This window comes from uncultured Sphingomonas sp. (genome assembly GCF_913774285.1).
In the GTDB taxonomy this organism is placed as follows: Bacteria; Pseudomonadota; Alphaproteobacteria; order Sphingomonadales; family Sphingomonadaceae; genus Sphingomonas.
Genome location: NZ_CAJYHX010000021.1, coordinates 110,375 through 166,562 on the forward strand (window position 1 = coordinate 110,375; position 56,188 = coordinate 166,562).

The window sequence follows — 56,188 nt, forward strand, 5'->3', positions numbered from 1 at the left end:
ATTGTTGCCGGAACCTGCGAGCACCAGCACCGGCCGCCCCATGGCGAAGCGCACCGCCTCGCGTGCCACCGCCGCGCCGGCGCGCTCCATCAATTCGTCCTGGGAAACGCCGCGCGCGAACACCGCCTCTTCGGCGGCTCGCATTGCGTCGGCAGTGAGGATGGGGGCGCCGGGCGGGATCATGGTCCCGCTGTAACGCCCTTCATCGGCAGACGATAGCGCATCCCGCCGATCGTCACTTCGGTGGCGTTGGCGGCGTGGGCCACGGTCGCGACCTCCGCACCATCCGCCGCGGCGATCACATTGCCCTGCACCTGCAACCGGCGGAACCCGCCATCGGCGTGATGCAGGATCAGCATGTCGCCGTCGCGCTCCACCGTACAGACCGGCAACAGGGTCTCGCCGATCGGCGCGCAGGCGACTGTCTCCCCCGCTTGCACAGCGGGCTGCGACGCCGGATCGACACCGCAGCCCGCCACAAGCAAGGTCAGTGCGAGACTAGATGTCCGCGTAGACATGGCGCTCGGCCTTGGCGCCGGGGTGCGTCACCGCCCCCTGATAGGCCGGGCCGACATTCTGCGAATAGCGGTAGAGCGCGCCCGACTGATAGTCGTTCACCCGCGGCTGCCAGCGCGCGCGGCGCTCGGCCAGCACCTCTTCGGCGACGTCGAGGTCGATCGTCCCCGCCTCGGCGTCGATGCGGATGGTGTCGCCGTCCTCGACCAGCGCGATCGGGCCGCCCTCGGCCGCCTCGGGGCCGACATGGCCGATGCAGAAGCCGCGGGTGCCGCCCGAGAAGCGGCCGTCGGTGATCAGCGCCACCTTTTCGCCCATGCCGAGGCCGTAGAGCGCCGCGGTTGTCGACAGCATCTCGCGCATGCCTGGACCGCCCTTCGGCCCTTCGTAGCGGATGATGATGACTTCGCCTTCATTGATCTGGCGGTTCTCCACCGCCTGGAAGGCATCCTCCTCGCAGTCGAACACCCGCGCCGGGCCGGTGAACTGGAGCCGGTGCATGCCCGCGACCTTCACGATCGCGCCTTCGGGCGCCAGCGAGCCGCGCAGGCCGACGACACCGCCCGTGGGGGTGATCGGCGTCTTCACGTCGTAGATCACCTTCTGGTCGGGGTTCCAGGTGACCTGGTCGATATTCTCGCCCAGCGTCTTGCCGGTCACGGTCATGCAGCTGCCGTCGAGCAGGCCGTTGGCCAGCATCGTCTTCATCAACATGTAGACACCGCCCGCGGCATGCATGTCCTTGGCGACATACTTCCCACCCGGCTTGAGGTCGGCGATGTAAGGCGTTGCTTTGAAAGCCTCGGCAACGTCGTGCAGGTCGAAGTCGATGCCTGCCTCATTGGCCATCGCCGGCAGGTGCAGCGCCGCGTTGGTCGAGCCGCCGGTTGCCGCCACCACGCGCGCGGCGTTGATGAAGGCGGCGCGCGTCGCGATGTCGCGCGGGCGCAGGTTCATCTCGAGCAGGTTCATCACCTGATGCCCCGCAGCGATCGCGATTTCTTCACGACTCTTGTACGGAGCAGGTACCATGTTGCTGTTCGGCAGGGACAATCCCATCGCCTCGCCGACGCACGCCATGGTGTTGGCGGTGAACTGGCCGCCGCACGCGCCGTGGCCCGGGCAGGCGACCTTCTCGAGCGCAGTCAAATCCTTGAGCGGGCAGTTGCCGGCGGCGAACTTGCCCACCGCCTCGAACACGTCGACCACGGTGACATCACGGTCCTCGAACCGGCCCGGCAGGATCGACCCGCCATAGACGAAGATCGACGGGATGTTGAGGCGGAGCATCGCCATCATCATCCCCGGCAGCGACTTGTCGCAGCCCGCGAAGGCCACCAGCGCGTCATAGCAATGCCCGCGCACGCTCAGCTCGACCGAGTCGGCTATCACCTCGCGGCTGACCAGCGAGGACTTCATCCCCTGATGGCCCATGGCGATGCCGTCGGTCACCGTGATGGTGTTGAACCGGCGCGGCATGCCGCCATTGGCGATCACGCCCTGGCGCGCGGCATCCGCCTGAAAATCGAGGGTTGTGTTGCACGGCGCGCTGTCGTTGCCGGCGCTCGCCACGGCGACGAACGGCTTGGCGATGTCCTCCTCGGGAATCCCCATGGCATAGTAATAGCTGCGGTGCGGCGCGCGCTCCGGCCCCACGGAAACATGGCGGCTGGGGAGCTTGGATTTGTCGAATCGGTTGGTCATGGCGCGCAAGCCTATGTCGCGGAAGCACCCTTTGACGCAAGAGTGTTGCGCAGAAAAAGCGTAAGCTGCTGAAGCCGCGCGGCCCAGGCGTCTACGCCCGCATCGTACCGGATCAGGTCGTTGCGGATCTCGATGGCGATCGACGGGATGCCCTGTGCCTCGGCATGGCGATTGAGCGTGGCGTTGAGCAGGCGACCCGAATAGGGTTCGTTGTCGCCGGTGACGCAGCCTTGCGCACGCAGCCACTCCACCGCCGGACGGGCGGCGCGGGTGTCGCGATTGTAGAGGATGCCGATCTCCCAGGGCCGCGGCGTGCCGCCATGTTCGAGGCAGGGCGTGAAGCTGTGGATCGACAGGATCAGCGATGGCCGCTGGCGGCGGACCTGGTCGCGCAGCAGGCGGTGATAGGGCGCGTGGAAACGAGCGATGCGTGCGGCCCGGTCGGCGGTTTCGTTGCCGGGGATCGCATGGCCGTCGCTGCGATGGGGGACCAGCCCGACATGGTCGGGCTCCCGGTGGAGATCGATCACCAGCCGCGAGACGGTGGCGAGGATCGCCGGGGCATCGAGCCGGGCGGCGAGCGCGCGGGTCACGGCCGCGGCGCCGATGTCGATGCCGATGTGCAGATCGAGCAGCGCGGGATCGATGCCGAGATCAATATCGTCCGGGACTGCGTTCGAGGCATGGTCGCACAAGAGCAGCACGTCCTGCGCGTGACCGGGCAGGATTTTCGCGACGCTCATGCGAACACCGGACGGCGGCGGGCATGAAATGCGGCCAGCCCTTCGGCGAGTTCAGCGCCCCCGAATGCAGCCTCGAAGGCAGCATCGAGCGCAGCGTCGTCCGGATTGCGCAGCGCACGCTTCAGCTGGCGAACGGCGGCGGGCGCATTCTCGGCGATGCGCTGGGCCAGCGCGACGGCTGCGATGCCGGCATCGGGTGCGCGGCGCTCGACCAGACCCATCCGCGCGGCCGCATCGGCGTCGATGGCTTCGCCGGTGAAGAGCAGCTCGCTCGCCCGCCCCTGCCCCACCTGTGCGGCCAGCCGGGCGACGTCCTCGCGGGGATAGCCGAGCCCGAGCCGCGCCGGCGTCACCGCGAACTGGGCACCATCCCCGGCGAGCCGCACATCGGCGACGAGGATCAGCGCCACCGCCGCACCGAAGCATCCGCCGTCGATCGCCACAAGCACCGGCATCGGCAGCGCAGCCACCGCTTCGATCCCGGCGCGCATCGCCAGCCGGAAGCGGGTGCGCGCGTGGAGATCGCTTTGCAGCTGCGGAAACTCGCCGATATCCGCGCCGGCCGAGAAGATGCCGGGCATGTCCGAGCGGAGGATGACCGCCCGGGCAGCCTCCAGTCCCATGGTGGCGGCGGCGAGCTGTTCCCAGCCGGCGATCGGCACGGCATTGCGCGCCAATCCGCGTGCGAGCGCGATCGTGGCGATCGGCCCATCCCAACGAACTTCGATCATGTGGAAGGCTGTGCCCGATCCGCGCGCCCAAGTCACGCGATGGCGCGCGGGGGGACTTCCCAGTGGGAAGCGCACCCGCGGGCCAAGGGCAGACGTTCGCGATCGCGTCAGATCCGCCGTGGAGACTCTTGTCTCGAAACGGTAAAGATTCGCTTACCGGCTCAGCAAAGTCGGGTTGCGGCGAGCCACCATTCGGGGCGCTGCAAGGCCGCCGCCGCGGCATCCCGCGCGGCGTCGGAGTCGAACAACGCGAAGCAGGTCGCGCCCGAGCCCGACATGCGGGCGAGCAGCACGCCCGGCTGCACGGCAAGTGCCGCCAGCACGGCATCGATGGTAGGCGCAATGGCGCGGGCCGGGGGCTCGAGGTCGTTGCGCCCCGCCCGAGCGACCGCGAGCAGTTCGCCGGTACCGATCGGACCACGGTCCACGCCGTCCCAGGCCTTGAACACCGCCGCCGTCGAGACGCCAACGCCGGGGTTGATTAACAGCGTCGGGGTGCCGGCCAGCCCCTCCAGCGGGTCCAACTGCTCGCCGCGCCCCCTGCCCTCCGCGGTGCGGCCGAGCAGGCAGGCGGGCACGTCGGAGCCGAGCGCGTCCGCAATCTCGAACAGCTTCGGGTCCGCCAGGTCCACCCCGTGGAGCGCGGCCAGCGCACGCAGCGTCGCCGCCGCGTCCGCCGAGCCCCCGCCGATCCCCGACGCCACCGGCAAATGCTTGTCCAGCGCGATCGCATGCGCTCCGCCGCCGAAGGCCTCGCGGAACCGCAGGGCGGCCCGCGTGACGAGATTGTCCCCCTCGCCCGCCAGCACCGCCGCGAACGGGCCGGTCAGCGTGAAGCTGTCGGCCTCCGCCCGCGTTACCCGCACGCTATCGCCATGCTCGACAAAGGCGAACAGCGTCTCCAGCTCGTGATAACCGTCCGGCCGGCGATGGCGGACGTGGAGCGCAAGGTTGAGCTTGGCGCGGGCGGATTCGGTGACGGTGCGAGGATCGGTCATCACCGCCGCCCCTAGCGCGATCAGGAGGCGGCCGTCAGCCCCTCTCGCAGCTTGCGCGCGATCCGCTCGGCATCCGCCGGCGCGGCATGGATCGCCGCCGCGCGCCAGGCATAGCGCGCCTCGAACTGCCGGCCGAGCCGCCAATAGGCGTCGCCCAGATGTTCGTTGGCGGCAGAGCCCGCCGGATCGCTGCGCGTCGCGGCTTCGAGCAGCTGCGCCCCACGGGCAACCTCGCCCTGGCGGACATAGGCCCAGCCTAGTGCATCGGCGACCTCGGCATCCTCGGGCGCGATCTTGCGCGCGCGTTCGAGCAAGCGGAGCGCCTCCGCACCATCGCCGCCATGGCGGATCAGCGCGACGCCGAGCGTCCGCAGCATCTCGGCGCGATTGGCGGCGAGTTCGGCCGCCTTGCGCAGCTCGGGCAGCGCCTGGTCCCAGCGGCCCGCCTGTTCGAGCGCAAGGCCATAATCGAGATGCAGGTCGGCGCTCCCCTCGCCGCCACGCCGTATCGCATCGGCATAGACCCGCGCTGCCGCGTCATGGCGGCCGGTATCGGTGAGCAGCTGGGCGTAGCGCTCCACTTCCAGCGGGGTCGCGCTGCGATCCTCGGCGAGCGCCCTGGCATCGGCGAGCGCGGCATCGGCGCGGCCGGCATCGCGCAGCACGGCAATGCGGCCTCCCGCGGCGCGACGGGCGAAGGGGCTGTCCTTCGGGACCTCCGCCAGCACCTGCAGCGCGAGATCCGGCGCGCCGGCGCCGTTGATGGCCTCGGCGAGCAGGATGCGCGAACGGGCCTCCTTCGGATCGAGGATCAGCGCACAGCGGGCAAGGACGATGGTCAGCGTCGCCATCCGGTCGCCGCCCAGGTCGCTGGCCATCGCACGGAACATGCGGGACAGGGCATAGCTGATCGTCACCGGCTGCGGGCCGCCAAGGGTGCGCGCGACCGCCTCCAGCTCGGGACCGCCGCCTTCAAGCAGGAACCGTGCCCCCTCACGTCCGCGCACCGTGGCCAGGTCGATGCGGGCATCGGCATCGCCCTCGCCTGCCAGCGTCGCCAGCGCGCCAAGCGCAGCGGAGTCGTCCTTGCCCTGCGCCAGCAGCATCAGCGCCCGTTGCAGCGCGGCATAGCGCCGGGCGAGCGCGCCCATGTCGAGGCTGTCGATCACCGCGACGCCGTCCAGCCCGCGCGCCTGGGCGAGCCAGGCGGTGAAGATCGGCATCAGGAAGTCGAAGGGTGTGCCCTTGAGCCGCTTGACCGCGTCGGCAGCACCCGTCTGGTTGCCGGCGGCAAGCGCCACCGCCATGTCGACCAGCGCCGCGTCGGGCGGCGCGACGCCGGCCTTCTCCATCACCGCCGCAGCGCGGGTGGCGAGCGCCATGTCGCCGACCATCAGCGCCTGACGATAGGCGCGCAGGGCAATCACCGGATCGTCGGGCGCCGCCGCCAGCGCCCGGCCATAGCCTTGCGCCGCGACCCCCGCCGCGCCCGCCGCATCGGCGGCACGGGCGCGGACATAGTCGGTCAGGTCCGCGGTCTGCGCCGCCGCCGGGGCAGCCAGCAGCAGCGCAAGACCAAGGCTACATGTTCGGATAATTGGGGCCACCACCGCCTTCTGGCACCACCCAGTTAATGTTTTGGGTGGGATCCTTGATGTCGCAGGTCTTGCAGTGCACGCAATTCTGCGCGTTGATCTGGAACCGCAGATCATCGCCTTCCCCTACGACCTCATACACACCGGCGGGACAATAACGCTGCGCAGGCTCGGCGTACATCGGCAGATTGTAGCCGATCGGAATATCCTTGTCCTTCAGCGTCAGATGGACCGGCTGGTCCTCCTCATGGTTGGTGTTCGAGACGAACACCGAGGAGAGGCGGTCGAAGGTGAGCACGCCGTCGGGCTTGGGATAATCGATCCTGGGCGCCTGGTCGGCGCGGAGCAGCCCCTCGTTGTCGGGCTTGTGCTTCATCGTGATCGGCCATCGCAGGCCGAGATGCTCGCTCCACATCGCCGCGCCTGCGAGCAGCGTGCCCCAGGTGTCGCCGAACTTCTTGACCAGCGGCGCCACGTTGCGGACGCCGCGCAGTTCCTTGTAGACCCAGCTCGCCTCATAGGCTTCCGGATAGGCGGTCAGCTCGTCGCTGGCCCGCCCGGCCTGGATCGCCGCGAACGCCGCTTCGGCCGCCATCATCCCGCTCTTCATCGCGGTGTGCGTGCCCTTGATCCGGGGCACGTTGAGGAAGCCGGCACTGTCGCCGATCAGCGCGAGGCCGGGCGCCACCAGCTTGGGCACCGACTGCCAGCCACCGTCCGAAATCGCCCGCGCCCCATAGGAAACGCGCTTGCCGCCTTTCAGCAGCTCGGCAATCTCGGGGTGCAGCTTCCAGCGCTGCATTTCCTGGAACGGCGACAGCCAGGGGTTCTTGTAGCCGAGCCACACGACGAAGCCGATCGCGACCTGCCCGTCGGCCTGGTGATAGATGAACCCGCCACCATTGGCGCCGTCGGTCAGCGGCCAGCCTTGGGTGTGGATCACCCGACCCGGCACATGCTTGGCGGGATCCACGTCCCACAGTTCCTTGATGCCGATGCCATAAACCTGCGGCTGGCTCTCGGCGTCCAGATCGAACTGGCGGATCATCTGCTTCGAGAGGTGCCCGCGGCAGCCTTCGGAGAGGAAGGTGTACTTCGCGTGGATCTCCAGGCCCGGCTGATAGTCGGGCTTGTGCTCGCCGTCCTTGGCGACGCCCATGTCGCCGGTGGCGACGCCCTTCACGCTGCCGTCCTCGTTGTAGAGCACTTCGGCGGCGGCGAAGCCGGGGAAGATCTCCACGCCCAGTTCGCCGGCCTTCTCCGCCATCCAGCGGCAGAGATTGCCCAGGCTGCCGGTATAGGTGCCCTTGTTGTGCAGATAGGGCGGCGTGAGGAATTCCGGATAGGCGGACTTGCCCTTCTCGCTCAGCACCCAGTGATGGTTCTCGGTCACCGGCGTGCGCGCCAGCGGGCAGCCATCGTCGCGCCAGCTCGGCAGCAGCTCGTCGAGCGACTTGGGATCGACCACCGCACCCGAAAGGATATGCGCGCCGACCTCGGAGCCCTTCTCCAGCACGCACACCGAGAGCTCGGCTCCAGCCTCGTTCGCCAGCTGCTTGAGCCGGATCGCCGCGGAAAGACCGGCAGGCCCCGCGCCGACGATCACGACGTCATAGGGCATCGACTCCCGTTCGCTCATCCTTGTTCCCCTAAGTCCTTCGTACTAACACGGCCCTCGCGGCCACCTGTCGTCGCGCCCGCGCAACGTTCCGTCTATCCGGCGATGAAGCCAGATTGACCCCGCCGTCAACTGGGATTCAAAGAATGGGTATGGGGGCAGAACCAGACAATAGCTGGCACAAGTCGCTCGCGAGCGCACTCGAATGGTGGGATGCCGCCGGGGTCGACGTGCTCGTTGAAGACAACGTGCGCGACTGGTTCGCCAAGCCCGCCCCGCTCCGCGCCGAGCCGCAGCCCGAGCCTGCCGTAGCGGCGCCGGCGCCGGCGCTCCCGCAGACGCTACCCGAATTCCTCGCCTGGCGCATCGGCGAAACCGCACTCGAGGCCGGCTGGCACAGCCCGCTGGTGGCTCCTGCGATCGTCGAAAATCCGGCCTGGACGATTTTTGTCGACATGCCCGAGCCCGAGGACAGCGACACACTGTGGAGCGGCCCGGCGGGCGCCTTGCTCGACCGGATGCTGGCCGCCGTGGGCCTGTCGCGCGAGTCGGTACAGCTGGTCCCGCTCTGCTTCGCGCGGCCGGCCACCGGCCAGGTGCCTGCCGACGTGGCGCCGAAGCTGGTCGAGCTCGCCACAAATTTCCTGAGCTTCGTTCAGCCGACGAAGCTGCTGCTGCTCGGCCATGCGGCGACCCGTGCCGTTCTCGGGCCGGAAGCCTGGCCGCCGGAACTTCGTTCGCACGACGTTAACCGCTACGACGCCAATACCCAGGTGGTGGCGACCTACCATCCGCGCTCGCTGATCGAGCGCCCGGCCGCCAAGAGCGAAACCTGGAAACATCTGTTGCTGCTGAGCCGGGGACCGAGCCTTTGACCTTGCGCATCCTGCTTGCCGCCACGCTGATGACGGCGCCGATCGCCACGCCGGCCCTGGCCGCGTTGCCCGACGACACCAGCCCCGCGGTTATCGACGAGGACGCCCCTACTCCCGCCGCCGCCAGGCACAAGGGCGACGGCATCCCGCCCCAGCTCGATGCCGATCAGCGCGCCGATTACCGCTTCGTCTTCGATGCGATCCGCAACGGCCGCTGGGCGGATGCGCAGATCAAGCTCGATTCGATGAAGCCGGGCCCGCTCCATGCGATCGCCCGCGCCCAGCTCTACACCGCCAAGGGTTCGCCCCGTGTCGAGGCCGACCAGCTGGTTGCGTTGATCACCGAGGCACCCGAACTGCCCCAGGCCGAGCAGCTCGTTCGCCTCGCCAAGACGCGTGGCGTCAGCGACCTGCCCTCGCTGCCGGTCGCCCAGCGGCTGATCTGGTTCGACGGCGCGCCGATCCGCAAGCGCGCCCGCTCGGTGCGCAGCGACAATGCCGCGACCGAAGTCGCCATTCTGATGGCGCCCTATGTGAAGACCGACAACGGCCCCGCCGCCGAAGCGGTCGTCGCGCGCTTCGCTAATGACCTGACGCCTGACGCGTTGACCGAGTGGCAGCAGAAGGTCGCCTGGATCTATTATGTCGCCGGGGACGACGCCAATGCCCGCCGCATGGCCGCCAAGGCCGAGCAGGGCCTGGGCGAATGGGCCGCGCAGGCCGACTGGGCCGATGGCCTCGCCGCCTGGCGCCAGCAGGATTGCGCCGGCGCCACCGCCGCCTTCGAGCGTGTCGCGACCCGCGCCAGCGATATCGAGCTGCGCGCCGCCGGGCTGTTCTGGGGCTCGCGCGCAGAAATGGCGTGCGGCCGCCCGGACCGCGTCGCCGCCAAGCTGCGCGCCGCCAGCCAATATGGCGAGACCTTCTACGGCCTGCTCGCCCGCTCCAGCCTTGGCCTCGAGGAGCAGCGGCTTGAAGGCGACCGGATGGTCAGCAAGGACTGGGCCGCGCTCGAGCGTCGCCCGAACGTCCGCGTGGCCGCCGCGCTGGCCGAGATCGGCGAGACTTCGCTCGCCGACCAGGTGCTGCGCCACCAGGCCAAGTTCTGCACGCCCGACGATCACGGCGCGCTCACCCGTCTCGCCGCCGAGCTGAGCCTGCCCCAGACCGAATTGTGGCTCGCGCATAACGGTCCGGCCGGGGCCAAGCCGATCGTCGAGGCGCGTTATCCGGTGCCGAACTGGTCGCCCGACGGCGGCTGGCGCGTCGATCGCTCGCTGGTGTTCGCGCACACGCTGCAGGAGTCGAACTTTCGTACCGAGGTGCGTAGCGCGGCCGGCGCGATGGGGCTGATGCAGGTGAAGACTGGCGCCGCGATCGACGTGGGCCGCCGTCGCGGCGTGACCTATGCCGCGTCCGACCTCACCAAGCCGTCGGTCAACATGGAGATCGGCCAGTCCTATCTCGAGCAGCTGCGCGACATGCCGCAGACGCAGGGCCTTCTGCCCAAGGTGATCGCGGCCTACAATGCGGGGCCGAGCCCGGTCGATGCCTGGAACCAGGCCTCGCGCGACGGCGGCGATCCCCTCCTCTATATCGAGAGCATCCCCTACTGGGAGACGCGCGGCTATGTGGTGACGGTGCTGCGCAACTACTGGATGTACGAGCTGCACGACGGCAAGCCCTCACCCAGCCGCATCGCGCTGGCGGGCGGCATGTGGCCGCGCTTCCCCGGCATGGCCGGGGCCAAGGCCGTCAAGCTCAAGACCGCGCGGGCGCCCATGCTTACCTTCCCGGCGCCGCAGCCGGTGGAGCCTGCGCCGATCCAGCAGCAGTTCCAGCTGCCCGCCACGGGCGCCGCGGTGACGATCAGCGCCGCCAAGCTGCCGAGCGAGGTCGCGCGTGGCAATTGACGAGAGCATCGCCTTCCGCCCCGTCCGCATCGCTGTCCTCACCGTCTCCGACACCCGCACCCTGGCCGAGGACCGCTCGGGCGACCGGCTCGTCCAGCGGCTGACCGACGCAGGCCATCTGCTCAGCGACCGCGCGATCCTGCGCGACGATGTCGATGCGATCGCGGCGCAGTTCGAAGCGTGGATCGCGGCACCCGGCGTCGAGGTAATCCTCGCCACCGGCGGCACCGGGGTGACCGGACGTGACGTGACGCCCGAGGCGCTGGCGCGCGTGTGGGACAAGGAGATCCCGGGCTTCGGCGAACTGTTCCGCTGGCTGAGCTACGCCAAGATCGGCACCTCGACGATCCAGTCGCGCGCCACCGCAGGCGTCGCCCGCGGCACCTATATCTTCGCGCTGCCGGGCTCGACCGGCGCTGTCACCGACGCCTGGGACGGCATCCTCGCCAGCCAGCTCGACATCCGCCACAAGCCCTGCAACTTCGTCGAGCTGATGGGGCGGTTGCAGGAGCGGTAAGGCACCATCCCTGCCCGTGCCCTCTGCAGTGCTCCTGCGAAAGCAGGAGCCCAGGGCCGCGAGCGACGTCTTATCCTACCCTGGGCCCCTGCTTTCGCAGGGGCACGGGTAGTTCGGTCACCCCTCCATCACCCACGCCGCCAACTCATGCCCCTGCGGATCGCGGAAATGGAACCGCCGCCCGCCGGGAAAGCTGAAGATCGGCACCGTCACAACACCGCCTGCCGCTTCCACCGCCGCCAGCGTCGCCTCCAGATCGTCGACCGCGATCACCGGCAGCAGTTGCGTCCGCCCCTGCGCATCACCGTCGAGCCCGACATCGGTGTCGCCACTCATCGTCGCCGCATAGCTCGGCCCGAAATCGGTGAACTGCCAGTCGAACACGGCGCCGTAGAAGCCCTTGAGCGCGCCCACGTCACCCGCAGGCAATTCGAGATAGTTCAACCGCGCCATCACCCATCCCCCTCAATGTTCTTGCTTCGTTCTATCGCTCGGCCTAGCATCGCGCAATGGCAAAGAGTCGCCCCGTCCGCGGCGCCACGTTCAACGACGCGAGCGCGCGCTTCAACCTCCCAGCTCGCGAGGCCGACGGCGACTGGCTCGATGCGCAGGAAGCGATCGACGGCGCCCCGCCGCCGCTCCGCACCACGGTGACGGTCGAGACCCCGCGCACGATCATCAGCCGCAACCAGTCGCCGGACATCAGCTTCGAGCAATCGGTGAACCCCTATCGCGGCTGCGAGCATGGTTGCATCTATTGCTTCGCCCGGCCGAGCCATGCCTATCTCGACCTCTCCCCCGGCCTGGATTTCGAGAGCAAGCTGTTCGTGAAGCCGACCGCGCCCGCGCTGCTCCGCGCCGAGCTGTCTAAGCGCGGCTATGTGTGCAAGCCGATCGCCTTCGGCACCAATACCGATCCTTATCAGCCGATCGAATCGACCTGGCGGATCACCCGTGGCTGCCTGGAGCTGCTCGCCGAATGCCGCCATCCGGTGACGATCACCACCAAGTCCAACCGCGTGGTGAAGGACCTCGACCTGCTCGCCCCCATGGCTGCGCAGGGGCTGGCGGCGGTGATGCTCTCGGTCACCTCGCTCGATCCTAGGATCGCGATGACCGTGGAGCCCCGCGCGCCGCATCCCGAACGCCGGCTGGCGGCGATCCGCACGCTTACCGATGCCGGCGTACCGGTGTTCGTCTCGATGTCGCCCGTGATCCCGCACGTCACAGACCACGAGATGGAGCATATCCTCGAACGTGCGGCGGAGGCCGGCGCGCGCGGCGCCTTCTTCCTGCCGGTGCGGCTGCCCTGGGAAGTCGCCCCGCTGTTCCGCGCTTGGCTCGACGCGCATTTCCCCGATCGTGCCGGCAAGGTGATGGCGACGATCCAGTCGATCCGCGGCGGCAAGGACAATGACCCCGGCTTCTTCACCCGCATGCGCGGCCAGGGCCCCTGGGCCGAACTGCTCCGCACCCGCTTCACCCGCGCGGTGCAGCGCTACGGGCTCGACGGCGAGCGGATGCGACTGCGTACCGATCTGTTCCGCCCGCCCGCCGGGCCGCAGGGGGAGCTGTTCTAGCGGCAGGAGCAGAGAGGCCTCAGCCCTTGGCGCTGAACCAGCGAGGGACCGCCTTGCGCCAGCGGTCGAGCAGAGTCTCGCGGCGGCAATGGCCACACGCCGCACGCACAGCGGCAACGCGATCGTCCGAATCGCCCGCACCGGGATTGGCCGAAAAATAGCGCGCATATTTATCGGCGACGTGGTGGAAGTCCGCCGCATCCGCAGGCGTCTGGCCGGCCTTGATGGTGACGTTGGGCCAGATCTCGGAATAGGTGGCGTTGAGTTCCAGCCAAGGCGCGGCCCGCGGCTCGGTGTCGAACACGATCGCGTCGGTTGGACAAGCCTCGATACAGCAGCTGCAATCCACGCACTCGCGCGGGTTGATCACCAGCATGGTCTCGCCTTCATAGAAGGCATCGACGGGACAGACTTCCACGCAGTCCATGTGCTTGCACTTGATGCAAGCGTCCGTGATCACCCCGGTCATGCTGCAAAAGCCCCTCTGTCCGGCCAAGGCCGAGGAGGTTGCACCATGCCAAGCAGGTTCGCCAAGCAGCCCCGGCTAGCGCAGCAGCGCGAGCGGCACCGCCTGCGCCATCGCGGCGTAGCCCGCCACCGATGGATGCAGCCCGTCCCCGCTGTCATAGTCCCTGCGCAACCGCTTGGGGTCGGCCGGATCGCGCATCGCTTCGTCGAAATCGATCACCGCGTCGAAATTACCCGGCGTGCGGATCCAGCGGTTGACCGCCTGGCGATCGGCCTCGTTCTGCGCATCGGGATGATAATAGCCCGAGCCCGCATAGGGCATGATCGTCGCGCCGATCGCCTTGATCCCGCGGGCATGGGCGCGGGCGACGATCTGGCGATAGGCGTCGATCATCCGCGCCACCAGCGCCGTGTGGGCTGCCGCCGGCACCGGCGCCTCGCGGGTCAGCGTGCCGAGATCGTTGACTCCCTCCAGCACGATCAGGTGGGTGAGGCCCGGCTGACCGATCACATCATGATCGAACCGTGCCAGTGCGTTCGGCCCCAGCCCGTCGTTGAGCAGCCGGTTGCCGCCGATCCCGGCATTGAGCACCGCCACCTCGCCCATCCTCGGCGCCGCGCGCAGCCGGCGCTGGAGCGCGTCGGTCCAGCGCGCATTGGTGTTGGGCTTCACGCCGTAGCCGTCCGTGATCGAATCCCCGAACGCGACGATCGCGCGTGCCTTGGGCGCCACCGCCTCGATGCCGGCAATCTGGAACCAGTGATCGACGGTCTTGGCGCCCGCGAGATCCGGATCGGCGCTGTGGTTGCCGTGGACGAGATAGGAGGTCGCGCGCGAGCCCGGGTGGCCGGTCTGCTGCGCCGGCGGATTGGCGACATAGAGCGAGATGGCGAGATCGGTGCCGCCCGCACCCTTCAGCTCGATCGGGTCGCTCCAATAATCGGCACCCGCCGGGATCGTCACCGCCACCGCGCCGCCGAAGCGCAGCGGGCGCAGCGTGGCGGCGTCGATCTTCGGGCTGGCGATGTCCACCGCGCGGGCGATCGTCGCGCCGTCGATGGTCAGCGGCGCGCTGCCGAAGCGGTTGGTGAAGCGCACCCGCAGCCGAGTCGCGGGTCCCTGGAGGCGCACGATCTGGCGCAGCGTGGCATCGGTGAGATCGGCGGCGGGCAAGGCATTCTGCGAGTCGAGCGCCAGCTGCGAGGTCCACCACGCCGTCGTCCAGCGATCCCCTGGCGCGGCCTGCGCGGTCGCCGCCGCAAGCAGCCCCACCACGACCCAGCGCAGCATCTTCGCCATACACCCTCTCCAGCAATATATTGATAGCGGTACCATAGTCCGGAACGGAGTCAGGGCAAGCCGTTCCGGCGTGCCGCTGTGCTATTGCGGCAATGCAGCGGCAGACCTAAGCAGTTGCCTTCTTCGACCAAGGAACCTCGATGCGCGCGCTTCTCTTCGCTTCCTCCGCCTTGCTGCTGCCCGTCGCCGCTCTCGCCCAGACACCCGCCGTGCCCACCGGCAAGCTGCCTGATGCCGCCACGCCGATCGCCTATCGACTCGATTTCACCATCCTGCCCGAGAAGGATCGCTTCAACGGCCATACCGAGATCGACATCGACCTGAAGGCGCCCGCGCGGACGATCTGGATGCACGGCCGCGACCTGCACGTCGCCAAGGCGATCGCGCGGAGCGGCGGCAAGTCGGTCACGGCGACGTTCACGCAGAAGAGCGCCACTGGCCTCGCCGAGCTCGACTTCGGCAAGACGCTGCCCGCCGGTCGCGTGACACTGGTGTTCGACTATGACGCCGCGTTCGGCACCGGCACCCAGGGGCTCTATCATGTGAAGGTCGAGGACGCCTGGTACAGCTGGACCCAGTTCGAATCGATCGAGGCGCGCGCCGCCTTCCCGTCCTTCGACCAGCCGGGCTACAAGACGCCGTTCACCGTCTCGATTACGACCAAGCCCGGCTTCACCGCGGTCAGCAACGCGCCCGAGGCAAGCAGCCGCAAGGCGGGCGCGCTGGTCCGCCACCAGTTCGCACCGACCAAGCCGCTGCCGACCTACCTCGTCGCGCTGGTCACCGGCCCCTTCGCGACCGCCTCCACGATGATCCCGCCGACGCCCCAGCGCAGCACCCAGATGCCGCTGGGCGTCGTGGGCACCAAGCCCAATGCCGGCCAGCTCGCCTTTGCGCGCGACGAATCGGGCAAGATCGTCTCGCTGCTCGAGAATTATTTCGGCCAGCCCTTCCCCTTCCCCAAGCTCGACCAGATCGGCTCGCCGATCATGCCGGGCGCGATGGAGAATGCCGGCGCCGACATCTATGGCGACGGCATCCTCTTCCTCGACGAGAAGGATAGCAGCGAGCGCAAGCAGGCGTTCGGCATGGTCGTCGCGCACGAGCTGGCGCACCAATGGTTCGGCGATCTCGTCACGCCGGCGTGGTGGGACGATATCTGGCTGAACGAGAGCTTCGCCAACTGGATGGGCTATCGCATCGGCAATGAGTGGCGCCCGGGCCTGCAGATCGAGCTCAACGCGATCGAGGAAGGCTTCGACGCGATGGACCTCGACGCGCTCGCCGCCGGACGCCCGATCCACCAGCCGATCCCGAACGACGGCGATATCGACGCGGCGTTCGACCAGATCACCTATGGCAAGGGCGGCCAGGTCGTCGCGATGATCGCCGCCTATATGGGCGACGAAGCCTTCCGCGAGGGCGTTCGGCTGCACATGCAGCGCCACGCCTATGGCAATGCCAGCACCGACCAGTTCTTCGCCTCGCTCGCCGATGCCGCGCATGATCCGCGCGTGCTCGCCTCGCTGAAGAGCTTCGTCGACCAGCAGGGCGTGCCGCTGATTACGCTGCACCGGGAGGGCGGCGCGCTCACCGCTACCCAGTCGCGCTACGGCTTCTTTGGCGCCAACCTGCCCGCCGAACAGTGGATCGTTCCGCTCTGCCTCCGCCAGGGCGAGACCAAGAACTGCACGCTGCTCGACAAGCCGAGCATGACCGTCTCCGCCAAGGGCAGCGGCGCGCTGGTGCCGAACGCCGGCGGCTGGGGCTATTATCGCTTCGAGCTCGATCCGGCCGATTGGGACGCGCTGATCGCCGCCACCCCCAGCCTGCCTGCCGCCGAGGTGCTCGCCATCGACGACAGCACCTGGGCGAGCTTCTATGCCGGTCGCAGCCCGGTAACGCGCACCATCGCGCTCACCCGCGCCACCGCGAAGCACCCGTCGACGAAGATCGTCTTCGAGAACGCCCATAGCCTGCGCGACCTGGAGAAGCGCGGGCTGATCACGGCGGACGCGCTGCCCGCCTATCGCAAGCTGTTCGTCGAGCTGTACGGCCCGATGCTGGCCAAGATCGGCTTCGATCCGGCAACCGGCGCTTATGCCAAGGAGGAGGCCGACCAGCGCGAGCTGCGCAAGGACCTGGTGAGCCTCGTCGCGGTCACCGGCCATGATGCGGCGCTCCGTGCAAAGCTGCTGACCGCGTTCGACGCTTTCGTGGCGGGCGACGACAAGGCGCTCGACCCGGCATGGCGCGGGGTCGCGGCGGGCATCGCGCTCAACGAGCGCGGCGTGCCCTTCGCGCAGACGCTGCTGACCCAGAGCGTGGGCAAGCCGGCGCTGTTCCAGGCGCTCGGCCAGGGGGTGACCGCGTCGAACAATCCGGACATCGCCCGCTGGTTCCTGAACGACTTCAAGGATCCGCGCGTCGATGCCCGCCAGCGGCTGTTCACCGTCGCCGGCTTCCTCAAGTCGCCCTATACCCGCGACCTCGCCAGCGACTTCATGATCGCGCATTTCGACGAGTTCGTGAAGAATGGCGGCGGCGGCGGGGTGTTCTCGGGCCGGGCCGCGCAGATGTTCGGCGCGCTCTGCTCGAACGCGCAGGCCGATGCGGTCGACGCCAAGCTGCGGCCGACCACCAAGGGCAGCACGCTCAACCTGGATCGCGCGATCGAGACGATCCGCACCTGCGCCCGCTTCCGCGACGCCAAGGCGGGCGAAGTGAGCGCAGCGATCATCGCGGGGAAGTAAGGATGGTGCGCCCTCTCCAGGCGGGAGGGCGCATCAGACACGAGAACCACGCCCGCCAGCTACCACCGTCATCCCCGCGAAGGCGGGGATCCATTGGGGCTGACGTGGCGGCTCGATCCACGAGCGTCCTGGCAAATGGATTCCCGCCTTCGCGGGAATGACGAAGGAGGCGCGACGAGCGCCCCGCCCCCCTCACGCCGCCTTGAGCGAATAATCCTTGTAGCGCTGGCGGATCTCCATCTTGAGCAGCTTGCCGGTCGCCGTGTGGGGCAGGCTGTCGACGAAATGGATCTCGTCGGGCAGCCACCATTTGGCGACGTGCTGGCCCAGATGCGCGAGGATCTCCGCCTCGCTTACTGCGCTGCCGGGCTTGCGCACCACCAGCAGGATCGGCCGCTCCTCCCAGCGCGGGTGGTGCACCCCGATCGCCGCCGCCTCGGCGACGCCCGCGCAGCCCACCGCGCAATTCTCCAGCTCGACCGAGCTGATCCACTCGCCGCCGGACTTGATCACGTCCTTGGCCCGGTCGGTGATCTGCATCACCCCGTCCGGATGGAGCACCGCGACGTCGCCGGTGTCGAACCAATTGTCAGCATCGACGGCCGGCTTTTCCTCGCGATAATATTGCCCGATCACCCAAGGCCCGCGCACCTGCAGCCGACCCGAGCTCTTGCCGTCACGCGGTAGCACCTGCCCTTCGTCGTCGACGGTGCGCAGCTCGACGCCGTACGGCACCTTGCCCTGCTTGCTCACCTGGTCGACCTGCGCCTCGAAGCTGAGCTCGTCCCAGTCGGGCGAGGGCGCGCCCATGGTGCCGATCGGGCTGGTTTCGGTCATGCCCCAGGCGTGGTTGACCCGCATGCCCATCCGCATCAGCCGCTCGATCATCGCGCGCGGCGCGGCGGATCCGCCGATGGTGACGATCTTGAGGTGCTTGGGCGCCTCGCCGGTCGCATCGATATGCTGGAACATCGCGAACCACACCGTCGGCACGCCCGCCGAGTGCGTCACCTTCTCGCGGTTCATCAGCTCGCAGAGGATCTTGGGGTCGTTGAGCGCCGAAAACACCATCTTCGCCCCAACCGCCGGCGCCGCCCAGGGCAGCCCCCAGCCGACCGCATGGAACATCGGCACGATCGGCATCGCCACGGACTGGGTGGAGAGGTCGAACTCGGCCGGCTGCAGCTCGGTGAGCGCGTGGATCACGGTGGATCGGTGGGTATAGACCACGCCCTTGGGATTGCCCGTCGTGCCGCTGGTGTAGCAAAGCATCATCGGCTCGCGCTCGTCGCCCTGCACCCAGGCATAATTGCCATCCTCGGCGCCGATCCACGCCTCGAAGCCCTCGGGGCCGAGATCGTCGAAGCAGATATAGTGCTCGATGGTGGTCCAGTGCGGCTTCAGCCGCTCGACTACGGGGGCGAACATCCGGTCGTAGAGCAGCACCCGGTCCTCGGCGTGGTTGCCGATAAAGGCGAGTTGGTCGTCGAACAGGCGCGGGTTGATCGTGTGGATCAGCGCGCCCATGCCGGTCGCGCCATACCAGGCGACGAGATGGCGGCTGTGGTTCATCGCGAGCGTCGCGACGCGGTCGCCCTTGCGGATGCCGAGCCGCTCCAGCGCTTGCGCCATCCGCCGCGCATCGTGCGCGATACCCGCCCAGGTCGTGCGCGTCTCGCTGCCGTCCGCCCAGCGGGTGACGATCTCGCGGGGCCCGTGTTCCCGTGCCGCGTGGTCGATCAGCGTGGATACCCGAAGCTCGAAATCCTGCATGCCGCCCAGCATATGCCTCTCCATTGCGTGGCTGTTTAGGCGCAGGATACGCCTTCATCGGCAGGAGTCGAGAGGGCCGGACGTTACATCCTGTTGCTGCAGCGTCGCGGCATACCGGGTCGTCGAGACGCGGGATACCCTCTCCACCACGCCGCTGGCGCAACGCGGTGGAGGGGGCCAGCGGGCGCACCTACCCTCAGGCGGCGGCCTGCAGCTTCATGCTCGCCGGGATCAGCGACGCCGCCTGCACGCCCGGCATCGTCTCGATCCGCGCCGCCAGCTCGGTATCGAGCCGGAAGCCGCGGCCGAGCATCACCGTCGCCTCGCCGCCGTCGATCGGCGCGTGGAGCAGGATCTCGCCCCTGCCCCCGCCGCGCAGCTCGCCGACGAGCTCGGCGAGTTGCGCCGGCACGGTCGGGTCCTCGATGCGGATCTCCAGGATCAGCTGGGTGGTGCCCGCCAGCGTGTCGAACGGCTGCACCCGCTTAACCGCCGCACGCGGGGTATCCTCGCCCGGGCGCTTGTCGAGTTCGAGCGTCAGGATCGCGCAGCCGGTGCCGTTGGCGCAGGCTTCCATGTCCTTGGCGATCAGTTCCTCGAAGCACGAGGTCTGGATCTGCGCGCTGCGGTCCGAGATCGTCGCCATCAGATAGCGGTTGCCGCGCGCCGAGGTGCGGTAGCGGCAATCCTCGATCAGCGCGGCGATCTGGGCGTTGACCCGCGCGCCCTCGGGGATCTGCATGTCCGGGAGGGAGGCGATGTCGCGCACGCCTTGCCCGCGGAACAGATGCTCGTAGCGGTCGAGCGGATGCGCGGAGAAGTAATAGCCGAAGGCATCCTTCTCGGCGTTGATCTTGTCGGACATCGACCAGACCGCATCCTTGGGCACGGTGATCCCGCCGCCGGCCGGCTCGGCATCGCCGAACAGCCCGCCCTGCCCGCTCATCCGCGTGGCATGGTCGCGCTGGGCAACCGCGAGGATCGTTTCCGCCGCCGCATGCACCCCCGCGCGATTGGGTTCTATACTGTCGAACGCGCCCGCCGAGGCGAGCGTTTCGAGCTGGCGCTTGTTGAGCACGCGCGGATCGACCCGCTTGGCGAAATCATCGAGGCTGGCGAAGCGGCCGTTCTTCTCGCGCTCCTCGACCAGCAGTTCCATCGCCCGCTCGCCGACGCCCTTGAGCGCGCCGAGCGCATAGCGCACCGCCAGCCCCTCGCCATGCGCCTGCACGGTGAAGTCGGCCTCGCTGGCGTTGATGTCGGGCGAGGTCGCCTCGATGCCCAGCCGCCGCATATCATCGGCGAACACCGCCAGCTTGTCGGTCTGGTGGATGTCGTACGCCATCGAGGCGGCGAAGAATTCGTGCGGATGGTGCGCCTTGAGCCACGCCGTCTGGTAGGCGAGCAGTGCGTAAGCGGCGGCGTGCGACTTGTTGAAGCCGTAGCCGGCGAACTTGTCGATCAAGTCGAACAGCTCGTTGGCCTTGGCCGCCGGGATGTCGTTCACCTCCTTGCAGCCCTTGACGAAGATGCTGCGCTGCGCGTCCATCTCCGCCTTGACCTTCTTGCCCATCGCGCGCCGCAGCATGTCTGCGCCGCCGAGGGTATATCCGGCGAGGATCTGCGCGGCCTGCATCACCTGCTCCTGGTAGACGAAGATCCCGTAGGTCTCCTTCAGGATCGGCTCGAGCAAGTCGTGCGGGTAGATGATGGGTTCGCGGCCCGCCTTGCGCGCGCCGAAGGTCGGGATGTTGTCCATCGGACCCGGACGATAGAGCGAGACCAGCGCGACGATGTCGCCGAAATTGGTCGGCCGGACGGCCGTCAGCGTGCGGCGCATGCCTTCGGATTCGAGCTGGAACACGCCGACCGTGTCGCCGCGCTGGAGCAGGGCGTAGACGCCCTCGTCGTCCCAATCGAGCCGATCGAGATTGACGTCGACGCCGCGCTTGGCGAGCAGCACCACGGCTTTCTTGAGCACCGACAGCGTCTTGAGGCCGAGAAAGTCGAACTTCACCAGCCCGGCGCCCTCGACATTCTTCATGTCGAACTGGGTCACCGGCATGTCCGATCGCGGATCGCGGTACAGCGGCACCAGCTGCGCGAGCGGCCGGTCGCCGATCACCACGCCGGCGGCGTGGGTCGAGCTGTGACGCGGAAGGCCCTCCATCCGCATCGACAGGTCGACGAGGCGCTTCACATCCTCGTTGCCGTTATATTCGGCGAGGAATTCGCTCACGCCGTTGAGCGTGCGCTCGAGCGTCCAGGGGTCGGTCGGGTGGTTGGGGATCTGCTTGGCTAGGCGATCGACCTGGCCATAGCTCATCTGCAGCACGCGACCGACGTCCTTGATCACCGCGCGCGCCTTCATCGTCCCGAAGGTGATGATCTGCGCGACGTGATCGCGGCCATATTTCTCCTGCACATAGCGGATCACTTCGCCGCGCCGGGTTTCGCAGAAGTCGATGTCGAAGTCGGGCATCGAGACGCGTTCCGGGTTGAGGAAGCGTTCGAACAGAAGGCCGAGCTTGAGCGGATCGAGATCGGTGATGGTCAGCGCCCAGGCGACCGCCGAGCCCGCGCCCGAGCCACGCCCCGGCCCCACCGGGATGTCGTTGGACTTCGCCCATTGGATGAAGTCGGCAACGATCAGGAAGTAGCCCGGGAACCCCATCTGGATGATGATGTCGAGCTCGAACTGGAGGCGCTTGTTATATACCTCCACTTCTGCGGGATCGGTGATGCCGGCGAAATCGAGCCGGTCCTTCAGCCCCTGCCAGCTGCGCTCGCGCAGCATCGCCGCCTCGCCCTCGCGGTCGCCGGCGAGGCTGGGCAGGATCGGCTTGCGCTTGGGCGCGGCATAGGCGCAGCGCTGCGCGACCACGAGCGTGTTCTCAATCGCCTCGGGCAGGTCGGCGAAATTGGTCTTCATCGTCTCGGCCGGCTTGAGCCAGGCCTCGGGCGAGGAGCGCGGGCGATCGTCGGTTTCGAGATAGGTCGAGTTCGCAATGCAAAGCATCGCGTCGTGCGCGTCGTAGAAATCGGCCTCGGCGAAGCAGGCCGGGTTGGTGCCGACCAGTGGCAGGTTGCGCGCATAGGCGAGGTCGACCAGCTTGTCCTCGGCGCGGGTCTCCACCTCGTTCTGGCGGCGCGCGATCTCGATATAGAGCCGCTCCGGGAACAGCGCTTCCAGCTGCGACGCATAGGCCTCGGCGGTCTTGTCCTGCCCCTCGGCATAGAGCCGGGCGAGCGCGCCCTCGGCGCCCGCAGTCAGGCAGAGCAGGCCGTCGGTATGCCCGGTGAGCGCCGCGAAGGGCACATGCGCGTCCTCCTCGATCGGGCGGTCGAGATGCGCCTGCGAGACGAGGTGGCAGAGATTTTCATAGCCGGTCTGGTCCTGCGCATAGAGCGCCAGCCAGTCGATCGGCACGTTGAGCCCCTCGGCGAGGTTGGAGCGCTTCACTGCCAGCAGCGTGCCGACGATTGGCTGCACGCCGGCCTTCTTGGCGGCATCCGAAAAGCTCATCGCGGCATAGAGGCCGTTGCGATCGGCGACGGCGATGGCGGGAAAGCCGTGCCTCTTGGCGTGCTTGGCGATCGCCTTGGGGTCGATCGCCCCTTCGAGCATGGTGTAGCAGGAGAAAACCCGAAGCGGGACGAAACCGGAATGCGCCATGCCCGAACCTAGGAGCGCGCACGCCCAATTGCCAACCCGCAGCCACGCTTCTCCACAGCTTTTGCGCTCGGCCGAGCGATACCGCCGAAACGGATCGATCTACATCTGCAAACCAGTGAAGATATGGTAAACGAAGCACGCGGCCGGGGCATCCACACACCTCCCGCTCCGGCCGTGCTTTTTCCCGCTTTCCGGCAGCTTAGAGCAGCGCCTCGATATCCGCGCCGATGGTGCTCGGCGCGGTAGTGGGGGCATAGCGCTCGACCACTTCGCCGGCGCGGTTGACCAGGAACTTGGTGAAGTTCCACTTGATCGCCTGGGTGCCCATCAGCCCCGGCGCCTGCGCCTTGAGCGCCTGGAACAGCGGCGCCGCGTTGCTGCCGTTAACGTCGACCTTGGCGAAGATCGGGAAGGTCACGTCATAGGTGAGCGAGCAGAAGCTGGCGATTTCCTCGGCATTGCCCGGTTCCTGCGCGCCGAACTGGTTGCACGGAAAGGCCAGTACCGCAAAGCCGCGATCCCGATAGGCGTGCCAGAGCTGCTCCAGTTCCTTGTACTGCGGGGTGAAGCCGCATTTCGACGCCGTGTTGACGATCAGCAGCACCTGGCCGGTGAACTTCGACAAGTCGCTGGTGGTGCCGTCCGGCAGCGTCACCGGGATCTGCGTGATCGCCTCGCTCATGCCATTTCCTCCAGGCGCCCTTCGTGGAGCCGCACCACGCGGTCCATCCGCGCCGCCAGCCGCTCATTGTGCGTCGCGACCAGCGCGGCCGAACCTTCGTTGCGCACGAGGTTGAGGAACTCGCCGAACACGCGGTCCGAGGTCGCCTCGTCGAGATTGCCGGTCGGCTCGTCGGCCAGCACCAGCGGCGGCCGGTTGGCGAGCGCACGGGCCACCGCAACGCGCTGCTGCTCGCCGCCCGAAAGCTGGTTGGGCCGGTGCGTCAGCCGGTGGCCGAGGCCGAGCTGGGTGAGCAGCTCGGTCGCGCGCGCCTGCGCCGCCGCGCGGGTCGCGCCGCGGATCAGCTGGGGCAGCACGACATTCTCGGTCGCGTCGAAATCGGGGAGCAGGTGGTGGAACTGGTAGATGAAGGCGAGCTTCTCGCGCCGCATCTCGGTCCGCCCGCCGGCGGGCAGCTGGGCGGCCTCTTCGCCGCCGATGCGGATCGATCCCTCAAACCCGCCTTCGAGCAGCCCCACCGCCTGGAGCAGGGTCGACTTGCCCGAGCCCGAGGGCCCGAGCAGGGCCACGATCTCGCCGGGCTGCACCGCAAGGTCGACCCCGCGCAGTACGTCGATCCGCACCCCGCCCTGCTCGAAGCTGCGGCGCAGGTCGCGGGTCTGGAGAACCGGTTCATTCATAGCGCAGTACCTGGACGGGATCGGTGCTCGCCGCCTTCCACGCAGGGTAGAGGGTGGCGAGGAAGGTGAAGAGCAGCGCCATCGCGCAGATCGCGATGGTCTGCAGCGGATCGGTCTTGGCGGGCAGCTCGGTGAGGAAGCGCATCTGCGGGTCCCACACCTTCTGGCCGGTCACCAGACCAATGAAGGTCGCCACGCCCTCGCGATAGTTCACGATCAGGAAGCCCAGGATCATGCCGGCCAGCACGCCCAGCGCGCCGATCGTGGTGCCGACGGTGACGAAGATGCGCATCAGCCCGCTCTTGCTCGCCCCCATCGTCCGCAGCACCGCGATGTCGCGCCGCTTGGCCTGGACGAGCATGATCAGCGACGAGATGATGTTGAACGCCGCGACCACCAGGATGATCGACACCACGGTGAAGGTCACCGTCCGGTCGAGCGAGATCGCCTCGAACAACTCGCGGTTCATCTGCCGCCAGTCGGTGATCTGGCCGATATTGGCGACCTTGTCGGCGAGCGGCCGCGTCACCTCGTCGATCTTCTCGGGCTTGTTGGTATCGATGCGGACCATCTGCACGGAGTCGCCGAGCAGCAGCAGCGTCTGCGCATCCTCCATCGGCATGATGATATAGGCCTTGTCATAGTCGTACACGCCCACCTCGAAGATCGCGGCGACGCGGTACTGGACGATGCGCGGCATGGTGCCGAAGGGCGTGGCAGAGCCCTGCGGGTTGATGATCGAGATCTGGCTGCCAATGGTCGCGCCCAGCGATTCCGCCAATCGCGAGCCGATCGCGATCTGCTCGCTGCCCGGCTTGAGGTTCTTGAACGAACCCAGGATCTCCTTGCCCTTCAGCGTCGGGTTGTTGAGGATGTCCTCCAGCCGAAGCCCGCGGACCAGCGCGAACTCGACGCGGCCGTTATAGCTGGCGAACAGCGGCTGCTCGATCAGCGGGGTGGCGGCAGTGACGCCGGGGATCGCCTTGGCTTCGTCGGCGATGCGGCGCCAGTCGCGCAGCTGGCCGTTATAGCCCTGCACCACCGCATGGCCGTTCAGCCCGGAGATCTTGTCGAACAGCTCGGCGCGGAAGCCGTTCATCACGCTCATCACCACGATCAGCGCCGCGACGCCGAGCATCACGGCAACCAGGCTGAAGCCGGCGACGACGGCAATAAAGGCTTCGCTGCGCCCGGGCAGCAGATAGCGGCGGGCGATCATTCGCTCATAGCGCGACAGTAGCATGGGGATCCTCTAGGGCCGGTTGCGCGGCGTGGGAAGCGTTCTGTTGCCGATTCGACACAGGCTTGCCGCAATCTGCTGACGCCAAGCTGTCGACCGGTGACAAAGGCGCTCCGGCCTTCTACCAAGAAACCGTCGAAGCGCAGGCGCAAAAAGGCCACGGTTCGGGGAAGGTTCCCAGCTCCACAGGCGAGCAATCGCAAGTGTTTGCAGCGGGAACTTACTAAGGGGGCTGACGAGCAGTCGTCACGCAGGCGCCCGGGTCGGAAACGGCCCGGGCGTTTGCTTTTCCGGGGCCTTTGCTGGCTGTTTTATCTCGGCATGATCTACGCGCGGACTTGTTGCGTGGCCGTCGCGGCGTGCCCGCCCCCTGAGCGTCATCCCGGCGGAAGCCGGGATCCATTGGGGTCTCCGGATCCGCTCCTTCTTCAAGCGATAGGCGAATGGATCCCGGCTTTCGCCGGGATGACGCGGGTGGAAAGCCGCGCCCTCATGCGACGCGCAGGCCTATATCGCAGAATATCGGGCGGAGCAGGTCGCCCCGCCCCGCCCGCCAACCTCCCCCGGCCATGGCGGGAGGCCAGTGCGTGTCGCGATCAGAAGGAATCGCTGATCGTGAAACCCCAAGTGCGCGGATCGCCCGGCTGGCCCACGATCAGCCCGGTATTGCCCGACTGCACCGAGAGCAGCTCGAAATAGCGCTTATCGAAGGCGTTCCGTACCCAGGCGAAGGCGTTCACCTTGCCCTTGCGATAGCCGAGCCGGAAGCTGGAGAGCGCATAACCGTCGATCCAGGTATAGGCCGAAGGCGACGGGTTGGACGAGAAGCGCGAGCGCCAGCTGCCATCATAGCCGAGATAGACCTGCCCTTCCTGCACCGGCGCATTCACCTCGCCGCCGAAGCCGAGCGCCCATTTCGAAATGCCCGGCAGCACCTGGCCCGAGATGTCGCAATTGGCCGGGCTCACCCCGCCCGGCGTGCCGGGCGCGCTCGGCGTCGCGCCGGTGGTGCCGCCCGCCAGCTCGGGCGGGCACGGTGCGTCGCGGAAGCGGACATATTTGGCGTCGGTATAGGCGCCGTTGACGTAGAGCTTGAAGCGATCGGTCGGCTGGAAGTTCGAATCGAACTCGACGCCGCGCACCCGCACCTTGTCGGCATTGGCGAGATAGCCGCGGATAACCCCCAACTGGCCGTTGGTGACGGTCGCCTGATAATCCTTCACCTCGGTCCAGAAGCCGGCGAGGTTCAGGGTCGCGCGGCGATCGAGGAACTGGGTCTTCAGGCCCAGCTCGAAATGGTTGACCTTCTCGGGCTTGACCGAGGCCGCCCCCAGGATCGGGTTGTTGTTCAGATCGAGCGGCAGGCCGGACAGGTTGATGCCGCCGGACTTGAAGCTGCGCGCATAGGTCGCATAGCCGTGCACGTCGCGGGCGAAGTCATAGGAGAGCGTCGCGTCGCCCGATACGTTCCAGTCGCTGAACCGCGCCGAGTAATTCTGCGGCGCCAGCACGCCGCGCTGGTCGGCGGTGAGCGTCGTGCTGCCAGCACCGTTGGTGACCACCGCGAGGTACGATCCGGTCTTCTTGTCGTAGTTCACCCGCAGGCCGGGCTGGAAGCGCAAGCGGGGCACGACCTCCCAGTTGAGCTTGCCGAACACCGCGAAACTGGTGTTGTCGAACCCGATCGTGTTCTTCGAGGTCAGCCCGTTGAGCGTCGCCGGGTTGCTCGCCGCCGCGCTGGTCGGGTTGAGCAGCCAGCGGCTCGCCGCCGGGCCCTGCACCTGCGAGCCCTGGGTGTCGATCGTCTGGTGGAAGACGAACACGCCCGCAGTGTAATCGAGCCGGTTCTTGCCGTTCGAGGCGATCCGCAGCTCCTGCGTCACCTGCTTCTGCTGCGACGGATTCTGCGATACGGTGGTGATCGGCAGGCCGACGAAGTCGCGATCATTGGCCGGCTGCCAGTCCCAATAGCGCCAGGCGCTGACCGAGGTGACCGTCGCCGGGCCCAGATCCCAGTTCGCGACCAGCGAGGCGCCGCCGATCTCCTGGCGCGAATTGATGTCGGCATCGAGATCGGTGCGGCGGTCGAACGGATCGGTGCTCGGGGACGCATAGCCGAACGCCGCCGCCAACGCCGCATATTGCCGGTTGAGCGGTCGCTGCGTCGCGCCGGTACGGACGTAGTATTGCACGCAGCACAGCGGGTTCTGCAGGTTGAAGTCGCCCGACAGCGTCAGGTCGAGGTTCGGTGCCGCGCGCCACAGCAGCTGCCCGCGCACCCCGTAATTGTCGAGCCGGTGGAGATTGGTGTCCGACCTGGTGTCGTAGATGGTGCCCTGGCGCTTGGTCACCGAGGTCGACAGGCGCACCGCCAGCTTGTCGTCGGCGATCGGCGCCGAGGCTGAGCCCTTGATCTGCAGGAAGTTATAGTTGCCGGCGCTCACCTCGTAGCGCACCTCGGGGGTGAAGCTGGGCTTGCGGGTGGTGATGTTGATCGCGCCGGCCGTGGTGTTCTTGCCGTACAGCGTACCCTGCGGCCCGCGCAGCACCTCGACGCGCTCGACATCGACGAAGTCGAAGGTCGAGGCGCCGACCCGGCCGATATAGACGCCGTCGACATAGAAGCCGACGCCCTGCTCGATCCCGTCATTGGTGAGGCCGAACGGCGCGCCGAGCCCGCGAATGTTGATCGCGGTGTTGCGGGGGTTGCTTGAATAGAATTGCAGCGCCGGCTGCGATTGCTGGATGCGGGCCACGTTGAACGCCCCCACCTCGGCCAGCGTCGCGCCGCTCAACACCGAAAGGGCGACCGGCACCTCCTGCACCCGCTCCTCGCGGCGACGCGCAGTCACGACGATGTCGCCGTCCTGGCGCTGCGGCTCGTCGGCCGCGGCAGGCACCGGCACATCGGGATCGTGTGCGGCAGGCATCGCGGTGGACAGCAGCAGCAGCGGAATCAGCGGCAGGCTCATCATGTTCCCCTAGTTCGTTGCCGCAATCTCCACTGGAGTGATGGGGTTTAGCGAGGAAGGAGATGTTTAGGCCCGCCTAGCCGGGATTGCCCCCCCTTGAATCCACGAACTGCAACACCAGATCAGCGTGGCGAGGCGCCGAACGGGCTTCGCACCGGTGTCGCGGCAGTTGGCCGGGCATCGAGATCCATGACGTTCAAATTGCTCACAGGAGAATCTGAAGATGCGTCAGCTTGACTTTACTCCCTTCCGTCGCTCGGCGATCGGGTTCGACCGGCTGTTCGACATGCTAGAAGCCAGCGCCCGCCAGGCGAATTCGGAAAACTATCCCCCCTTCAACCTCGAGCGTCTTGCCGAAGACCGCTATCGCATCACCATTGCGGTGGCCGGCTTCAAGCCCGAGGAGATCGACATCACCGCGCAGCAGAACCTGCTGCTGGTCGCCGGCAAGAAGGCCGGGGAGAATGAGAACAACCAGGGCAATTATCTCCACCTGGGCATCGCCAACCGCAGCTTCGAGCGCCGCTTCGAACTCGCCGATTTCGTGCGGGTGGAAAGTGCCAACCTGGCCGACGGTCTGCTGACGATCGAGCTGCTGCGCGAAGTGCCCGAGGCGATGAAGCCCAAGAAGATCCAGGTGGGTACCGGCAGCGAGCCGGCCGCGATCGACCATCGCACGGCCAACGCGGCGTAATCCTATCTGAGAGCTCGCGGCGTCCCCCTCCCTTAGGCGCCGCGACGGGGCGCCCGGGCTTCGGCCCGGGCGCCTTTTCTATGCCTGGACGACCGCCCGGCTCAAAACGACGCCCACTCGCCCTCGTTCGTTGACGCCAGTACCGGTGCGGCGACGGCCATCGGCTTGACGGGTGAGACATAGCCGGCTGACGGCGCGGCGGCCCGCGTTGCGCGCTTCGGAGTCGAGTGCCGAGCGCCGACATCGAAGCGATGCGCCTGCGTCATGAGCGCCTGGACTTCGCCTGAGAGATTGCGTGCCGCAGCCGAAGTCTGCTCCACCATCGCGGCATTTTGCTGGGTAGATTGATCCATCGTGCCGACGGCAGACGAGATTTGGGTCACCGCAGTGGACTGGGCCTGGTTGTCTGACGCCATGCCGGACAACAGGCTGTGCACCTCATCGACATCCGATGCGATCACGGCGAGCGCCGCATCCACCTTCTGCACCATGCCGACCGCGGCGACGATATCGGTCTGCGTCGCCGTCAGCTGATCACGGGCGCGCCCGGCCTCCTCCTCCGCGCGCATGGCCAGTGCCGAAACAAGATCGGCGACCACGGCGAAACCCCGGCCCGCCTCGCCCGCGCGGCCTGCCTCAACCGCCGCGTTCATCGCCAGCACCCGCGTCTGGAACGCGATCTTGTCGAGGCCTTCGATGACGCTGTCGATGCCCTTGGCACTTTCCGCGACGCGCGTCATCGCCGCCACCGCGGCGTCGGTAGTGGCACGACCGCTGCCCACCGTAGCGGTCGCACCGTCGGCACGCGACACCGTCTCGGCCGCGGCGATCGCCGTCGCCTTGAGCCGGCCGTCCATTTGCGTGATCGCGGCTGCAGTTTCTTCCAGGCTCGCCGCATTGGCTTCGGTGCGCCGCGCCAGGTCCTCGGATGCCTGCGCAATCTCGCCGGCGCCGCCATTGATCGCAGTCGCGCTTCCCAGCACGGCGGAAATCAGCCCGCGCAGACTTTCCAGCGCTGCGTTGAATTCCTGCCGGACGGGTTCATAGTCCCTCGGGAAGGCGTCTCGAATGTCGTGCGTGAGGTCGCCGGCCGAAATAGCCGTGATCGCGGTACGCAGCGCGCTGGTGACCTGCGCCTGCGTTGCGGCATTCTCCTCTTCCGCACGTGCGCGTTCAGCCGCGGCGAGCCGGAAGACTTCGCACGCCCGTGCCATACGCCCGATCTCGTCGCCCTGCTTGGTGTAGGGAATGCTGGTGACCTGCGCCGCCGCCAGCGCCTCCATGGTATCCGCCAGCGTGCCGATGGGGCGGATAATGCTCTTGCGCGCGATCTGCAGCGCGAACAGCCACACGGCAGCGACCAGCACCGCAATCCCGATCGCGATCCAGGCGACGAGGTGGTTTTGGGCGCTGGCGTCTCCGGTCACCTGTTCCGAAATGCGGATCTGCTCGGCCACCAGGTCGCCCAGCGCTGCCGAGACGGGGTCGATCGCAGGATAGAGGCGGTGTACTACGAAGGCATCAAGGCCGGCGCGATCGTTGCGCTTGAGCAAGGTCTCGAGCACGTCTGCTTCGGCATCCGCCGATCGGATACGTGCCTCGGCGGTAGCAGCGAGATCCGCCTCATGCCCGTCGATCGACGTTGCGCGATATGCCTTCCAATTGGCCGCAGCGATCGCCCGCCCCTCTGAGACCTGCTTCTCCGCTTCGGCGATCGTGAAATTGCCATTGCGCGCCTTGTGCGATGCATCGACGATGCTGACGGCATAGGCGTCTGCCACGGCCTTGAGCTGCCGAAGCGGCAGCACGCGATCCTCAAGCAGCGTGTCGAATTTGGCGGTGTTGGCCCGGACGCTGAGGTTTAGCGTCAGAATAGTTGTCCCGAACGCGATCGCGAACAGGACGAGACAGAACATCAGCTTCGCACGGATCGTGTAGCTGGCCAGCATATACGCGTTCTCCAAACCGGCGACCGACAGGTGAAGCACGGCTGGAAACCTTATAGAAACGTCAGAGCGGGCGTGGAAACGATTGTATAAAAAACTCGACGCTGCAAGTTTTTGAACATAAGAGATTTCTTCTAACGACGGCTCACCCCGCCGGCTTCAACCCCAACAGCCAAGGCCGCACCCGCCCGGTAGGCTTCGCCACCCCGTCCAGCCGCTCGGCGCGCACGATCGTCACCGGCTTGAGGATCATCTGGCCCTTCATCACGTCGCGCCCGCCGCCGCTGGGCAGTGCCAGGATGTGCTGGACCACGTCCATGCCGCCGATCACCTGGCCGAACGCCGCGAAGCCGAGGTTCGGCCCACGCGCATCGAGCCCCGGATTATCGCCGATCATGATCGAGAAATTGCCGTTGGCCGAATTGGGATTCGGCCCATGCGCCATCGAGATCGTGCCATTGAGGTGCTTGAGCCCGGTCTTGCTGGTCGGCTCGAGCGGCAGCGGGTCGAGCATCCGGCGCGCGTCGGTGCCGACGCCGCCCTGGATGAAGCCCTTGCTCGGCTCGGTCTTGCGCCGCGCGGTGCGGTAGAAAGCGGTGCCCTCCAGCCGCCCGTCATCGACATAGGCGAGGAAGTTGGCGACCGTCTTCGGTGCGCGCTTGGCATCCAGCGCCAGCGTGATCGCACCCATGCTCGTCACCAGCCGCACCCGGACCTGGCCGGGCATCGGCCGCGGCTGCTGCGGTGCCGGCGCTGCGGACACCGCCAGCAGCGCCAGCCCGGCGACGAAGGCCCGTCGCAGCACGCCCTTAGACGAGCCGCGAGTGCTTGACGGCGGCTTCGATGAAGCCCGCGAACAGCGGGTGCGGATCGAATGGCTTGGACTTGAGCTCGGGGTGGAACTGCACGCCGACGAACCAGGGATGGTCCGGCCGCTCGACGATCTCGGGCAGCGTGCCGTCGGGCGACATGCCCGAGAAGACGAGACCGCCTTCTTCCAGCACCGGCTTGTAGGCGGTGTTCACCTCATAGCGGTGGCGGTGGCGCTCGCTGATCGAGTCGGTGCCGTAGATCGAGGCGACGACGCTGTTGCCGCCGAGCTTGGCCGGATAGGCGCCCAGCCGCATCGTGCCGCCCAGATCGCCGCCTTCCTCGCGCTTCTGCAGGCCGTCGGCGGTCATCCATTCGGTGATCATGCCGACCACCGGCTCCTGCGTCGGGCCGAACTCGGTGGTCGAGGCGTCGGCGATGCCCTGGGCGCGGACGCCCTCGATGCACGCCATCTGCATGCCGAGGCAGATGCCGAAGAACGGCACGCCCCGCTCGCGCGCGAAGCGCACGCCGGCGATCTTGCCCTCGCTGCCGCGCTCGCCGAACCCGCCGGGGACGAGGATGCCGTGCATCGGCTCGAGCATCGCGGCGACTTCGGCCTCTTCCTGCTCGAACAATTCGGCGTCGAGCCAGCGGATATTGACCTTCACCTTGTTGGCGATGCCGCCATGGACCAGCGCCTCGGTGAGCGACTTATAGGCATCCGGCACGCCCATATACTTGCCGACCACGCCGATGGTAACTTCGCCCTCGGGGTTCTGCAGCCGCTCGACGATGCCGCTCCAGCGGCTGAGGTCGGGCGACGGGCCGGGCTCGATGCCGAAGGCCTTGAGCACTTCGCCGTCCAGGCCTTCGCCATGATACTGCAAGGGCACCGCATAGATGCTCTTGGCGTCGAGCGCCGGGATCACCGCCGAGGTCGGCACGTTGCAGAACTGCGCGATCTTGGCGCGCTCGCCAGCGGGCAGCGGACGCTCGGCACGGCATACCAGCACGTCGGGCTGGACACCGAGAGCAGCGAGCTCGCGCACACTATGCTGGGTCGGCTTGGTCTTGAGCTCGCCCGCGGCGGCGATGAACGGCACCAGCGTCACGTGGATGCTGACCGTCTGGCCGCGGCCGAGATCGTTGCGGAGCTGGCGAATCGCCTCGATGAACGGCAGCGACTCGATGTCGCCCACCGTGCCGCCGATTTCGCACAGCACGAAATCGAGATCCTCGGTCTCGGCCTGCGCGAACGCCTTGATCGCATCGGTGACGTGTGGGACGACCTGCACGGTTGCGCCCAGATAGTCGCCGCGACGCTCGCGCTCGATGATCGTCTTGTAGATCCGGCCCGACGTGACGTTGTCGGCCTGGCGCGCGGTCACGCCGGTGAAGCGCTCGTAATGCCCCAGGTCGAGATCGGTCTCGGCGCCGTCGTCGGTGACGTACACCTCACCATGCTGGTGCGGCGACATCGTGCCGGGATCGACGTTGAGATAGGGATCGAACTTGCGGATGCGGACTCGATAGCCACGGGCCTGGAGCAGCGCCGCGAGGCTCGCTGCCATGAGACCCTTGCCGAGCGAGGAGACCACGCCGCCGGTGATGAAGATGTACCGCGCCATGGGAGAAAACGCCTAACGTCAAAGGGCGCAGACCGGCAAGCGTTCGAATCCGCCGGTTGCGCAATTTTTACGGTTAATTCGCCGCAAGCGCGGCGAACTACGGAAGCTTACTGGCTGAACGGAACCGCGCTGTTGCCGGTGGGTGCCGTATCGTTGCCGGTGGGCGCCGGGGCGGTCGGGACCGTCAGCGGAGCGACCGCGGCGGGCGCCTTCTGCAGGCCCGCGTCGATCTTGGTCGAGTGCCGGGTGGCTGCCAGGAAGGCGAGCACGATGCTCATCAGGATGAACGCGGTCGCCAGGATCGCGGTCAAGCGGGTGAGGAAATCGGCCGCGCCGCGTGCCGACATGAGACCGGCCGGGCTGCCGCCCGAGGTGAGACCGCCACCCTCCGACTTCTGAACGAGGATCACCCCCACCAGCAGGGCGGCGATGATGAACTGTACGACGAGGAGGAAGGTGAACATGAAATCCGGTGCCCGTTAGCGAAGGGCGCGACATAGGCGAGCCGTCCGGCGCAATCAACCGCCTGTTCCGCACCCGACTCCATCGTCGTTCCGCAACCCCATGGCGCATCAGCATTTTCGTCGCGCTTTTCGCACAACATTTCGCCCGCGCACTGAAACCTAGTTGTAAAATGCGCGTTTGTTTCTTCGGTTCGATGCCGTGCCGGGCCTGAAACGAACGAGTGGTGCTTGTGAACGCTATGTCCGAACAGACCCTATGGGGATGGAAGAATACGCTGATCGATTATGTGCGGTCGGGAGAGCCCGATCTCACCAATCGGCAGATGGCGCTGCTGATGCTTGTATATCTGGACCCCGGCCCCCATACGGTGCGCGGTCTGGCGCGGGCGCTCAACGTCTCGAAGCCGGTGGTCACGCGCGCCTTGAATCGCCTGGGCACGCTCGGCTATCTGCGCCGCCAGCGCGACGACACCGACAAGCGCAACATCTTCGTAGCGCGTACCGCGGAAGGGGCAGAGTTTCTTGCAGAGTTCGGGCATTTCCTCGCTGGCAACACCATCAGCGAGCCAGTCCCAGAGCGCGCCGACGCGTAAGCGCCTGGCGCTGGACGGCCGTTCGGCCGCGATCGATCCCCGGGTGGACGCCGTCCGCCCCGACATCGCCGATATCCGCCTGGCAGGCCGCGTCTTCGCGCCGCATTATGCGTCGCCGATGCCGCGGGTGATCCATTTCGAGACGCCGCTGCGCGCCTCGGCCAAGGGCGACGAGCCCGCCCTGACCACGCTCCGCGAGGGCGATGTGTTCGAGGTTCTCGAAATCGCCGGCAGCCACGCCTGGGGTGTCGCCCCGGGCCCAGCCCTGGTCGGCTATATCGACGCATCGGCCTTGGGGGAGACCGAATGATCGCGCGGGTGTTCATCGACGGCGCCGCGGGGACGACAGGCCTCGAGATTCGCGAGCGCCTTGCCGGGCGCGCCGAGATCGAGGTGATGGTCCTGGACGATCAGGACCGCAAGGATCCCAGGAAGCGCGCCGACGCGCTCAACGCCGCAGATTTCGTCATCCTCTGCCTGCCCGACGATGCGGCGCGCGAAGCGGTGGCGATGATCGAGAACGAGCGCACGCGGGTGATCGACGCCTCGACCGCCTACCGCACCGCCGCCGACTGGACCTATGGCTTCGCCGAGCTCGAGCCCGGCCAGGCTGCGGCGATCGCCGAGGCGGCGCGGGTGAGCAATCCCGGCTGCTATCCCACCGGCTTTCTCGCGCTGGTCCGCCCGCTGATCCGCGCCGGGCTGATCCCCCACGACTTTCCACTGAGCGTCAACGCCGTCTCGGGCTATTCGGGCGGTGGCCGCGCGATGATCGCCGAGTTTGAGGGCAGCGGCGCCGATGCGACCGATACCGCCTTCCGGCCCTATGGCCTGTCGCTCGCGCACAAGCATGTGCCCGAGATGCAGAAGCATGCGCGGATCGAGCATCCGCCGATCTTCCTGCCGTCGGTCGCCCGCACCTATCGCGGCATGATCGTGGAGGTGCCGCTGCCGTTGTTCGCCTTCACCCGAAAGCCGTCGGTCGAGGCGCTGGAGAACGTCCTGCGCGACGCCTATCGCGACTCGCCGGTGGTGCAGGTGCTGCCCGCCGATGTGGCGACAGTGAGCATCGAGGAAAATGCCGGCACCGATCGCCTGTCGGTCCGCGTGTTCGGCAATGACGATACCCGCCAGGCGCGGCTGATCGCCACGCTCGACAATCTCGGCAAGGGCGCCGCGGGTGCCGCGGTGCAGAACCTCAACATCATGGCCGGGCTAGAACCGACTGCGGGGCTGGTTCTCTGAGCGTCCGGATTCCCCTCCCGTACGCGGGAGGGGAAATCAAACTTCAAAATCTGCCGCCTTCGCATACCTATTCCTCCCCTTCGGCTTGATCTTTCGGCCGCATTGGTGTCTCGCGGGGCGAACCAATCGAGAGGGAAATGATGCTTCAGCCCGTCGGCAAATTGCTTCTGTTCGGTGCCACCGGTGATCTGGCGCAGCGTATGCTGCTCCCCTCGCTCTACGCGCTGCACGCCGATGGGCTGCTTCCCGATGGCCTCACCATCACCGGCACTGCACGCTCCGAATATGACGACGACGGCTATCGCGCCTTCGCCGCCAAGGCGCTCGACCAGTTCCTGCCCGCCGACCGGAAGGACGACAGCGCTGTCGCCGGCTTCCTGCAGCGCGTGCACTATCAGACGCTCGATGCCTCGCAGACCGATGGCTATGCCGCGTTGAAGGACAAGCTGGGCGACATCTCGGGCGGGCTCGCCATCTTCCTGTCGACCGCGCCCTGGCTGTTCGGTCCGACGATCAAGGGGCTCGAATCAGCTGGCCTCGCCGGCGAGAATGTCCGCATCAGCCTGGAAAAGCCGCTCGGCCGCGACCTCGCCTCCAGCCGCGAGATCAACGACATCGTGGCCGAAGCCTTCCCCGAGGAGCGCACCTTCCGCATTGACCACTATCTCGGCAAGGAGACGGTGCAGAACATCCTGGCGCTGCGCTTCGGCAACTCGCTGTTCGAGCCGGTGTGGAACGCCCGCGGCATCGACAGTGTGCAGATCACCGTCTCGGAGACGGTGGGCCTCGAAGGCCGCGCCGGCTTCTACGAGGATACCGGCGCGCTGCGCGACATGGTGCAGAACCATATGCTCCAACTGGTCGCGCTGATCGCGATGGAGCCCCCTGCCCGCTTCGACGGCACCTCAATCCGTGACGAGAAGGTCAAGGTCCTGCGTTCGCTGCGCAAGATCCCAGCTGCCGAGGCCCCCAACCTCACCGTGATCGGCCAATATGGCGGCGGTGCCGTTAAGGGGCAGATCGTCCGCGATTATGCCACCGATCTCGGCAAGGACTCTCGCACCGAGACCTTCGTCGCGATCAAGGCGCATGTCGACAATTGGCGCTGGCAGGGCGTTCCCTTCTATCTCCGCACCGGCAAGCGCCTCGCCGAGCGCCGCTCCGAAATCGTCATCCAGTTCAAGCCGGTGCCGCACTCGATCTTCGCCGAGCGCGGCGGCATGCTCCAGCCCAACGCGCTGGTCATCCGCCTGCAGCCCGAGGAATATGTCCAGCTGCTGGTGATGGCCAAGCAGCCGGGCCTCGACCGCGAAGGCTATCGCCTGCGCGAAGTGCCGCTCAACCTGAGCCTCGACACCGAATTCGCGGGTACCACCCGCCGCATCGCCTATGAGCGCCTGCTGCTCGATCTGATCGAGGGCGACCCCACGCTGTTCGTCCGCCGCGACGAGGTGGAAGCGCAATGGGAATGGATCGACGCGATCCGCGCCGGCTGGGACGCCAACGACCTCAAGCCCAAGCCCTATGCTTCGGGCAGCTGGGGCCCCTCGCTCTCGATCGCGCTCACCGAGCGCGACGGGGTGCACTGGCACGAATGATCGGGAGGGGGAGCGCAATCGCCCCCCTGCCCCTATATCGGACCCGCGCGGCTGGACGGCCGCCTTGCGGTCCCACCAAATTGAAGGAGCTTACATGACGACCGAAATCGAATGGTGGGACTATGAAGACGCCGCCGAGATGGGCGACGCGCTCGCCGGCGACGTGCAGTTCATCATCGAGAGCGCGATCGACGCGCGCGGCGCCGCGGTCATCGCGCTTGCCGGCGGCCGCACGCCGGGCCCGATCTACGCCAAGCTGAGCAAGGCCAAGCTCGACTGGAAGCGCGTCACGATCATCCCCACCGACGATCGCATCGTGCCGATGGGCGATCCGATGTCGAACGTCACCGGCCTCGCCAAGGTGTTCCTGCCGCTCGGCGCGCGGGTGATCCCGGTCGTCAGCGAGAAGGCCGACGACTATAAGGCCGCCGGCCGCGCGGCGGACGCGCGCCTGCAGGATTTCCACTGGCCGCTCGATCTCTGCCTGCTCGGCATGGGCGCCGATGGCCACACCGCCTCGATCTTCCCCGGCCCTGACCTCGCCGAGGCACTGACCGGCCCCAAGGAGCGCCGCGCGCTGGGCGTGATGCCCGACCCGCTGCCGCCCGAGGCCCCGGTCGCCCGCGTGTCGCTGTCGCTCGCTGCGATCGTCTCGGCGCGCGCGCTGATGATCGCGATTACCGGCCAGGAGAAGAAGGACGTGCTGGAGCGCGCCATTGCCGAGGGCGCCGGCTCGACCCTGCCGATCGGCCGCGTCCTCGCCGAAACCGAACTGCCCGTCGACATCCACTGGAGCCTGTAAATGGCCAATCTGCACGCCGAAATCGCAGCCGTCACCGATCGGGTGATCGAGCGGTCCAAGGCCGGCCGTACCGCCTATCTCGACCTGATCCGCCGCGAGCACGAATCGGGCAATGATCGGCCGAAGCTGGGCTGCGCCAACCTCGCCCACGCCTATGCCGGCACCGAGGAACAGCGCGATGCGCTGAAGGCGGGCAACCGCATGAACATCGGCATCGTGACGTCTTACAACGACATGCTGTCGGCCCATGCACCCTATTATCGCTATCCCGAGCAGCTGAAGGTGTGGGCGATGGAAGCCGGCGCCACCGCGCAGGTGGCGGGCGGCGTGCCGGCAATGTGCGACGGCGTCACCCAGGGCTATCAGGGCATGGAGCTGTCGCTGTTCAGCCGCGACACCATCGCGATGGCCACCGCGGTGTCGCTCAGCCACCGCGTGTTCGAGGGCGCGGCGCTGCTCGGCATCTGCGACAAGATCGTGCCGGGCCTGCTGATGGGCGCGCTGCGCTTCGGCCACCTGCCGATGGTACTGATCCCGGGCGGCCCGATGCGCTCCGGCCTGCCCAACAAGGAAAAGGCCGCGGTCCGCGAACGCTATGCCGAGGGCAAGGCGACGCGCGAAGAGCTGCTCGATTCCGAGATCGCCGCCTATCACGGCAAGGGCACCTGCACCTTTTATGGCACCGCCAACTCCAACCAGATGATGATGGAGGCGATGGGCCTCCACGTCCCCGGCTCGGCCTTCGCCAATCCGGGCACCAAGCTGCGCCAGGAGCTGACCCGCCACGCCGTCCATCGCCTCGCCGAGATCGGCTGGAACGGTGACGATTACCGCCCGATCGGCCATGTCGTCGACGAGCGGGCGATCGTGAACGCGGCGATCGTCCTGCTCGCCACGGGCGGCTCGACCAACCACCTGATCCACGTCCCCGCCTTCGCGCGCGCGGCCGGCATCACCATCGACTGGGAGGATTTCGATCGCCTCTCGCGGGTCGTGCCCTTGCTCACCCGCGTCTATCCGAATGGTTCGGCCGACGTGAACCAGTTCGAGGATGCCGGCGGCCCGTCCTTCGTCATCAAGGAACTGCTCCGCGCCGGGCTGATGCACGGCGACGCGCTGACCATCGCCAAGGACGGCATGGCCGCCTATGGCCGCAAGCCCGATATCGAGGGCGACGCGCTGGTCTGGACCGAGCATGGCGAAAAGAGCAACGACGAGAATATCGTCCGCACGGTCGAGACCGCCTTCTCCCCCGAGGGCGGTTTCCGCATCCTCAAGGGCAATATCGGCCGCGCCTGCATCAAGGTCTCGGCGGTCGAGCGCGAGCGCTGGATCATCGAGGCTCCGGCCCGCGTGTTCTCGGACCAGCTGGACGTGCTGGAAGCGTTCAAGGCCGGTGAGCTGGAGCGCGACGTGATCGTCGTGGTCCGCTTCCAGGGCCCGCGCGCCAACGGCATGCCCGAACTGCACAAGCTCACCCCGCAGCTGGGCGTGCTCCAGAACCGCGGCTTCAAGGTGGCGCTGGTCACCGACGGGCGTATGTCGGGCGCCAGCGGCAAGGTGCCGGCGGCGATCCACCTGTCGCCCGAAGCGCTGGGCGGCGGCCCGATCGGCAAGGTGCGCGACGGCGACATCCTCCGCCTGGACGCCGAGAACGGCACGCTGGAGGCGCTGGTACCTGCGGACGAGTGGGACGCGCGCGAACAGGCCGCCCCGCCCCCGCCCGCTATCGGCACTGGCCGCGAGCTGTTCGCGATGATGCGCCATCACTGCGACGAAGCCGAAAAGGGCGCGTCGGCGATGCTGCACGAAGCGGGCCTGTAAGACTGTAACGCATGTAAATCATATCCGGTACGACCGCGCGGACTTTACATCCGCGCGGCGGACGGGAAGAAGAACGGCCGCCTGCTGGCAACGTTGACAGGGGCGCCAGAGAGAGGATCGAAATCGGATGGAAGTCGTCGCCGTCGACATCGGGGGGACCCACGCGCGCTTTGCGGTGGCAGAGGTCGCGGAAGGCCGCGTCGTCTCGCTCAGCGAGCCGATCACCCAGAAGGTGGCCGAACATCCAAGTCTCCAGCTCGCCTGGCGTGCCTTTGGCGAAAAGCTCGGCCGGCCGGTGCCCAAGGCCGCCGCGATCGCGGTCGCCTCGCCAATCAACGGCGACCTCATCAAGCTTACCAACAATCCCTGGATCATCCGCCCGCCGCTGATCCCCGATCGGCTGGGTGCCGACACCTGGACGATCGTCAATGATTTCGAGGCGATCGGCCATGCCGTCGCCCAGCTCGAGAACGAAGCCTTCCTGCACCTCTGCGGACCCGAAACGCCGCTGCCGGACAAGGGCTCGATCACCGTCTGCGGGCCGGGCACCGGGCTCGGCGTCGCCCAGGTATTCCGCCACCGGGGCGGCTACGACATCATCGCCACAGAAGGCGGCCATAGCGATTTCGCCCCGCTCGACGCGATCGAGGACGCGCTGGTGAAGCGCCTGCGTCGCACCTATCAGCGCGTCTCCAAGGAACGCATCGTCGCCGGCCCGGCGATCGTCTCGATCTACGAGACGCTGGCCGATCTCGAAGGCGTGCCGGTCGCCCGCCTCGACGACAAGGCGATCTGGACGCTGGCGCTGGAAGGCAAGGACAGCCTGGCGGTGGCCGCGCTCGACCGCTTCTGCCTCAGCCTCGGCGCCGTCGCCGGTGACCTCGCGCTGGCGCATGGCCCGAAGGCCGTGGTCATTGCAGGCGGTCTGGGCTTGCGCCTCAAGGACCATCTGCTGCAATCGGGGTTCGGCGAGCGATTCGTTGCCAAGGGGCGTTTCCGCTCCCTGATGGCGACGATCCCCGTCAAGCTGATCACCCATCCCCAGCCGGGCCTGTACGGCGCTGCCGCCGCCTTCGCCCAGGAGCATGCACAGTGAGCGACACCCGCCTTTCGATCGAAGCCATCATGCGCACCTCGCCGGTCATCCCGGTGCTGGTGATCGACGACGCCGCCAAGGCGCGTCCGCTCGCCGAGGCGCTGGTGAAGGGCGGCCTGCGCGTGCTCGAGGTGACGATGCGCACCCCGGCGGCGCTCGAAGCGATCCGCGAGATGAAGAAGGTCCCCGGCGCGATCGTCGGCGCCGGCACCGTGGTCAACACCCAGCAGTTCGAACAGGTGATGAAGGAAGACGCCGAGTTCATCGTCTCCCCCGGCCTGACCGATCGCCTGGGCGACACGATCGTGAAGAGCGGCGTGCCCTATCTGCCGGGCATCGCCAATGCCGGCGACATCATGCGCGGCATGGATCTCGGCCTCAGCCACTTCAAGTTCTTCCCCGCCGAGACCTCGGGCGGCCTCAAGGCGCTCAAGGCGCTTGCCGGCCCCTTCTACGAAGCCAAGTTCTGCCCGACCGGCGGCATCACCCCAGCGACCGCGCCCGAGTGGCTGGCGTTCGATCCGATCCTGTGCGTCGGCGGCAGCTGGATCAGCAGCGGCTCGCTGGAAGAAGTCGAAGCCAAGGCCCGCGAAGCCGCCGCGCTGCCGCGGTGATTCGCATTTCTTAAGCCCCTCCTCCTTAGAGCATCAGGTCGGTCATGCCCCCGGCATGACCGACCTGATGCGCCTGAAGGGGAGGGGCTTGAAGTGCTGCGCACCCTTGCGGCCACCAACATATGAACCATATACGCTCCGTAGTCCCACCCATACCGGAGCGCCCATGGGCATCGTGAAAATCGCCGACGACCTCCACGAGGAGGCGCGCCGCGCCAGCGCGGTGATGTGCCGCTCGATCAACGCCCAGGCCGAATACTGGATGAAGATCGGCATGCTCGCCGAGGCCAACCCTACCCTACCCTTCAACGAGATCGTCCGCCGCCAGCTGGCCGAGGCACAGGTCGGCGCCGCCGCGCTCGAGGCCGCCTGAGATGGTCAAGACGCCCCAGGAACTCGAGCTGATGCGCGAGGCCGGCCGCCTCCTCGCCCGGGTGTTCGAGATGCTCGACCGCCAGCCGCTCGCCGGCATGTCGACGCTGGAGATCGACACGCTGGTCGACCGCTATATCACCGACGAGCTCCACGCCCGCCCCGCGAGCAAGGGGCAGTATGGCTATGGCTTCGTGCTCAACTGCTCGATCAACCATGTCGTCTGCCACGGTGTGCCCGATGCCGAAACGATCGTGCAGGACGGCGACATCATCAACCTCGACATCACCCTAGAAAAGAACGGCTTCATCGCCGATTCGAGCAAGACCTACATGGTCGGCGAGGTCTCGCCCCAGGCCCGCCGCCTGGTGAAGGTGACGCAGGAGGCGATGTGGAAGGGCATCGCCCAGGTCCGCCCCGGCGCCACGCTCGGCGACATCGGCGCGGCGATCGAGCGCCACGCCAAGCAGCACGGCTATTCGATCGTGCGCGACTATTGCGGCCACGGCATCGGCCGCGAGATGCACGAGGAGCCCTCGGTCCTCCATTTCGGCCGCCCGGGCACCGGCATGAAGCTGCGGGAAGGCATGACCTTCACGATCGAGCCGATGCTCAACCAGGGCACCCGCAAGGTGACCACGCTCGACGACGGCTGGACGGTGGTGACCAACGACCGCAAGCTCTCGGCCCAATTCGAGCATACCGTCGCGGTGACGGCGACCGGCGTGGAGGTGCTGACGCTGCGCGAGGGCGAACGGGTGATGGCCGGCTGAACGCTAAATCTGCTTCCAAAACTCGGCATCGTTCAGTGGCAGACCGGAAGCGTCACCAATAACTTCCCAACTCCCACAGAGCGGGCAGACGGCCGAAGCAGCTGCAATATCTGCTCGCTTCTTGGGGAGCGCACCACGCCGGCCAGGGATGCCGTCCCCGGCTGAGCCCACCCAATCGACAATGTCTTCTGGAGCGAAGCGTCCGCTGCAATTGATGCACCTGCAAGCATTGCTTCGAAAGATCTCGGCATGATTTTGCCGAGCGTGGCTGCGAACTTCCAAGGTCTGTTCAAGCGTAAGCTTCATACCGGACTTATGTGCAATCCAGCAGCGCTAATGCAAGCCGTGGAGACGATGGCGGCAGGCGCACGATGCGCGCGTCCCGCTGCGATGCGTACGCGCGCTTCACTAGACCACCGGCGATCGCCACGGTTGCGAAACGGCCCGGCGATCCCCACTTATACCCTATCGCCGGCTTCCCTCCCGTAAGCGCCGGCGGCTGGGTCCGTCATGTTCTCGCTTGCACAGCTCGGATATGCCGATGGACCTCGCCTATCTCCTTTCCCGCCACCAGAACGCCGTGACCCGCGCCGGCACCGCTGCCTGCGTGGCCTCGCGTGCCTCGCACCGGGCGTTTGCCGCCGGCTATGCCGAGCGGATCCGCGCCTATCGCCTAGCCCATGGCCTGGCGGACGCCGCCTGATGGGCGCGATCACCCAGGTCGCGGTCGGCGCGACCTCCGACGAGCTTGATCGCAGGCGCTTCCGCGGCACCGCCAAGACCAAGCTGGCGCCCGAAGTCATCGCGCGCCAGTCGAAAATCGCGCTGCTCGCCTTCCAGTCGCTGCCCGATCGCGAGACGGCGCTGTCGTTCCTCAACAGCGAGGACGAAACGCTCGGGGGTCGCCCGATCGACGTGGCGAGCGCGAGCGAAGCGGGCGTCGAGCGCGTCACCACGATGTTGCGCGCCCGCATGGCCCCGGCCGCGAAGATCGACTAAGACGCCCCCATGGCCGAACGCTTCGAACGACATCGCCAGCCCTGGCGCCCCGACGAGCTGCAAAAGCTCCACACCCTCGCCAAGAAGGGCATGCCGCTGCGCGCGATCGCCAAGGCGCTGACCCGCAGCGAGGAATCGGTGAAGGAACGCGCCAAGCTCGACGGGCTGTCGATCGCCAAGCTGCACTGAGCCGGCGCGAGCCCGCTCAGGCGTAGCGGACCGTCGTCCGCCGCCGCCGTGCGCGCAGCGCGCCGCCGATCAGTCCGAAGCCGCCGAGCATCAGCGCCCAGGCCGCCGGCTCGGGTACCGGGCTGGCGGTCAGGCGCGCGCCGACGGTGAACGGGCCGAAGCCGCGATAGGCGGCGTTGATTGCATCGACGCCGGCTTGGTTCAGGTCGATCGTATAGCCCGAGGCCGCGGCGTTCACGGTGATGCGCCCAAGCACCGCGCCCGATCCGAGATCGTCGAAGATCCCCTTGGCGCCATTATATTGCTGCAGCCCGACGATCGAGCTGGTCACATCGTACAGCGTCAGCTCGAGCGGCCGCCCGGTCGCATTGCCATAGCCGCCGGCGAGCGCATTGCCGATCGTCAGCGATGCGCTGGTCACCGGTCCCGACGGAAAGAAGCTGAAGAAGGAGCGATATTCCGTCGTCGAGCCCCAGCTCGTCAGGCTACCGGTGACGTAATTGTCCCAGGCGTTATAGTGCGTGCCGTTGTTGTCGAACCAGCCGGTCTGAAACGTATTGATGCTGCCGGCGCCATTCACCGTCAGCTTCACCGTGCCGCTGGGCGAATTGTTGAAGAGGTAGAAGTCCGCCGCCATGGCTGGCGCGCTGCCAACGACAGCAAGCAGCAATGCTGCGCTCGACAAAACTCGGCTCTTCATCGCAAGATCTCCCCGGAATGCATCCCCATGCATCGATAGTTAACGGTGAAGTATCCCAAACCACGATGGAGTCAAGACAAGCGGGCCCGTCGCTGTCCCGTAATTGATCAACAGCTTAGCCTGCTTTATTCCGGATCATCCGGCAGCGGCCCGCTTGGCCCGCACCAGCGCCGCATCGAGCGCTGAAAGGAAACGCGAGCGGTCCTCCTTTCCGAACGGCGGCGGGCCGCCGATGCGGTCGCCGCCGGCGCGCAGGTCCGCCATGATCGCCCGCACCGCCACCGCGCTGCCGATCGAGCTGGTGGTGAACGGCTTGCCGTTGGGCGCCAGCACCGCCGCCGCGCCCGCCTTGAGGCAGCGATCGGCGAGCAGGATATCCGCGGTGATCACCACCGCACCGGCATCGGTATGCTCGGCGATCCAGTCGTCGGCCGCGTCGAAGCCGTCGCTCACCACCACGCGGCTGAGCAGCGGGTGTTGCGGGATGCGGAGATGCGCGTTGCTCACCACCGTCACCGGCACTTCCAGGCGCCAGGCGACCTTGTAGATCTCTTCCTTCACGGGGCAGGCATCGGCATCGACAAGAATATGGGGCGGGATCGACATGCGCCTTCCCCTGCCACAGCCGTGCCGAAACGCGAAACCCGCGGCCGATTGCAAAAAGAACAAACAGGAAACGAATCGCTTTCCTACACAATTGATCCGTGCCTTGATCTCGCTGCCATGCAGCCCGAGGACGACGATCCCTTCGACTTCACGCCGGTCGCCACCAGCCCCTGTGCCGACGGCTGGAACGCCGAGCGCCAGCGCGCCTTCATCGCCGAACTCGCCACCCATCGCGGCGTCGCCGCGGCGGCGCGCGCAGTGGGGATGACGCCGCAGAGCGCGCGTCGCCTGCGCACTCGTCCGACGCCGCGGGCTTCGTCCGCGCCTGGGACGCGGCGGTCGATCAGGGCCGTACGATGGCGCTCGATCTCGCGCTGCAGATTGCCCGCGAAGGGAGGCTGGTGCCGGTCATGCGACGCGGCAAGATCGTCGGGCATCGCCGCCGCTTCGACAGCCGGCTGATGTTTGCCGCCTGCTATGGCGAGTCGATGCAGCGCTACGAACGCGAAGCGCGGGCGGCGCTGCAACCAGCACCGCCCTCGCCTCGACCGGGATCGCGTTGATGTCGCTTTCCCGGAACTTTCGGAACTTTCGCCGGCTCAGAAGCGGACGCTGACCCAGCCGGCGAGGAAGTGCGAGCCCTTGGATCCCACTGCCTTGAGCACCGCGCCGGGCTCGAAATATTCGTAGCGGCCGATCACCGAGACGCGTGGGCTCACCTTCCAGGTCGCCTGCAGCCGCGCCGCATCGCCGACATGCGCGCCCTTGACCAGCTGGGTACCCGCATAGGCGGTGCCGGCGCCGCGATACACCGCGTCGTCTTCGTCGACGCGCAGGCTGTGCTGCAGCTCGGCGGTGAGATCGAGCGACTTGCTCGGCGAGAGGGTGAAGTTCGGCGAGACTTGGAACAGGTTGGTCAGGTTGAGCGCCAGCTGGTAGCTATAGGCGATCGAGCCGGCGGTGATGGTGCGGGTGTTGCGGATGGTGCCGGTGCCATAGGCGCCGCCGCCGCTGCCGTAATCGAAATGGATGCCGGGCTTGGGCTTCAGCCCCTTGCTGCTCAGGCTGTAGGTCTGGGCGGCCTGGAGGAACCACGCGTCGATCGCCCGGCCGCGATAGTCGCCGCCCTGATGGTTGATCAGCCAGTCGAAGGTCAGCTTGTCGATGCTGCCCCAGAGGCGCGCGCCGTAATAATGGCGGACTTCGAGGCCGGTCGTCTTGCCCCATTTCAGCGTGTCGTTGCGCTCGCGCCAGAAGAAGGGGTCGAAGAAGATCTTGCGCTTGGCCTGATTGGCAAGAACCACGCCAAGCGTGACGCCCGAGAAGCGGGTGCCGTCGTCGATGCGGTCGTCGCCGCTGCCGCCCAGGCCCAGCGTGGTCTGCTTGAAGTCGAACACATCGGCGCGGAACTGCGCGAAGGAGACCCAGGCGCGACCGCCATTGAGCTCGGTATGGATAGAGTTGTCGTCTTTCACCGAGATCAGCCCCGGCGCACCGTCGGTGAACTCCTGCCGACCATAGCGCACCCCGGCGTTGACGCCGCGGACCAGCGCACCGCTCAGCTCGACGAAATATTGTTGAGCGAACAGGTCGTTGCGCGACTTGGCCGCCGGCGTGCCGAGATTGTGCCCGGCCAGCCCGCCATGGGCGAGCTCACCATAGGCACGCAGCGGACCAACATGCACGTCGGCGCCCGCGAAGATGCGGAACAGCTGCTCCTGGCGATGGTCGCCAGCCAGCAACCCCGGCTGTGACACAACTTGCTCGCGCAGCCGCATCTCTCCCGAGAGCGTGACATAGGCAAAGCCGTTTCCGGCAAGCGGCAGGTATTTCAGCCAGTCGAGCGGGTCATCGCGCTTCTTGGGGTCACGCATGCCGCGCCAGTCCTCGGCCCAGCGCGAGGTGTTGTAGCCTCCGAGCTTGATGCCGAAGCCGTCGGCCTGCGACGGGTAGGTAAAGGTCGCGGGCGACGAGGGCGCGCGCGGCGTCACCGCTTCGGCCGGCGGCGTAGATTTCTGCGGCGGCACGCTCTGCTGCAGCCCGTCCTGGGCCCGCGCGGCGATCACCAGCAGCGCGGCGGGTTCGATCCGCTCCTGGGTCTGCGCCGAAACGGGCGACAGCGAGAGGCTGACTGCAAGCAGGGGCAGCAAAAACTGGGTACGCGACATGACGTTGGTCCGTTCTGGACAAGACGCCGTCATCGCCCCGCCCCTGTCCCTGTGGACGAGGCAATGCTGCGCCTTGGGAAGACGGCAGGCCGCCTTCCGGAAATGGATATGCGAAGGTGGCGGGCGGCGCCGCACCGGCACCGCCCGCCGGGCGCTCAGAAGCTCGCCCAGTCCTCGGCGCCGGCCATCACCGGTGCCGCGCGGGGTGCGGATGGAGGTGCCGAACGGGGCGCTGCGGATGCCGAACGGGCCGGCGCCCGCATGGGCGATCCGTTGTCGATCTTGAACCGCGCGGCCTGCCGAGTGAGGCCACTCACCTCACCGGCCAGGTTGCGGGCAGCAGCCGAGGTCTGCTCCACCATCGCCGCATTCTGCTGCGTCGAATGGTCCATCACACCGACGGCCGTGGCGATCTCGCTGATCGCCGAGGACTGGGCGCGGTTGTCGATGGCGACCACCTCGATGAACTCGTGCACCTGGCTGACGCTGCTGGTGATGTTGGCAAGTGCGGCATCGACCTTCTTCACCGAGTCCACCGCGACGCCGATATCGGCCTGGGTGGTGGTGAGTTGCTCGCGAGCGCGGCGCGCTTCCTCTTCGGCGCGCATCGCCAGTGCCGAGACGAGGTCGGCGACGACCGCGAAGCCGCGGCCCGCCTCGCCTGCCCGGCCCGCCTCGACGGCGGCGTTCATGGCGAGAACGCGGGTCTGGAAGGCGATCTTGTCGAGGCCCTCGATGACATTGTCGATGCCGCGGGCGCTTTCGGAGACGCGGTCCATCGCCGCGGTGGCGTCGGTCGCGGTGGTGCGGCCGGAGTCGACGATGCCGATCGCTTCCTGGGTGAAGCCCACCGTGCGGTCGGCGGCGTCGGCGCTGGACTTCAGGCGATCGTTCATCTGCTGGAGCGCGGCCGAGGTCTGCTCCAGGCTGGCGGCGTTGCTCTCGGTGCGGCGGGCGAGATCGTCCGAGGCGGCCGAGATCTCGGTCGAGCCGGTTTCGATGCTGCGCGAGGCTTCGGACAGAACGCTGATCAGCTCGCGCAGGTTCTCCAGCGCGGTGTTGAAGTTGTCGCGCAGCGTGCCGTATGCCGGGGGCACCGCGGTGGTGATCGAGCTGGTCAGATCGCCCTCGGACATGGCGTGGAGCTTTTCCGAAAGCAGCTCGACGATCGCCTGCTGGTCGGCATCCGCCGCGGCCTTGGCAGCCTCGGCATGGACCTTGGCTTCGGCGTTCTGGCGGAACACCTCGAGCGCACCGGCCATCGCGCCGATCTCGTCCTTGCGGCCCGAGCCGGGGATGACCGCCGCGGTGTCACCGCTCGCGAGGGTCCGCATGCGACCGGTGATGGCGCCGAGCGGCAGCGTGATCGAGCGGCTGACGAACAGGACGGCGGCAACCAGCACCAGCACGATCACCAGCGCGGCCATGCCAAGCTTGATCTCGGCGTCGTGCACCGCCGCCTGGATTTCCTCGTCGAACACGCCGGTGGCGACCACCCAGCCCCACGGCTTGAAGGCGCGGACATAAGAGATCTTGGACTTCACGCCCTTGCCGTCCGGCATCTCATATTCGTACGAGACAAAGCCGGCGCCCTGCTCGGCGGCGACCTTGACCATCTCGCGGAAGTGATAGGTGCCGGCGGCATCCTTGCTGTCGTAGGTCGACTTGCCGACCTTCTCCGGCTTCACCGGATGCATCACCATCACGTGGTTGGTATCGAGGATGAAGAAATAGTCGCTCTCGCCGAAGCGCATCGAGCCGACCACCTTCTTGGCAGCAGCCTGCGCGTCCGCCTGGCTCATCCGGCCGGCGCGCTGCTCGGTCTCGTAATAGTCCAGCTGGCTATAGGCGATGTCCACCGCCTGCTTGGTGCGCGCCTGAAAGCTCTTGGTAAGCGAGCTGTCGAGCTGATTGATCGACAGAAGAATGACCAGCACCAGACCGACCAGCGATCCCGCACCTATGATGAAAAGGCGTTTTACCAATGCTGATATCATTCAAGAAACGCACTATACCCTCCGGACATATCCATTCCGGATTGTTATAGAACGATGCAGTCCCACAACTTCTATTTCATATGACTTATTTCGCTTTCGCAGCAAAACGAATCGAAACGTTTTCAAATGCTAACGGAAGTCGAAGTGGACCTTCCGGGATTATGCGGAGGTGGAGGAGCGCCCAACTGGCACCCCTCCGTTCCCGCATCAGTTCTGGGACGCCTTGGTGCCGGGACGCGCCGGCGGCTGGCTGGAGGCGGCGGCGCGCATTGCCTCGTCGTACCAGGCCGCCAAGTCACGGTGCATCAGCGGCATGGTCGTAGGATTGAGATAGACCATGTGGCCGGCGTCATAATAGGTGAAGCGGATGTTCTTCTGCAGCTGCGGATCGAGCAGCATGTGGCTGACGTCGAACTCCGCACCGTAGAAGGGAGTGGCGAAGTCGTAATAGCCGTTCATGAAGAGCACCTTCAGATACGGATTGGTGCGCATCGTATAGGCGAGGTCGGCGGCGCTGTTCGGGGCGAGATGCGTGCCGCTGCCGTCGGGCGCGCGGTGCTTCCAGTCCCAGTCGAAGCCGGGGCCGCGTGCGGTCATCCGGTAGGGCATGTCGGTCTTGTAGCCGAGCACGCGGGTCGCATAGTCCTGGAACGTCGCGACGAAGGCCCCGGTCACCGCGGTCGAGGCCGGATCGTCGCTCGGGCTGTCGGCATTGGCGTCGGTCATGTTCAGCAGGTAGCGCGAATCCAGCCGGCCCACGGCAAGGCGGCGGTCGCGGAGCAGCTCGGTCTGGAAGTGCGACAGGGTAAGGCGCAAGTCGGCGCGCAGGATGAACGCCTCGCTGATGCCGGTGTAGTCGGCCATCTTCTTGGCGATCGCCGCCTTCTCCTCGGCCGAGATGGTCGAGCCCTTGGCGAGCGCCGCCGCATAGGGTCCGCTGGTGAAGGCACGCACCTCTGCGAGGAAGCTCGGCAGGTCGGCGGGGCGGTTCTGCAGCCGGTTATGGTACCAGGCGGTCGCCGCCATCGTCGGGAACAGCGTCAGGAAATTCTGGTCGTAGCCGGGCTGGCGGACGCCATAGTTCATGATCGTCGAGAACTGGACCATGCCGTTGAGGCTGAGCCCCGCCTCCTCGAGCTTGGCGGCGACCACCGGGTTGCGCAGCGTGCCATAGCTTTCGCCGAACAGGAACTTCGGGCTCGGCCAGCGATCGAACTTGCTGGTGTAGCGCAGGATGGCGTGGGCGAAGCCGTCGGCATCCTGGTCGACGCCCCAGAAGTCCTTGCCGGTCTTCTCTCCAAGCGGCCGCGACCAGCCGGCGCCGAGCGCATCGATGAAGACGAGGTCGCTCTTGTCGATCAGCGAGTCCGGATTGGGGCCGAAGCCATAGGGTGCCGGGCGGATATATTCCGGGTTGGCGGTGGTGACGCGCACCGGCGCGAAGCTGCCCATGTGCAGCCAGATCGTCGGCGATCCCGGGCCGCCATTGTAGAAAAAGGTCACCGGCCGCCGCTCGCGCGCCGCGCCGTCGCGCACATAGGCGGTGTAGAAATAGGAGGCGGTGGGCTTGCCGTCGTCGTCGCGGATGGTGAGCGTGCCGGCAGTGGCAGTATAGGCAATCCGCTGCCCGCCGACGGTGACGGCGCCGTGGCTGACCGCGGTAGTCTCATCGACCGACGGCTTAGACCAGGCGGCTTCCGCCTCGGCCTTCATCTGCTCGCGATGGTCCGGACCCTTTGCCGCCGGCTTCTCCTGCGCCCAGGCCGGGCTGGTGGTGGCGAGCAACAGGCACAGAAAAGCAGCACGGTGCATTCAAATCCCCCATTTTCTTGGATCAGGGAGACTTTGTTACATGCCCGCGCCGTCGAGACAAGCGCGCGACGCTTTCCTTACATTTCCCCGCGCGCGCGGCGGATTGCGTACCACTTCGCCACGTTCGCCTGATGCTGCGCATAGGTCTCGGCGAAGACATGGCCGCCGGTGCCATCGGCGACGAAGTACAGCGCCTTGGACTGCGCCGGGTGCAGCACGGCGTCGATCGATGCGCGCCCCGGATTGGCGATCGGCCCCTCGGGTAGGCCGCGCATCGCATAGGTGTTGTAGCCGTTCTTGGCGCGAAGCTCGGACTGAAGGATGCGGCGGCCGAGCGGCTTGCCCCTGGTGATCGGATAGATGATCGTGGGATCGGCCTGGAGCGGCATCCCCGCCTTCAACCGATTGGCATAGACTGCGGCCACGGTGGTGCGCTCGGCCGGCTTGGCCGTCTCCTTCTCGACGATCGAGGCGAGGATGATCGCCTCGCGCGGGGTGTTGACCACCAGCCCCTTGTCACGCCCGACCCATGCCTTGGCGAGATAGACGGTCATCGCCTTCTGCATCCGCGCCAGCACCGCCGCGCGCGGCTCGTCGCGGACATAGGCATAGCTGTCGGGCAGCACCGAGCCTTCTTCCGGGGTCTTCACCGTGCCGGTGAGCGCGGGCGCCTTGGCCAATGCTTCGGCGACGAGGATCGACGGCATGCCCTCGGGCACCGTCACCAGCCGCTGCAGCGTCTTGCCGTCCTGCAGCATCTCCAGGATCTGCCGGGCGCTGGTACGCGGTGCGATGCGATATTCGCCGGCGCGGATCGTGCCGGTACCGCCGAACGCCTTGGCGAAGGTCAGGAAGATCGGGCGCGAGGTGATCGCCCCCGCCTTTTCCAGCTCGCGCGCCGCCCGCGAGAGCGTCGCCCCCTCGGGCACGACGACGCTAATTTCCTGGGTCGCCGGCCCCGGCCCCGCCCAGAGGAACCAGCCCCCGGCAAAGGCCGCGACCAGCAGCAAGGCGGCGACGAGAAGGACGCGCGGTCCCCGACTCCGGCGCGCGGGCGCACGCCTGGTGGAGGAACGGGGTCGCGCGCCCTTCGCCATCGGATCAGAGCGCCTTCATCACCAGGCTGGCATTGGTGCCGCCGAAGCCGAACGAATTGTTCAGCACGGCCTTCACCTTCCGCTCCTTGGCGACGTGCGGCACGAGATCGATGCCGACGCAATTGTCGCTCGGATTATCGAGGTTGAGCGTCGGCGGCACGATCTGGTCGCGCAGTGCCAGGATGCAGAAGATGCTCTCCACCGCACCGGCACCGCCGAGCAGATGGCCGATCGCCGACTTGGTCGAGCTCATCGACAGGCCGCCCACCGCATCGCCGAACAGACGACGCACCGCGCCGAGTTCGAGTTCGTCGCCCAACGGCGTCGAGGTGCCGTGCGCGTTGATATAGTCGATGTCCTCGAGCGCCAGGCCGGCCTTGCGCACCGCCATCTGCATCGAACGGAACGCGCCCGAGCCTTCGGGATGCGGCGCGGTCACGTGATAGGCATCGCCCGACAGGCCATAGCCGACGACTTCGGCATAGATCTTCGCACCGCGGCGCTTGGCATGCTCATATTCCTCGAGCACGACCACGCCGGCGCCCTCGCCCATGACGAAGCCGTCGCGGCCCTGGTCCCAGGGGCGGCTCGCCTTGGTGGGATCGTCGCGGAAGCCCGTGGAAAGCGCACGCGCCTGGCCGAAGCCGGCGATGCCGATCGGGCACACGGTGCTTTCCGCGCCGCCGGCGAGCATGATGTCGGCATCATCCATCGCGATCATCCGCGCGGCGTCGCCGATCGAGTGCGCTCCGGTCGAGCAGGCGGTGACCACCGCATGGTTCGGGCCCATCAGGCCGTACTTGATCGAGACCTGGCCCGAGATCAGGTTGATCAGGCGGCCATGGACGAAATGCGGCGAGACGCGCTTCGGACCCTTTTCATGGAGCACGAGCGATTCGCTCTCGATGCCCGGCAAGCCGCCGATGCCCGAGCCGATCGAGCAGCCGGCGCGGAAGCGCATTTCTTCGGGCATGTCGAGCAGGCCGGCATCCTCGATCGCCTGGCCGGCGGCATCGATGCCGAACACGATGAACGGATCGACCTGGCGCTGGATCTTGTGGTCGACGCGCTTGCCGGCGTCGAAGCCATATTCATGATCCGCCGGCTTCACTTCGCAGGCATAGTTGCTCTGGAAATCCGTCGCGTCGAACTTGGTGATCGTGCCCGCGCCGGACTTGCTGGCGAGGATGTTCTTCCAGGCGGTTTCGACATCGGCCCCCAGCGGGGTGACGAGGCCCAGGCCGGTCACGACTACGCGGCGCATGGCAGTTCTCCAGTCAATTTCGGTTCGGTTCGTTCTTAATACAAAACGGCTCCCCGTCCGCATCGCCAAAGGCACGGGACGGGAAGCCGCCTAGTCGCAAATCCTGCCCATCGGGCCGGGAGCGCGTTTCGAGCGTCAGCCCTGCTGATGCTCGGAGATGTAGGCAACGGCGTCGCCGACGGTGCTGATCTTCTCCGCGGCGTCGTCCGGGATCTCGACCCCGAACTCTTCCTCGAAGGCCATCACCAGCTCGACGATGTCGAGGCTGTCCGCGCCGAGGTCATCGGTGAAGCTCGCGGTCGGCACCACGTCCTTGGCGTCGACGCCGAGATGGTCGACAACGAGCGCCTGCACGCGGGTGGTGATCTCTTCCTGGTTGGCCATGGTCCCTGTTTTCCTTTGTGATGGGGCTCTGAATCCGTTTTCCCGCACCTAGAATGCCGCCGGGGCGGTTGCAAGAGGGTGCCGCAAGGGCCCGCTCTCGTTATCGGGAAAAGTCGGCTGAAGCATATTCCAGCGTGTTGAGAAACGCAAAATATTGCGCGAGCAGTTCCGCATTGGCGCGGGTCTGTTGCGCTTCATCGGTAACGGCGGCGCGGATCAGGTCCTGCGTCGCCTTGGGAGTCAGCGGCTTGCGACGCACCTCTTCGGGCAGCGCGGCGAACTGCTGGTCGAGCGCGGCAGGGTCGAAGCCCTTGGCCTGCACCACCCGCTTCGCCACGGGCAGGCCCACTTCGGCCAGCGCATAGACGCCGGAGGCGGTGGCAGCCGCGCCGCTCCACCCGCGCTCGTTGGCGCAGGCGGTGGTGGCGTCGTTCAGCCCGCGGGTGACCGCCGCCGAATAGCGCGGTCGCTGACCGGGGGTGCCGAGGTTGCGCTCGACATCAGCGGCCAGCTGCGCCTTCACCGCCGCGTCGAGCTTCTGCCCGACGCAGACGATCGACGCCGGATCCGCCGGCGCCGCGAAGGCCGGGGTTGCGGTGGCAAGTGCAAGTGCTGCGGCGAAAACGAGACGCATATTCATCCTACTCCACGCCCCCCGGCTGCTCGGCTCAGAGCATCGCCATCCCGCCGTTCACATGCAAGGTCTGGCCCGTGACATAGGCCGCTTCCTTGCTGGCGAGATAGACGACCGCCGCGCCGATATCCTCGCCCTCGCCCAGCTTTCCGGCAGGAATACGGCCGAGCAGCGCCTCTTTCTGTGCATCGGGCAGAACGTCCGTCATCGCCGACCGGATGAAGCCCGGCGCGACGCAGTTCACCGTGATGTTGCGGCTCGCCAGTTCCTGCGCCAGCGCCTTGGACATGCCGACCAGGCCGGCCTTGGAGGCGGCATAGTTGGCCTGTCCCGGATTGCCGGTGGCACCGACCACCGAGGTGATCGAGATCATGCGGCCGAACCGCGCCTTCATCATCGGCTTGGCGGCGGCGCGCATCAGGCGGAACGCGGCTTCCAGGTTGACCTGGATCACCTGCTCCCACTCCTCGTCCTTCATCCGCATCGCGAGATTGTCACGGGTGACGCCGGCATTGTTGACGAGGATGTCGAGCTTGCCGCCCAGCGCTTCCACCGCCTGCGGCACCATAGCGTCGACCGCGGCGCGATCGGAGAGGTTGCAGGTCAGCGCGACATGCTCGCCGCCCAGGCCGGCGCGAAAGGCTTCCAGCTTTTCGGCATTGGAGCCGGACACGGCGAGCTTGGCACCCTGCGCCGCGAGGGCCTTGGCGATCGCCGAACCGATACCCCCCGACGCGCCCGTGACGAGCGCGGTCATTCCCGTAAGATCGAACATTTCCCGTATCTCCTCAGAGCGCCTTCACGAGCGCTTCAATGTCATCCATCGACACGACGCTGGTCACACCAGCATCGGGGGTGATGCGCTTGACCATGCCGCCGAGCACCTTGCCGCCCAGCTCGACGAAATCATGCACGCCCGCATCGAACATCGCCGACACCGATTCGCGCCAGCGGACCATGCCGGTCACCTGCTCGACCAGCAGCGTGCGGATCGCCGCCGGGTCGCTCACCGGAGCTGCGGTCACATTGGCATAAACCGGCACCAGCGGCGCCTGGATCGCCACCTCGGCGAGCGCGGAGGCCATCGCGTCGGCAGCGGGCTGCATCAGTGGGCAATGGAACGGCGCCGAAACCGGGAGCAGCAGCGCCCGCTTGGCGCCGTGGTCCTTGGCGATCGCCACCGCGCGCTCGATCGCGGCGCGCGCGCCCGAGATCACCACCTGGGTGGGGTCATTGTCATTGGCGACGGTGCAGACTTCGCCCTCTGCCGCGGCATCGGCGATCGCCTGCGCCTTGACGAGATCGGCGCCGAGCAGCGCGGCCATCGCCCCCTCGCCCACCGGCACCGCCGACTGCATCGCGTCGCCGCGCTTGCGCAGCAGCTTCGCGGTCGTCGCCAGATCGAGCGCACCCGCGGCGCACAGCGCGGTATATTCACCGAGCGAGTGGCCCGCGACGAAATCGGCCTTGTCGGCGAGGCGGATACCGCCTTCCTTCTCGAGCACGCGCAGCACCGCAATGGCATTGGCCATGATCGCCGGC

The 56,188-nt window shown here is 67.2% G+C and carries 52 protein-coding genes and 1 pseudogene (2 of these 53 cut by a window edge); 20 read left to right on the plus strand and 33 right to left on the minus strand.

What is annotated here, in order from left to right:
- From QZ670_RS10010 to QZ670_RS10045, 8 genes are all read right to left on the minus strand, one after another.
- Nucleotides 1-183: the 5' end (the start) of an NAD(P)H-hydrate dehydratase gene (locus QZ670_RS10010; RefSeq protein WP_294254559.1), read on the minus strand. The gene continues 1,221 nt to the left of window position 1, outside the view; the window shows 183 of its 1,404 coding nt (coding positions 1-183); the start codon lies at nt 181-183; its stop codon lies off the left edge, out of view.
- Nucleotides 180-392, minus strand: a complete 213-nt coding sequence (locus QZ670_RS10015; RefSeq protein ID WP_294254561.1) for a hypothetical protein — start codon at nt 390-392, stop codon at nt 180-182. Before QZ670_RS10015 ends, QZ670_RS10010 begins: the two co-directional genes overlap by 4 nt.
- Before the next feature lie 106 nt (nt 393-498).
- Nucleotides 499-2,220 (minus strand): dihydroxy-acid dehydratase, encoded by a 1,722-nt coding sequence (gene ilvD, locus QZ670_RS10020; RefSeq protein WP_294254563.1) that lies wholly within the window; start codon nt 2,218-2,220, stop codon nt 499-501.
- Nucleotides 2,221-2,231: 11 nt separating this feature from the next.
- Nucleotides 2,232-2,963: an N-formylglutamate amidohydrolase gene (locus QZ670_RS10025; protein WP_294254566.1), complete on the minus strand. Its 732-nt coding sequence runs from the start codon at nt 2,961-2,963 to the stop codon at nt 2,232-2,234.
- Nucleotides 2,960-3,694, minus strand: coding sequence for an enoyl-CoA hydratase/isomerase family protein (locus tag QZ670_RS10030; protein ID WP_294254568.1), 735 nt, complete (start codon nt 3,692-3,694; stop codon nt 2,960-2,962). The genes QZ670_RS10025 and QZ670_RS10030 overlap by 4 nt, the downstream gene beginning before the upstream one ends.
- A 161-nt stretch (nt 3,695-3,855) precedes the next feature.
- Nucleotides 3,856-4,692 carry a 4-(cytidine 5'-diphospho)-2-C-methyl-D-erythritol kinase gene (locus tag QZ670_RS10035; protein WP_294254571.1) on the minus strand — a complete coding sequence of 279 codons (837 nt, stop codon included), beginning with the start codon at nt 4,690-4,692 and terminating at the stop codon, nt 3,856-3,858.
- 20 nt (nt 4,693-4,712) lie between these two features.
- Nucleotides 4,713-6,299 carry a tetratricopeptide repeat protein gene (locus QZ670_RS10040; protein WP_294254574.1) on the minus strand — a complete coding sequence of 529 codons (1,587 nt, stop codon included), beginning with the start codon at nt 6,297-6,299 and terminating at the stop codon, nt 4,713-4,715.
- Complete coding sequence (locus QZ670_RS10045; protein ID WP_294254576.1) at nt 6,274-7,926, minus strand: electron transfer flavoprotein-ubiquinone oxidoreductase; 1,653 nt, start codon at nt 7,924-7,926, stop codon at nt 6,274-6,276. Before QZ670_RS10045 ends, QZ670_RS10040 begins: the two co-directional genes overlap by 26 nt.
- A 131-nt stretch (nt 7,927-8,057) precedes the next feature.
- On the opposite strand from QZ670_RS10045, the gene QZ670_RS10050 reads away from it, so the two are divergent.
- The 3 genes from QZ670_RS10050 to moaB are packed head-to-tail and all read left to right on the plus strand — an operon-like array spanning nt 8,058 to nt 11,210.
- Nucleotides 8,058-8,780, plus strand: a complete 723-nt coding sequence (locus QZ670_RS10050) for a uracil-DNA glycosylase family protein (protein ID WP_294254578.1) — start codon at nt 8,058-8,060, stop codon at nt 8,778-8,780.
- Nucleotides 8,777-10,693 carry a lytic transglycosylase domain-containing protein gene (locus tag QZ670_RS10055; RefSeq protein WP_294254580.1) on the plus strand — a complete coding sequence of 639 codons (1,917 nt, stop codon included), beginning with the start codon at nt 8,777-8,779 and terminating at the stop codon, nt 10,691-10,693. Before QZ670_RS10050 ends, QZ670_RS10055 begins: the two co-directional genes overlap by 4 nt.
- Nucleotides 10,683-11,210 carry a molybdenum cofactor biosynthesis protein B gene (moaB, locus tag QZ670_RS10060; protein ID WP_294254583.1) on the plus strand — a complete coding sequence of 176 codons (528 nt, stop codon included), beginning with the start codon at nt 10,683-10,685 and terminating at the stop codon, nt 11,208-11,210. Before QZ670_RS10055 ends, moaB begins: the two co-directional genes overlap by 11 nt.
- Nucleotides 11,211-11,327: 117 nt before the next feature.
- Here moaB and QZ670_RS10065 read toward each other — a convergent pair whose 3' ends face one another.
- Nucleotides 11,328-11,663, minus strand: coding sequence for a VOC family protein (locus tag QZ670_RS10065; protein ID WP_294254585.1), 336 nt, complete (start codon nt 11,661-11,663; stop codon nt 11,328-11,330).
- Nucleotides 11,664-11,719: 56 nt separating this feature from the next.
- Here QZ670_RS10065 and QZ670_RS10070 point away from each other — a divergent pair, with 56 nt between their 5' ends.
- Nucleotides 11,720-12,790: a PA0069 family radical SAM protein gene (locus QZ670_RS10070; protein ID WP_294254587.1), complete on the plus strand. Its 1,071-nt coding sequence runs from the start codon at nt 11,720-11,722 to the stop codon at nt 12,788-12,790.
- Between the two features lie 130 nt (nt 12,791-12,920).
- Here the strand turns inward: QZ670_RS10070 and QZ670_RS10075 are convergent.
- A pseudogene (locus QZ670_RS10075) lies at nt 12,921-13,259 on the minus strand (DUF3470 domain-containing protein); the annotation flags it as partial.
- A gap of 75 nt (nt 13,260-13,334) precedes the next feature.
- Nucleotides 13,335-14,558: an SGNH/GDSL hydrolase family protein gene (locus QZ670_RS10080; RefSeq protein ID WP_294254589.1), complete on the minus strand. Its 1,224-nt coding sequence runs from the start codon at nt 14,556-14,558 to the stop codon at nt 13,335-13,337.
- 140 nt (nt 14,559-14,698) lie between these two features.
- On the opposite strand from QZ670_RS10080, the gene QZ670_RS10085 reads away from it, so the two are divergent.
- Nucleotides 14,699-17,311 carry a M1 family metallopeptidase gene (locus tag QZ670_RS10085; RefSeq protein ID WP_294254591.1) on the plus strand — a complete coding sequence of 871 codons (2,613 nt, stop codon included), beginning with the start codon at nt 14,699-14,701 and terminating at the stop codon, nt 17,309-17,311.
- 192 nt (nt 17,312-17,503) lie between these two features.
- Here QZ670_RS10085 and QZ670_RS10090 read toward each other — a convergent pair whose 3' ends face one another.
- From QZ670_RS10090 to QZ670_RS10115, 6 genes are all read right to left on the minus strand, one after another.
- Nucleotides 17,504-19,096 (minus strand): long-chain fatty acid--CoA ligase, encoded by a 1,593-nt coding sequence (locus QZ670_RS10090; RefSeq protein WP_294254592.1) that lies wholly within the window; start codon nt 19,094-19,096, stop codon nt 17,504-17,506.
- A gap of 184 nt (nt 19,097-19,280) precedes the next feature.
- A complete protein-coding gene (gene dnaE / locus QZ670_RS10095) occupies nt 19,281-22,760 on the minus strand; it encodes a DNA polymerase III subunit alpha (RefSeq protein ID WP_294254594.1) in 3,480 nt (1,159 codons plus the stop codon).
- Between the two features lie 199 nt (nt 22,761-22,959).
- Complete coding sequence (locus QZ670_RS10100; protein ID WP_294254596.1) at nt 22,960-23,442, minus strand: glutathione peroxidase; 483 nt, start codon at nt 23,440-23,442, stop codon at nt 22,960-22,962.
- Nucleotides 23,439-24,122: an ABC transporter ATP-binding protein gene (locus QZ670_RS10105; protein ID WP_064312920.1), complete on the minus strand. Its 684-nt coding sequence runs from the start codon at nt 24,120-24,122 to the stop codon at nt 23,439-23,441. The genes QZ670_RS10100 and QZ670_RS10105 overlap by 4 nt, the downstream gene beginning before the upstream one ends.
- On the minus strand, nt 24,115-25,365 hold the full coding sequence (locus QZ670_RS10110) for a lipoprotein-releasing ABC transporter permease subunit (protein ID WP_294254601.1): 1,251 nt from the start codon (nt 25,363-25,365) through the stop codon (nt 24,115-24,117). The genes QZ670_RS10105 and QZ670_RS10110 overlap by 8 nt, the downstream gene beginning before the upstream one ends.
- 593 nt (nt 25,366-25,958) lie before the next feature.
- A complete protein-coding gene (locus tag QZ670_RS10115) occupies nt 25,959-28,334 on the minus strand; it encodes a TonB-dependent receptor (RefSeq protein ID WP_294254603.1) in 2,376 nt (791 codons plus the stop codon).
- Between the two features lie 223 nt (nt 28,335-28,557).
- Between QZ670_RS10115 and QZ670_RS10120 the strand changes: the two genes are divergently transcribed.
- Nucleotides 28,558-29,028, plus strand: a complete 471-nt coding sequence (locus tag QZ670_RS10120) for an Hsp20 family protein (RefSeq protein WP_183049392.1) — start codon at nt 28,558-28,560, stop codon at nt 29,026-29,028.
- Nucleotides 29,029-29,129: 101 nt separating this feature from the next.
- Here QZ670_RS10120 and QZ670_RS10125 read toward each other — a convergent pair whose 3' ends face one another.
- The 4 genes from QZ670_RS10125 to secG all read right to left on the minus strand — a co-directional run bounded on the left by QZ670_RS10125 (nt 29,130) and on the right by secG (nt 33,879).
- The gene (locus tag QZ670_RS10125) at nt 29,130-31,016 is read right to left on the minus strand and encodes a methyl-accepting chemotaxis protein (RefSeq protein WP_294254609.1); all 1,887 of its coding nucleotides are present in this window, start codon (nt 31,014-31,016) and stop codon (nt 29,130-29,132) included.
- A gap of 103 nt (nt 31,017-31,119) precedes the next feature.
- On the minus strand, nt 31,120-31,779 hold the full coding sequence (locus tag QZ670_RS10130; RefSeq protein ID WP_294254612.1) for a peptidylprolyl isomerase: 660 nt from the start codon (nt 31,777-31,779) through the stop codon (nt 31,120-31,122).
- Between the two features lie 4 nt (nt 31,780-31,783).
- Nucleotides 31,784-33,415, minus strand: a complete 1,632-nt coding sequence (locus QZ670_RS10135; protein WP_294254617.1) for a CTP synthase — start codon at nt 33,413-33,415, stop codon at nt 31,784-31,786.
- Nucleotides 33,416-33,522: 107 nt separating this feature from the next.
- Nucleotides 33,523-33,879 (minus strand): preprotein translocase subunit SecG, encoded by a 357-nt coding sequence (gene secG / locus QZ670_RS10140; RefSeq protein WP_294254621.1) that lies wholly within the window; start codon nt 33,877-33,879, stop codon nt 33,523-33,525.
- 239 nt (nt 33,880-34,118) lie between these two features.
- Here secG and QZ670_RS10145 point away from each other — a divergent pair, with 239 nt between their 5' ends.
- The 10 genes from QZ670_RS10145 to map all read left to right on the plus strand — a co-directional run bounded on the left by QZ670_RS10145 (nt 34,119) and on the right by map (nt 42,796).
- A complete protein-coding gene (locus tag QZ670_RS10145; protein ID WP_084253223.1) occupies nt 34,119-34,472 on the plus strand; it encodes a MarR family transcriptional regulator in 354 nt (117 codons plus the stop codon).
- A 43-nt stretch (nt 34,473-34,515) separates the two neighbouring features.
- Entirely contained in the window at nt 34,516-34,782 is a 267-nt protein-coding gene (locus QZ670_RS10150; RefSeq protein WP_294254629.1) for an SH3 domain-containing protein, read from the plus strand.
- Nucleotides 34,779-35,717: an N-acetyl-gamma-glutamyl-phosphate reductase gene (argC, locus tag QZ670_RS10155; protein ID WP_294254631.1), complete on the plus strand. Its 939-nt coding sequence runs from the start codon at nt 34,779-34,781 to the stop codon at nt 35,715-35,717. Before QZ670_RS10150 ends, argC begins: the two co-directional genes overlap by 4 nt.
- A gap of 137 nt (nt 35,718-35,854) precedes the next feature.
- On the plus strand, nt 35,855-37,315 hold the full coding sequence (zwf, locus tag QZ670_RS10160) for a glucose-6-phosphate dehydrogenase (RefSeq protein WP_294254632.1): 1,461 nt from the start codon (nt 35,855-35,857) through the stop codon (nt 37,313-37,315).
- 94 nt (nt 37,316-37,409) lie between these two features.
- Nucleotides 37,410-38,117 (plus strand): 6-phosphogluconolactonase, encoded by a 708-nt coding sequence (gene pgl, locus QZ670_RS10165; protein ID WP_294254634.1) that lies wholly within the window; start codon nt 37,410-37,412, stop codon nt 38,115-38,117.
- Entirely contained in the window at nt 38,118-39,941 is a 1,824-nt protein-coding gene (gene edd / locus QZ670_RS10170) for a phosphogluconate dehydratase (RefSeq protein ID WP_294254636.1), read from the plus strand. It abuts the gene before it with no gap.
- A gap of 127 nt (nt 39,942-40,068) precedes the next feature.
- Entirely contained in the window at nt 40,069-41,037 is a 969-nt protein-coding gene (gene glk / locus QZ670_RS10175) for a glucokinase (protein ID WP_294254638.1), read from the plus strand.
- Nucleotides 41,038-41,066: 29 nt separating this feature from the next.
- A complete protein-coding gene (gene eda / locus QZ670_RS10180; RefSeq protein WP_294254785.1) occupies nt 41,067-41,651 on the plus strand; it encodes a bifunctional 4-hydroxy-2-oxoglutarate aldolase/2-dehydro-3-deoxy-phosphogluconate aldolase in 585 nt (194 codons plus the stop codon).
- Between the two features lie 166 nt (nt 41,652-41,817).
- Nucleotides 41,818-42,024 carry a ParD-like family protein gene (locus tag QZ670_RS10185; protein WP_093295321.1) on the plus strand — a complete coding sequence of 69 codons (207 nt, stop codon included), beginning with the start codon at nt 41,818-41,820 and terminating at the stop codon, nt 42,022-42,024.
- Between the two features lies 1 nt (nt 42,025).
- Nucleotides 42,026-42,796, plus strand: coding sequence for a type I methionyl aminopeptidase (gene map / locus QZ670_RS10190; protein ID WP_294254642.1), 771 nt, complete (start codon nt 42,026-42,028; stop codon nt 42,794-42,796).
- A gap of 3 nt (nt 42,797-42,799) precedes the next feature.
- Here map and QZ670_RS10195 read toward each other — a convergent pair whose 3' ends face one another.
- Nucleotides 42,800-43,102, minus strand: a complete 303-nt coding sequence (locus QZ670_RS10195) for a hypothetical protein (RefSeq protein ID WP_294254644.1) — start codon at nt 43,100-43,102, stop codon at nt 42,800-42,802.
- Between the two features lie 229 nt (nt 43,103-43,331).
- On the opposite strand from QZ670_RS10195, the gene QZ670_RS10200 reads away from it, so the two are divergent.
- The 3 genes from QZ670_RS10200 to QZ670_RS10210 are packed head-to-tail and all read left to right on the plus strand — an operon-like array spanning nt 43,332 to nt 43,984.
- Nucleotides 43,332-43,499 (plus strand): hypothetical protein, encoded by a 168-nt coding sequence (locus QZ670_RS10200; RefSeq protein ID WP_294254645.1) that lies wholly within the window; start codon nt 43,332-43,334, stop codon nt 43,497-43,499.
- Nucleotides 43,499-43,795 carry a hypothetical protein gene (locus QZ670_RS10205; protein WP_294254648.1) on the plus strand — a complete coding sequence of 99 codons (297 nt, stop codon included), beginning with the start codon at nt 43,499-43,501 and terminating at the stop codon, nt 43,793-43,795. The genes QZ670_RS10200 and QZ670_RS10205 overlap by 1 nt, the downstream gene beginning before the upstream one ends.
- A gap of 9 nt (nt 43,796-43,804) precedes the next feature.
- Entirely contained in the window at nt 43,805-43,984 is a 180-nt protein-coding gene (locus tag QZ670_RS10210) for a hypothetical protein (RefSeq protein ID WP_010543827.1), read from the plus strand.
- Nucleotides 43,985-44,000: 16 nt separating this feature from the next.
- Here QZ670_RS10210 and QZ670_RS10215 read toward each other — a convergent pair whose 3' ends face one another.
- Both QZ670_RS10215 and QZ670_RS10220 read right to left on the minus strand, forming a co-directional pair.
- Nucleotides 44,001-44,684 (minus strand): PEPxxWA-CTERM sorting domain-containing protein, encoded by a 684-nt coding sequence (locus QZ670_RS10215; protein WP_294254651.1) that lies wholly within the window; start codon nt 44,682-44,684, stop codon nt 44,001-44,003.
- Nucleotides 44,685-44,819: 135 nt separating this feature from the next.
- Nucleotides 44,820-45,290 carry a YaiI/YqxD family protein gene (locus tag QZ670_RS10220; protein WP_294254653.1) on the minus strand — a complete coding sequence of 157 codons (471 nt, stop codon included), beginning with the start codon at nt 45,288-45,290 and terminating at the stop codon, nt 44,820-44,822.
- A gap of 356 nt (nt 45,291-45,646) precedes the next feature.
- Between QZ670_RS10220 and QZ670_RS10225 the strand changes: the two genes are divergently transcribed.
- Nucleotides 45,647-45,853 (plus strand): hypothetical protein, encoded by a 207-nt coding sequence (locus QZ670_RS10225; protein ID WP_294254655.1) that lies wholly within the window; start codon nt 45,647-45,649, stop codon nt 45,851-45,853.
- A 36-nt stretch (nt 45,854-45,889) separates the two neighbouring features.
- Here the strand turns inward: QZ670_RS10225 and QZ670_RS10230 are convergent, their stop codons facing one another.
- The 9 genes from QZ670_RS10230 to fabD form a co-directional block, all read right to left on the minus strand.
- Nucleotides 45,890-47,458 (minus strand): alginate export family protein, encoded by a 1,569-nt coding sequence (locus QZ670_RS10230; RefSeq protein WP_294254657.1) that lies wholly within the window; start codon nt 47,456-47,458, stop codon nt 45,890-45,892.
- Between the two features lie 155 nt (nt 47,459-47,613).
- Nucleotides 47,614-49,395, minus strand: a complete 1,782-nt coding sequence (locus tag QZ670_RS10235) for a methyl-accepting chemotaxis protein (protein ID WP_294254659.1) — start codon at nt 49,393-49,395, stop codon at nt 47,614-47,616.
- A gap of 267 nt (nt 49,396-49,662) precedes the next feature.
- Nucleotides 49,663-51,267, minus strand: a complete 1,605-nt coding sequence (locus QZ670_RS10240) for a peptidase S10 (protein ID WP_294254661.1) — start codon at nt 51,265-51,267, stop codon at nt 49,663-49,665.
- 77 nt (nt 51,268-51,344) lie between these two features.
- A complete protein-coding gene (gene mltG / locus QZ670_RS10245) occupies nt 51,345-52,364 on the minus strand; it encodes an endolytic transglycosylase MltG (RefSeq protein WP_294254663.1) in 1,020 nt (339 codons plus the stop codon).
- A gap of 4 nt (nt 52,365-52,368) precedes the next feature.
- Nucleotides 52,369-53,628, minus strand: a complete 1,260-nt coding sequence (gene fabF / locus QZ670_RS10250; RefSeq protein WP_294254665.1) for a beta-ketoacyl-ACP synthase II — start codon at nt 53,626-53,628, stop codon at nt 52,369-52,371.
- 135 nt (nt 53,629-53,763) lie between these two features.
- Nucleotides 53,764-54,012: an acyl carrier protein gene (locus tag QZ670_RS10255; protein ID WP_010543822.1), complete on the minus strand. Its 249-nt coding sequence runs from the start codon at nt 54,010-54,012 to the stop codon at nt 53,764-53,766.
- Between the two features lie 100 nt (nt 54,013-54,112).
- Entirely contained in the window at nt 54,113-54,646 is a 534-nt protein-coding gene (locus tag QZ670_RS10260) for a hypothetical protein (RefSeq protein ID WP_294254670.1), read from the minus strand.
- Between the two features lie 34 nt (nt 54,647-54,680).
- Nucleotides 54,681-55,421 (minus strand): 3-oxoacyl-[acyl-carrier-protein] reductase, encoded by a 741-nt coding sequence (gene fabG, locus QZ670_RS10265; protein ID WP_294254672.1) that lies wholly within the window; start codon nt 55,419-55,421, stop codon nt 54,681-54,683.
- A gap of 13 nt (nt 55,422-55,434) precedes the next feature.
- A protein-coding gene (gene fabD, locus QZ670_RS10270) for an ACP S-malonyltransferase (RefSeq protein WP_294254676.1) crosses the window boundary here: on the minus strand, nt 55,435-56,188 show its 3' portion. Its footprint extends 182 nt past the window's final position; only the last 754 of its 936 coding nucleotides appear in the window; its start codon lies off the right edge, out of view; its stop codon occupies nt 55,435-55,437.

Coding starts and splice junctions, on each gene's coding strand:
- ilvD (WP_294254563.1), bottom strand. CDS start 2,220: ATGACCAACCGATTCGACAAATCCAAGCTCCCCAGCCGCCATGTTTCC.
- QZ670_RS10025 (WP_294254566.1), bottom strand. CDS start 2,963: ATGAGCGTCGCGAAAATCCTGCCCGGTCACGCGCAGGACGTGCTGCTC.
- QZ670_RS10030 (WP_294254568.1), bottom strand. CDS start 3,694: ATGATCGAAGTTCGTTGGGATGGGCCGATCGCCACGATCGCGCTCGCA.
- QZ670_RS10035 (WP_294254571.1), bottom strand. CDS start 4,692: ATGACCGATCCTCGCACCGTCACCGAATCCGCCCGCGCCAAGCTCAAC.
- QZ670_RS10045 (WP_294254576.1), bottom strand. CDS start 7,926: ATGAGCGAACGGGAGTCGATGCCCTATGACGTCGTGATCGTCGGCGCG.
- QZ670_RS10050 (WP_294254578.1), top strand. CDS start 8,058: ATGGGGGCAGAACCAGACAATAGCTGGCACAAGTCGCTCGCGAGCGCA.
- QZ670_RS10065 (WP_294254585.1), bottom strand. CDS start 11,663: ATGGCGCGGTTGAACTATCTCGAATTGCCTGCGGGTGACGTGGGCGCG.
- QZ670_RS10070 (WP_294254587.1), top strand. CDS start 11,720: ATGGCAAAGAGTCGCCCCGTCCGCGGCGCCACGTTCAACGACGCGAGC.
- QZ670_RS10080 (WP_294254589.1), bottom strand. CDS start 14,558: ATGGCGAAGATGCTGCGCTGGGTCGTGGTGGGGCTGCTTGCGGCGGCG.
- QZ670_RS10085 (WP_294254591.1), top strand. CDS start 14,699: ATGCGCGCGCTTCTCTTCGCTTCCTCCGCCTTGCTGCTGCCCGTCGCC.
- QZ670_RS10090 (WP_294254592.1), bottom strand. CDS start 19,096: ATGCTGGGCGGCATGCAGGATTTCGAGCTTCGGGTATCCACGCTGATC.
- dnaE (WP_294254594.1), bottom strand. CDS start 22,760: ATGGCGCATTCCGGTTTCGTCCCGCTTCGGGTTTTCTCCTGCTACACC.
- QZ670_RS10100 (WP_294254596.1), bottom strand. CDS start 23,442: ATGAGCGAGGCGATCACGCAGATCCCGGTGACGCTGCCGGACGGCACC.
- QZ670_RS10105 (WP_064312920.1), bottom strand. CDS start 24,122: ATGAATGAACCGGTTCTCCAGACCCGCGACCTGCGCCGCAGCTTCGAG.
- QZ670_RS10110 (WP_294254601.1), bottom strand. CDS start 25,365: ATGCTACTGTCGCGCTATGAGCGAATGATCGCCCGCCGCTATCTGCTG.
- QZ670_RS10115 (WP_294254603.1), bottom strand. CDS start 28,334: ATGAGCCTGCCGCTGATTCCGCTGCTGCTGCTGTCCACCGCGATGCCT.
- QZ670_RS10120 (WP_183049392.1), top strand. CDS start 28,558: ATGCGTCAGCTTGACTTTACTCCCTTCCGTCGCTCGGCGATCGGGTTC.
- QZ670_RS10135 (WP_294254617.1), bottom strand. CDS start 33,415: ATGGCGCGGTACATCTTCATCACCGGCGGCGTGGTCTCCTCGCTCGGC.
- secG (WP_294254621.1), bottom strand. CDS start 33,879: ATGTTCACCTTCCTCCTCGTCGTACAGTTCATCATCGCCGCCCTGCTG.
- QZ670_RS10145 (WP_084253223.1), top strand. CDS start 34,119: ATGTCCGAACAGACCCTATGGGGATGGAAGAATACGCTGATCGATTAT.
- argC (WP_294254631.1), top strand. CDS start 34,779: ATGATCGCGCGGGTGTTCATCGACGGCGCCGCGGGGACGACAGGCCTC.
- zwf (WP_294254632.1), top strand. CDS start 35,855: ATGATGCTTCAGCCCGTCGGCAAATTGCTTCTGTTCGGTGCCACCGGT.
- pgl (WP_294254634.1), top strand. CDS start 37,410: ATGACGACCGAAATCGAATGGTGGGACTATGAAGACGCCGCCGAGATG.
- edd (WP_294254636.1), top strand. CDS start 38,118: ATGGCCAATCTGCACGCCGAAATCGCAGCCGTCACCGATCGGGTGATC.
- glk (WP_294254638.1), top strand. CDS start 40,069: ATGGAAGTCGTCGCCGTCGACATCGGGGGGACCCACGCGCGCTTTGCG.
- eda (WP_294254785.1), top strand. CDS start 41,067: ATGCGCACCTCGCCGGTCATCCCGGTGCTGGTGATCGACGACGCCGCC.
- QZ670_RS10185 (WP_093295321.1), top strand. CDS start 41,818: ATGGGCATCGTGAAAATCGCCGACGACCTCCACGAGGAGGCGCGCCGC.
- map (WP_294254642.1), top strand. CDS start 42,026: ATGGTCAAGACGCCCCAGGAACTCGAGCTGATGCGCGAGGCCGGCCGC.
- QZ670_RS10195 (WP_294254644.1), bottom strand. CDS start 43,102: ATGAAGCTTACGCTTGAACAGACCTTGGAAGTTCGCAGCCACGCTCGG.
- QZ670_RS10200 (WP_294254645.1), top strand. CDS start 43,332: ATGCCGATGGACCTCGCCTATCTCCTTTCCCGCCACCAGAACGCCGTG.
- QZ670_RS10205 (WP_294254648.1), top strand. CDS start 43,499: ATGGGCGCGATCACCCAGGTCGCGGTCGGCGCGACCTCCGACGAGCTT.
- QZ670_RS10210 (WP_010543827.1), top strand. CDS start 43,805: ATGGCCGAACGCTTCGAACGACATCGCCAGCCCTGGCGCCCCGACGAG.
- QZ670_RS10215 (WP_294254651.1), bottom strand. CDS start 44,684: ATGAAGAGCCGAGTTTTGTCGAGCGCAGCATTGCTGCTTGCTGTCGTT.
- QZ670_RS10220 (WP_294254653.1), bottom strand. CDS start 45,290: ATGTCGATCCCGCCCCATATTCTTGTCGATGCCGATGCCTGCCCCGTG.
- QZ670_RS10225 (WP_294254655.1), top strand. CDS start 45,647: ATGGCGCTCGATCTCGCGCTGCAGATTGCCCGCGAAGGGAGGCTGGTG.
- QZ670_RS10230 (WP_294254657.1), bottom strand. CDS start 47,458: ATGTCGCGTACCCAGTTTTTGCTGCCCCTGCTTGCAGTCAGCCTCTCG.
- QZ670_RS10240 (WP_294254661.1), bottom strand. CDS start 51,267: ATGCACCGTGCTGCTTTTCTGTGCCTGTTGCTCGCCACCACCAGCCCG.
- mltG (WP_294254663.1), bottom strand. CDS start 52,364: ATGGCGAAGGGCGCGCGACCCCGTTCCTCCACCAGGCGTGCGCCCGCG.
- fabF (WP_294254665.1), bottom strand. CDS start 53,628: ATGCGCCGCGTAGTCGTGACCGGCCTGGGCCTCGTCACCCCGCTGGGG.
- QZ670_RS10255 (WP_010543822.1), bottom strand. CDS start 54,012: ATGGCCAACCAGGAAGAGATCACCACCCGCGTGCAGGCGCTCGTTGTC.
- QZ670_RS10260 (WP_294254670.1), bottom strand. CDS start 54,646: ATGCGTCTCGTTTTCGCCGCAGCACTTGCACTTGCCACCGCAACCCCG.
- fabG (WP_294254672.1), bottom strand. CDS start 55,421: ATGTTCGATCTTACGGGAATGACCGCGCTCGTCACGGGCGCGTCGGGG.